The sequence below is a fragment of the uncultured Sulfitobacter sp. genome (genome assembly GCF_964021855.1).
Classification (GTDB): Bacteria; Pseudomonadota; Alphaproteobacteria; order Rhodobacterales; family Rhodobacteraceae; genus Sulfitobacter.
Genome location: NZ_CAXHZD010000003.1, coordinates 284,904 through 341,484 on the forward strand (window position 1 = coordinate 284,904; position 56,581 = coordinate 341,484).

Here is a 56,581-nt window from a genome sequence, read left to right on the forward strand (position 1 = left end):
ATCATTGCCCGCAACCATCAACGCATCCCAAAACGCTTGGCCCACGCCCGCGTCAACGGCAATTTCATAGCTCAGCTCGCCAGAGAACGAGATCCGGTAGATGCGGCATTTGAAGCCGCCAAGCTCGCCATCGACCCACTCCATAAAGCCAAGCGCGTCTTTGCTGACATCCATGCCACCCAGTTTTTCCAAACACTTGCGGGCATTGGGACCAACGACAGCGATCTGCGCATATTGCTCGGTCACATTGGCGACATAGACGTTCCAATCCCACCATTCGGTTTGCAGCCATTCCTCCATATGCTGGTGGATACGGTCCGCGCCGCCAGTCGTGGTGTGGCACAGGAAGGTGTCATCATCGATGCGCGCGACGACGCCATCATCGATCAAGAACCCGTTCTCAGAACACATCAGGCCATAGCGGCATTTGCCCGGTTTCAGGCTGCTCATCATATTGGTGTAGAGCATATCGAGGAACTTGCCCGCATCCGGCCCTTTGACGATGATCTTGCCCAAGGTCGACGCATCCAGCAGGCCCATGTTGGTGCGGGTGTTGGTAACTTCGCGCATCACCGCGTCATGGGTCGTCTCGCCGGGGCGGTTATAGGAATAGGGCCTGCGCCAATGGCCGACAGGTTCCCATTCGGCACCGTTGGCCGCGTGCCAGTCATGCATCGGCGTGCGGCGCAGCGGTTGGAACACGTCACCGCGCGCCTCGCCGCCAATCGCACCCATCGAAATCGGGTGGTATGGCGGGCGGAAGGTGGTCGTGCCCACGGTCGGAATATCCGCACCCAAGGCCCCCGCAAGGGTCGCAAGACCGTTGATATTGCTAAGCTTGCCCTGATCCGTCGCCATGCCAAGGGTAGTATAGCGTTTGGTGTGCTCGACGCTCACAAAACCCTCTTGGGCGGCAAGGCGCACGTCGGAAACCTTGACGTCGTTCTGGTAATCCAGCCACGTCTTTTCACGCAGCTTTACGTTGGCACCGTGGGGCATCATCCAGACGGGGGCCAAGGGGGTTTCCTCTTGACGCTCGGCATTCGGGGAAACCACATCAGCAGGCAGTTTGAAGCCCAAAGTCGTCACAACGCCATCCGCCGCCGCGTGGGCATCATGCAAGATATCGTCCAAGCCAAAGAAGCCCGCCGCAGCACCTGCGGCTGTGACAAACCCGTGCCCATCCGCACCAATGGGTGGGTGGTTCACATCAGGGCGGAAGGTCGCAAGGGCCGCGTCCCACACCAGCTTGCCGCCGCAATGGGACCACAGATGCACCACAGGCGACCAGCCGCCGGACATCGCGACCGCATCACATTCGATGGTTTCCAACACCGCGCCTTCGCCAGCTTGGCTGCAGACATTTACCGCAGTCACCCGTTTGCCACCTTGGACCGACGACACCGCGTGGCCCATCATGACGCGAATGCCCAACTCTTTGGCGCGGGCCATCAGGGTGGAATCCTCGGGCAACACGCGGGCATCAAGGATGGCAGGCACGTTCAGGCCAGCCTCGGTCAGCGCGATTGCCGTGCGATACGCATCGTCGTTATTCGTGACCACCACGGTGCGGTCGCCGACGGAAACGCCATAATTCACCAGATAATCCCGCACAGCTGCCGCCAGCATGACGCCCGGTATGTCATTGCCCGCAAAGGACAATGGCCGTTCAATCGCACCGGTTGCGGTGATGATGTGACCCGCGCGGATGCGCCACAAACGGTGGCGTGGGCCTTGGGCCTCGGGCGCGTGGTCGGTCAGGTGTTCATAGCCCAGCACATAGCCGTGGTCATAGACCCCTGCCCCCATCACGCGGGTCCGCATCTGGACGTTTTCCATCGCAGACAATTCGCTAACCAGCCCGTCGATATGCGCGGTGACCGAAGCCCCTTCGACCGTGCCGCCATCAACGGGCGCGCGGCCACCCCAATGGGCAGTTTGTTCCAGCAAGATCACCTTGGACCCGGCACGCGCGGCCGTGCGCGCAGCCTCGAGCCCTGCAATACCGCCACCGATGATCAACACATCGCAAAAGGCGTGGAAATGCTCATAGCTATCCGCATCTTGTTCTTTTGGCGCTTTACCCAGACCGGCGGAGTGACGGATGATTGGCTCATACACATGCTTCCAGAACGGACGCGGATGGATGAACATCTTGTAGTAAAAGCCCGCAGGCAGGAACCGGCTGAGGTGCTTGTTGATTGCGCCCACATCGAATTCGAGGCTGGGCCAATGGTTCTGGCTGGCCGCTTCGAGCCCATCAAACAGTTCGGCCGTGGTGGCGCGTTGGTTGGGTTCAAACCGCCCGCCACGACCAAGGTTCATCAGCGCATTGGGTTCTTCTGGGCCCGCCGCGACAATGCCGCGCGGGCGGTGATATTTGAACGACCGGCCCACCAGCATCTGGTCATTGGCCAAGAGCGCCGACGCCAGCGTGTCCCCCTCGTAGCCGCGCAACTGTTTGCCGTTGAACGAAAAACTGACAGCGTTGGATTTATTGAGCAGGCGGCCGCCTGTGGCAATTCTGGTGCTCATGGGTCTAACCTTGGTGTTTGCGGAGGGCGCGGATGCCTCCGGCGGGAGTTTTTTGGGCAAAATGAAACAGCGGCATCTATGCGGTCTCGGGCGGCTGCCAATCGGGGCGGCGGTCGGTGATTTTGTCGATGATATCTTGGGGGATCATGCTGGTTTGGGCGGTGTAGGTGCCAAAGATTTCCAGCGTCGTTGTATCGCGGGCAGCGTGAAACCATTTGCCGCAACCATAGACATGCCGCCAGCGCTCAAAGTGCACGCCCTTGGGGTTTTCGCGCATAAACAGGTATTTTTCAAATTCATCATCCGATGCGCCGGGGCCGTGCCGGGTTAGATGCGCCTCTCCTCCTGCGTGGAATTCGGTTTCTTCGGCGGTGATGCCGCAGTTGGGACAGGTGAGGATTAGCATGGGACGCTCCTTTGGCAGGTTGCGCGAAACGCAAAAAAGCCGACCCCGCGTGCGGGATCGACTTTGGTCGCGAAAGAATGGTGTGTGGTCGGCTTAGTTGCCGGTAGCGGAGTCAGCTGCGTCTTCGACGGATTCAGCCGCGGATTCTGCGGCGTTCCCAACGGAGTCTGCCGCGTTTTCCATCGCATCGCCGGAACCTTCAACGGTAACGTTGATGTCGTTGGACGTATCCATCGGATCGCCGTCCGAAAAGTAGTAGAAGCCGAAGCCCAGAACCAAGACAACAAGGACACCGATGATGATGCCGGTGCTGGTGCCGTTGGTTTTGTTAACCGTGGTGTGCGGTGTTTGCCTGTGGGGTGTTTGGTTATGCTCTGGTGTTGCCATTGTACTGATCCTTCATAAACTCTGTATGAAGACACAACACCGTGAACGGGGGAATTGTTCCCGCCGCACTGTTGGTTTGTGACAACCGAGCAAACCATCAGTGCGCAACCCCCGCCGCCACGCTTTCATCAATGAACCGACCCTCTTGGAAACGGTTCAGCCCGAAGGCGTCTGTCAGCGGCGAGCGGCCTTTGGCCATCAGTTCAGCCATGGCCCAGCCGGACCCCGGGATCGCCTTGAAGCCGCCGGTGCCCCAGCCGCAATTGATGAACACGCCCTCAACCGGGGTTTTGCTGAGGATCGGAGAGCGGTCGCCGGTGACATCCACGATGCCGCCCCATTGGCGCAGCATCTTGAGGCGCGACACCATCGGAAAGGTCTCGATCAGGGCGCGGACGGTTTCCTCGATATGGTGGAAAGACCCACGTTGGGTGTAGTTGTTATAGCCGTCGGTGCCGCCGCCGATGACCATTTCGCCCTTATCAGACTGCGACATATAGCCGTGCACGGTGTTGGCCATCACGACCACATCCATGCAGGGTTTGATCGGTTCCGACACCAGCGCCTGCAGCGAGACGGATTCGATCGGCAGCCGGAAACCGGCCATATCGGCCAGATGGCCGGAGTGGCCCGCGACGACCATGCCCAGCTTGTCGCAATCGATGTCACCGCGGTTGGTGGACACGCCCACGACCTTGCCCTCCTCAGACCGGATGCCGGTGACTTCGCATTTCTGGATCACGTCCATGCCCATGTCGGAACACGCCCGCGCATAGCCCCACGCCACCGCATCGTGGCGGGCCGTGCCGCCGCGCGCCTGCCACAAGCCGCCCAAAACGGGATAGCGTGGACCGTCGAGGTTGATGATCGGCACCAGTTCTTTGACCCGCGCGGGGCTGATGAATTCGGTTTTGACGCCTTGCAACGCGTTGGCGTGGGCCGTGCGTTGATAGCCGCGCACCTCGTGATGGGTTTGGGCCAGCATGATCACGCCGCGCGGCGAGAACATGACGTTATAGTTCAAGTCCTGGCTCATCGTCTCGTAAAGGCTGCGGGCCTTTTCATAGATCGCGGCGGACGGGTCTTGGAGGTAGTTCGAGCGGATGATTGTTGTGTTACGGCCAGTGTTGCCGCCACCCAGCCAGCCCTTTTCCAGGATCGCCACATTGGTGATGCCAAAGTTTTTGCCCAGGTAATAGGCCGTTGCCAGCCCGTGCCCGCCTGCCCCGATGATGATCGCGTCATAGCGTTTCTTGGGCTGCGCGTCGCGCCATGCCCGTGTCCAACCTGTGTGGTGGCGCAGTGCTTCGCGGGCGATGGCAAAGGCGGAATACTTTTTCATAAAGGACGGTCCCCGGCATGGATTCGCACGCGGCTGTGTGCTTGGGTTCTTTCTGGGTGAGCAGGCAGAAAAGAGGATACTCTGCGCGGCATTCCGTATCAGTTTTACGACATCCCCTGCAATCGCACAAATCGCAAAACAGGGTGCTGCAATATGGCCCCTTTTTTCACGGCGCAACACGGTTTAGATGTGCGGTCTACTGAATGAATGGACCCGACCCGTATGAATTTCTGGATCATCGCCGCCGCTGGTGCCACCCTTGTGACCATTTTGCTGATCCGCGCCCTGTGGCGTGGCGCGGCAGTACAGGCCCCGTCGCGGGTCGAACAAGACGTGCAAGTGTACCGCGACCAACTGGCCGAGGTTGAACGCGAGGTTGCGCGGGGTGTGTTGTCGTCTGAAGATGCAGCGCGGGCCAAGACCGAGATATCGCGCCGCATTCTGGCCGCTGACAAGGGCCGTACCGCGGATGTGCAGGTCGGGCGCGCGCCGTCGAAAGTGCTGATGGCGGTGATTGCATTGGCGCTGATCGGCGGCAGCTTGTTTATGTATTCTAGGCTGGGCGCGCCGGGCTATGGCGATCTGGCGCTGAAAGACCGCATCGCTTTCGCCAAGACGTTGCGTGAGACCCGCCCCAGTCAGGCTGATGCCGTTGCGGGTATTCCCCAAGCCTCGGTCGGGGCCGAGCTAAGCGCCGAATACGAGACTTTGCTGGCGCGGCTGCGCGAAACCGTTGCGACACGGCCCGATGATGTGCAGGGGCAAACTTTGCTGGCGCAGAACGAGGCGCGGATTGGCAATTACGCTGCCGCCGCTGATGCGCAATCCGCCGTGGTGCGTCTGAAAGGGGCCGATGCGTCGACCGAAGAGGTCGTGAATTACGCCGAGTTATTGATCATGGCAGCAGGTGGATATGTCTCGCCCGAGGCCGAGGCGGTCTTGCGCGCCGTGTTGACCCGCGATGCCGAGAACGGGACCGCCAGCTATTACTGGGGCCTGATGTTGATCCAGACCGGGCGGCCCGATCAAGGCTTTCGGATTTGGGATGGATTGCTGCGCCGTGGCCCTGCCGATGCGCCCTGGATTGAACCCATATTGGGGCAAATCGAACCTGTCGCCGATCTGGCCGGGGTCGACTATACCATACCAGAGATCGGCACCGGTACGCGCCAAAGCGACCTGCCCGGCCCGTCGCAGGATGATATTGAAGCGGCCCAAGACATGACCCCGGCCGCGCGGATGGAGATGATTGGCGCAATGGTAGACGGGTTGTCAGAGCGTTTGGCGACCGAAGGCGGCCCTGCCGAAGACTGGGCGCGCCTGATATCGAGTCTTGGCGTGTTGGGGCAGACCGACCGTGCCCAGGCGATATATGACAACGCGATGGACGTCTTTGCGGGTGATCCTGCATCGACCGATATGATTGCGCGCGCGGGCGAAAAGGCGAATTTGATAAAATGATCTATGAAGACATCACTGAATTCGCCGCCGCCCTGCCCCCGATGCAGGCGCTGATCGGGTTGGACTTGGGTGAAAAAACCATCGGCGTGGCGGTCAGCGATAGCTTTCTGTCGATTGCGACCCCGCTTGAAACCGTGCGGCGCAAGAAATTCGGCATCGATGCGGCGCGGTTGGCCGAGATCATCGCAGACCGGCGCATTGGCGGGCTGATCCTTGGATTGCCGCGTAATATGGACGGATCAGAAGGCGCGCGCTGCCAATCGACCCGCGCTTTTGCGCGCAATTTCGACAGGCTGGGTGATATTCCCATCGGATATTGGGATGAACGGCTTAGCACTGTTGCCGCCGAACGCGCCCTGCTCGAGGCGGATACGTCACGCAAACGTCGCGCCGAGGTGATTGATCACGTGGCGGCAGGGTATATCTTGCAAGGTGTATTGGATCGTTTGCGCGTGTTGCGCATGCAAGGGGGCGCGGCATGACAGACGAGGTCTGGAAACGGGACGAGGTCGAAAGCCCCTGCGTCAAGCTGTGCGTTGTGCATCCGGAGACGCGGCTTTGTACCGGATGTCTTAGATCTATTGATGAGATTGGTGCATGGTCCCGGATGACGCCTGAAACACGGCGTCAGATCATGGATGAATTGCCGTCGCGCGCAGGCGCGCATTCAAAACGGCGCGGTGGTCGGGCCGCTAAACTGGCCAGACAGCAAGATTAAATCGTTTACTGCGCGACGCTGTACAGAAAATCCAACAACAGGTCGCTGGTTTGTGCCCCTTCACAGGCAGAGGGGCCAAAGTTGTCATTCGCAGCCGTCATATGCGCAATTTGCTGAAACTGCTGTGCCGCTGTCCAATGGCCGCACACCAGCGCTTTGGGTGTGAATGCGATCACGTTCGTGTCTTGGTTTTCAACTTTCGCTGTCATTGCACTGTCTCTCAATTCGATACCACGCTGATTCTGTCGCGTGGTGTTAGTCTCGGAATTTTAGCTTCCGATTTGATTAACTAACCTTCGAGTTAAGGCGAGATTGCGGCAACACCGAGGTATTTGCACGTAATTGCGAACCAATTCAGCAGTATTGTTTCTAATTGAGCAGTTTAATCATGAACGACGGCACAGAAAGCCCGTCGATCAAAGACCCAGCGATTTACGCAACATGTTCAACGCAACAAGGATCAAGAACACCGCAAACACCCGCTTGAGCGGCTTCGGGTCCATGGCATGGGCTAGTTTCACACCCAGCGGCGCGGTCATCAGCGTCATCGCAATCACAATCGCAAAGGTGGGCAGGTTCACCGCGCCAACTGTCCAAGGCGGGCTATTTTCAGGGGATGCTACCAGCAAAAACCCGATCACCGATGGCACTGCAATCAGCACACCAAACCCGGCGGCCGTGGCGACGGCACGGTGGATCGGCACGTTAAACAGGCTCATCAGCGGCACGCCAAAGCTGCCCCCGCCGATCCCCATCAGCACCGATAAAAACCCGACCGACGGCGACAGCGTGGCACGCGCCACACCCGTTGGCATCGCCTGACCCAAGCGCCATTCCGACCGGCCAAACGCCATGTACAACCCGACAATCAACGCCAGCCCGCCAAAGATCCCTTGCAGGACCGAGGTACGCAACTGCGCGACGGTCAGCATGCCAATCACCGCCCCGATCACAATGCCCGGTGCCCATGTTTTCAGGATATCCCAATCGACCGCGCCCTTTTTATTATGGCTGTGCACCGACCGAAGGGACGTCACAATGATTGTCGCAAGCGAGGTCGCCAGACACATCTGCATCAACTGCGGCCCGTCAAAACCAAGGGTTTGGAACGCATAGAAAAACGCGGGCACCAAGACGATACCACCGCCCACACCCAACAGCCCGGCCAACACACCGGCAAAGGCCCCGATAAACAGGATCAGGACAATCATTTGAACTAAAAGGGATGTATCGGTCATGGCGCAGGGCTCCGTTAATGCTTGCCCTTGGTGCTACACCGCTTTTTGCGCCTCTGCCAGCGTTTGCATCGCATCCAGCGCATCAATCAAAACCTGACGGTCTGCCTGCGGGCCTGATGCGTTTTCCGACAGCATCCGCCGCCAGACCCGTGCACCGGGCCGCCCCGCGAATAGCCCCATCATATGCCGGGTGATCTGGTTCAAACGCCCACCGCCCGCAATATGCGCGTCAATATAGGGCAGCATTTGCGCAACGGCGGCTTCGGCCGTGGTATCCTCGCCCTGCCCGTAAATCCGCCGATCCGCCTGACACAAAATATCAGCCGGACTGTGATAGGCACTGCGCCCGACCATCACACCGTCCAAGCCGCCGTCCAGAAACGCCTCGGCCTGATCCAGCGATGTGATCCCACCGTTGACCGAGATATGCAGGTTCGAAAACAGCCCCTTCATCCGGTGCACAAGGTCATAATCCAAGGGCGGAATATCGCGGTTTTCCTTGGGGCTTAACCCCTTGAGCCACGCCTTGCGGGCGTGAATGGTCACACGTTCACACCCCGCCCCCACAATATGCGCCAGAAATTCCGGCAGCACGGTTTCGGGGTCCTGATCATCCACGCCAATGCGGCATTTCACGGTCACTTCGACATCAACCGCCCTGCGCATCGCCGCCACGCATTTGGCGACCAAGGCCGGCTGCTCCATCAACACGGCCCCGAAACTGCCCGATTGCACACGGTCAGACGGACAGCCGACATTAAGGTTAATCTCGTCATACCCTGCCTGCGCGCCCAACCGCGCGGCCTCGGCCAGCTCTGCCGGGTCAGACCCGCCCAGTTGAAGCGCCACCGGATGCTCTTGCGGGTTATGATCCAACAAATGCAACGCCCCGCCGCGCACCAACGCAGGCGACGTCACCATTTCGGTATAAAGCAACGTGTGCTTTGACATCAGCCGGTGCAGATAGCGGCAATGGCGATCCGTCCAGTCCATCATGGGTGCCACGGAGAGGCGTGCATTTCGGCTGAGGATATATCTATTATTTTCAGACACTCACGAAACCCATGTGCTGTGCGACTGGCAATATGTGTAGATAGGGGGAAATTGGAGGGACGACAATAGGGGGTAGGACATCCTGCTTTTCCGGTGCTGTTGCATAATTTTGCACCTTCGCTAGCTCTGAGTATCATTGATTTGTGTTTCGTTGTAGTCGGTCGCGACGAGTGATCAATTCACGTCGGAAAAACTAGCTTGGCGATTGTCTGTATGCTAGTCGCAAATCGATTATACAGGTTTAAAGATCATGAACTCTCCAAAAATTAGCGTTTGCATACCAGCGTATGAAATGAACCGTTTAGGTGCGGCTTACCTTGATGAATCATTCACCGCTCTAGACCAGCAAGACTTCTTCGATTTCGAAGTCGTGGTTTCTGATCAGTCGAATGACTTGGCAGTGCATGAACTTTGCAAACGGTGGAGTGACCGGCTAAATATAAAGCATGTTTGGAATTTAGAGGGTGCGCGAAGAGCTTCAACTAACGTCAACCGCGCTTTAGACGAAGCAAGTGGAGATATCCTCAAAGTCCTATTTCAGGATGATTATCTTTGCTTGCCAGATGCGCTGACGCGTGTTTACTCATCTCTGTCCACAAGCATGTCACCGTGGCTACTTTCTGGCTCCGGGGTGACCCACGATGGCCATACGATTGAACGGCCAATGGTCCCTACACTCTCCGATAAATTGCATTTTGGTAAGAATACAGTTTCAAGCCCTTCGGTCTTGGCAATTCGAAAAGAATGCCCGGAACGGTTTGATCCGAATTTGGTATGGCTGATGGATGTAGAGTATTACAAACGGCTTTGGACGGCCTACGGTGATCCCGTCATCCTATCTGATATTTCAGTGGCTAATCGCATTCACAAAGGGCAAGTGAGCGCCGGAATCGATCGCGCGTTGCAGGCGAAAGAATTAGACTATACCTGGCGAAATCATGCCTCAACGACCTCTCTCTCAGGCAAGATTGAATATGCCCGCCGTCGTCTCAAAACACTTATTTCATCTTGAGGTTTCGAGCCAGCAATTTGCGTAAGTGATTGGTGTCTTTGGAGAAGTCCTGCGTTCCATGAGAGTTAAGCTGGAAGTGGCTAAGTAAATCGGGCGCATAGATGTTATTATGGCCGGTCAGAATACAATATAGTTTAATTGCTCTTTCAAAGGCGTGACCGACCGGCTTGTGGTTTCCCATATGCATCGCAATTGGTGTGAACCATCTCACGAAGTCTTTGAGGGTATCATAACGCATCGCAACGTTGTTTGTTGCTGGCCAAAATTTGTCGTCCGCGTATTTGATGTTTCCTTTCAGGAGCGGCCCGATGTCTATCCCATAGACGGCTTTGCAAGCCTCCAAGAGAGGAGCATAGCCCATGTTGTCTCGAATGAAGTTACGATCCTTCATTGCAACAGGTGCATATCCCAAAACCGAGTTTGGCGACGCTTCTAACAATTCGCTACTTTGGCTAAGAAAGTCTGGTGATAGATTTACATCATATTGAATGAGACAAACATAGTCGCCCAACACGATATTATTGCGGACACAAGCGTACCATGATGTGAAGTCTACTAAGTATTTGAAGTCTTCAATGTTGTCAGGCAAGTCACGAGCGACAACGACATTGCTCATATCTTTAATCTTGTCGACATCTCCAGTCCCTACAAACAGATAGGTAAGAGACTGTCCAATTGGACCAAACTTATTTTGAGCCTCGTACTCTAGCAGCAACGATTGATCGTGAATTGTTACGACGACACTGACGCTTGGCATTTTCATCTCCTAATGGACCTAGACAAAACTTAACCTTTAACAAGCATCGTCACGCGGGTGATCACAGCATCCAACATTGGAATGCGAGGCTAGCCGCAATCGTGCTTTGACTTAGCGCGGTTGTATATCACGCGGTTCCAGATACCAAGCCAATGTCATACACAAGACTACCATTTTGAGGTCAGCCTGTAGTTCGTGTTCACAACTCATCTACAAGAGGCATTGCGCTGGAAAGCCTTGAAGGCCCTCCTCACACCAAACCTTCGCGATATTTGTTCTAAAGACAGCTGTGCCCCCCCCCTACTCAAAGAACGTCGCATTCCGTCCGCCGACGACGATATCAAAGTCATAGGCCTCTTTCACATCCGCCGTTTGCGGGTCGCGCGGTTTGCCGATGTTCCGCTCGAACGCGTCGCCCATCAGGATTGCCATCGGGTCGCTTGCGTTGTTCGGCTCGCCCGGAAAATACATCTGGGTGATCAGCCGCGATGATCCGCCGCTGACCGACACATGGATATGTTTGGGCCGCCAGCGTCCGATATCGGGCCGCGCCAGATAGGCACCCGGGCTGATCGCCCAGAACCGATAGCGCCCTTCGTCATCCGTCAGCACGCGCCCCATACCAAGGTGGTTTTCGTCCAGTTGCAGGCCCGAATGATCCTCCACATGGCGGTAGCGGCCATAGTGGTTGGCGCTCCAGACCTCCAGCAGTGCGCCGGCCACCGGGCGGCCGGATGCGCTGCGCACGCGGCCGGTGACTTCGATCGGGGTGCCATCGGCGCGGGGGCGGTCCGGTGCGGTGCGGGTCATGTCCCATTCATGCGGGTTCGTCGCGTACCGCGCGGGCACCACCGGCACAAAGCTGGCGCGGGCGACCTCGGGGATCAGCCGCAGGCGTTGGCGCGGGGTGCGTTGGTCTGATGTGTTATCGGTCGGGCCAATGCCCAGAATACGCCCTTGATTGGCCATGGTTCAGCTCTCCAGATCGTCAAAGAATGGGGTTTCGCCCGGGCCCGCCATGACGATGTCAAAGACATAGACCTCGGCCCCGCTGGCGGTACGCCCGTCGTGGCGCGCGATCAGTTTTGGTGCGTCATCGCCGACCGCGTGCAGAACGGGGTCGCTGTCATTGCCCGCCTGCCCGTCAAAGAAGACCTGCGTGACGATCCGGTTGATCCCGTCGGAAAAGATCGTGATCGTGACGTTAGGCGCGCGCCCCGGTGTCGCCCCCGGCAGGATTGTGCGGAACTCATAGGCCCCCGACGCTGTGCGCAGCCGGCCATAGCCGTGGAACCACGGGTCAATGTCCGCGTGCGCTTCGGTCGCGGGGGTGCGGTAGACGCCTTTCGCGTTGGCCTGCCAAAACTCCAGCACCGCCCCGTTGGCCAGTTCCCCATGACGGTCCAGCACGCGGCCCCGCAGGATGATCGCTGTGCCTGCAGCCGCGCCCACGACGCCGGGATCAAAACGGGTCAGGTCCTCAAGCGCGGGGTCGGCGAAATAGATCGGGAAATACGGCCCGCAGGTGTCTTCGTTCGTGGCTGGTAAAAGGTTGGATGCTGCGTCGGTCATCACCTGTCCTCCATTGTCTTTGGTATGTTTTGCATATTAAACACCAAGGAAGGCAATACGGAAACCATACGCCCATGACCAAAGCGTCCAATCATGATGTCTATTTTGTCCCCGGTCTGCATCGGGGTCTTAGGGTTCTTGAAATCCTTGGCGCGGCAGAAACGCCCATGTCGCTGAGTGATATCGCCCGCGCGATGGAGCTGAGCCGGAGTTCGGCATTTCGTCTGGTCTATACCCTGCGGCAGATGGAATTTATCCGCGAGGCGGAGCAGGCCAATACCTTTACCCTTGGCGCGCGTGTTCTGAACCTTGGGTTCTCGTATCTGAACCAGCAGCCCATTACCGCCATTGCCCGCCCCATTCTCGCGACCCTGCGCGATGAAACCGGCGTGTCCACCCATCTGAGCGTGCTTGAGGGCGACGATGTTTTGTACCTTGTCAGCCATCAGGCGCGGTCGGGATATGTGTCGAACATGCGCACCGGCACCCGCACGCAGGCCTATGCCTCGGCGATTGGGTGGTGTTTGTTGGGGGCGTTGGACGATGCCACCTTGCAAGATTTTGCCGCCCACCAGAACTGGCACCGCTTTACCGAACACACGCCGATGGATGCCGCCAGCCTTGCCGCCCGCGTCGCACAGGCGCGCAATGCGGGGTGCGTGATATCGCGCGGTTTTCGTGAACCGGGCGGGTCCAGTATCGCAGTGCCGGTGCGCGACAATACCGGCGCGATCGTGGCTTGCGTGAACCTGTCCGGCCCCGACAGCGGGTTTGATTTCGATCGGGTAGAAAGCTTTTATCTGCCCAAGACCCAAGACGCCGCGCTGCAAATCTCGCGGGCTTTGGGGTATCAGGGCAGCTAGGGTCATCCAGCGATGCCCAGAATGCTGCGGGCCTCTTCGGGAGTGGCAAGTGCGCCGCCCAGATCGCCGATGATCCGCGCTGCTTTTTCCACCAACTGCGCGTTGCTTTGACAGTGCTGGCCCTTGGCGATATGGGCCGTGTCCTCCATGCCGATGCGGATATGCCCGCCCAGCAGCCAAGCCTGCGCCAACATCGGAAATGCCGCGCGGCCAATGCCAAAGGCGGCCCATTCGGTGCCTTCGGGCAATTGGCTGACAAGATAGGCCATCGTCGCCGGGTTGGCAACCGCACCAAAGCGTACGCCCAGCACCATTTGCACCATCAACGGTGTCTTCAGAACACCCCGCGCAACGAAATCTTTGACCATGTGCAGATCACCGCTGTCGAAAATCTCGACCTCGGGTTTGACGCCTGCATCATAGATCCGACCCGCCATAATTTCGAGGTTGCGCGGCGCATTGATCACCGACGCCTGCCCCGACCACATGGTGTTAAAATCCAACGTGCAGATATCAGGCTGCAAAGCTTCGACATGGGCCACGCGCTTTTCCGGCACACACAGGGTCGACCCGGGTGCGGCCACCTGCGGATCATCGTCAGACGGGATAAACCGCCCGCCCTCGCCCGTGGTCAGGTTCAACAGCACGTCCGTGTTCTCGGCACGGATACGCGCCACCAACTCCTCGTACAGATCAAGCCGCATGGACCCTTTGGCGGTTTCGGGATCGCGCACATGCAGATGCACGATGGCCGCACCGGCATCTGCCGCGTCCAGCGCTTGGCGCGCGATCTGTTCGGGCGTGACGGGTAAATGTGGGCTGATCTCTGGCGTCATCAGGTTGCCCGTGATCGCGGCGGTCAGGATCGTCTTGCGTGCCATTCTACTGCTCCAACACGTCGGCAACGGCGGCGGAAAGCGTCTGAACGATCAGATCAATCTCGGCTTCGGTCGAAGTATAGGACGGTGCCAACAGCACGTGATCGCCATGAACCCCGTCAATGCAGCCCTGCGACGGATAGGTCATGACGCCACGCGCTTTGGCCGCCGCACCGATTTTCGTGGCGATAGCGTCGGCGGGGTCAAACGGCGCTTTGGTCCCCAGATCAGCAACCAGCTCAACCGTCCAGAACAGCCCGCGCCCGCGGATGTCGCCCACATTGGGGTGGTCGGCAAATGCAGCACGCAACGCCGCCTCAAGCTGCGCGCCCCGCTTGACCACATTGTCCAACAGGTTTTCGTCGTCGATCACGTTCTGCACGGCCAACGCACCCGCCGTGGCAATCGCGTGGGACATATAGGTATGCCCGTTCCACAACCTGCCACTGCCCGCCTTGATCACATCGACCACGCTTTGCGCGGCCAGAACGGCGGCAATCGGCTGGTATCCGGCACCAAGCCCCTTGGCCATGGTGGTCAGATCAGCGGCAATGCCTTCCTGCTCCAGCGCATAGGTGGTGCCCGTCCGCCCCATGCCGCTCATCACCTCGTCAGCGATCAACAGAACACCGTATTGGTCACAGATTTCGCGGATACGTTTGAAATACCCCTTTGGCGCAGGTTGCGTGCCCAAGGACGCGCCCACGACAGGCTCCGCCACAAAGGCCATGACGCTGTCGGGCCCCAAGCGCTTAATCTCATCCTCCAGCAGATTGGCCATGCGCTGCGCAAAATCGGCCTCGCTCTCGCCGTTATGCTGCAAACGGTAGGGGTACGGCGCGTCGATATGCGTGACGTCAATCAGCAAGGGCGCAAAGGGTGCGCGTCTGCCCGCATGGCCACCGGTGGCCAAGGCCCCTAATGTATTGCCATGATAGCTGGGTTTACGCGCGATGATCCGGTGGCGGTCAGGCTCCCCCTTCTCGATGCAATATTGCCGGGCAAGCTTGAGCGCGGCCTCCATCGCTTCGGAGCCGGAGCCAAGATAAAGCACCCTGCCATCGCCCGTCCCTTTCGGTGCGCGCGCCACCAGATAGGCGGCCAAATCTTCTGCCGGTTGGTTGGTAAACGATCCGGTGTGCGCAAAGGCCAGCTTATCAACCTGCGCCTTGATCGCTTCGCGGACTTTGGGATGATCATGGCCGATGCACGACACAGCCGCGCCGCCACACCCATCCAGATAGCGCCGTCCCGACGCATCAATAAGGTAATTTCCATCCCCCGCAACGACCACAGGAAGGTCAGAGTTGAGGTCGCGGTGGAAGACGCTGCTATTGGCCATGGCTCTCACATCATTATGTCTTGTATATAAACTGATGTTTTGTATATTAGACACGAAGATTTCAGATCGCAAGGCTTTCCTTCTGTGACCACCGTATTGAACACCATAAAAGTGCTGGACCTGACCCATGTGCTGGCCGGGCCGTTTTGCACCTATCAATTGGGGCTTCTGGGCGCGGATGTCATCAAGATCGAAGACCCCTCAAATCCGGACTGCGCCCGCGGGCGGGGGCCGGATGATGACCTGAACGCCGCAGGGCTTGGGCTGAACTATCAGGTGCAGGGCGGCAATAAACGCAGCCTTGCCATAAACCTGCGCAGTGCTGAGGGGGCCGACCTTCTTAAGTCGCTCGCTAAAACTGCCGATGTGATCGTCGAGAATTACACAACCGGCGCTTTGGCGGCACTTGGCCTTGGGTACGATGCTCTGGCGTCCATCAATCCCAGACTGATCTATTGTTCTATCACCGGATATGGTGACAGCGGGCCGCAGGCCAAACATGGTGCCTATGACAATGTGATACAGGCGACCAGCGGCACCATCAGCCAATGCGGCGGCGTCAAACCGGGCGTGTCATTCGTCGATTACGCGACGGGCTATGCCGCCGCCTTTGCCGTGACCGCAGCGCTTAACCAGCGCGCGCAAACCGGGCGCGGCACGCATATCTCGGTCTCTATGCTTGAGGTCGCGATGCAAATGATGGCCCCCGAAGCCGCCGCCGCCCAGCGCCCCGCATCTGTCCCGCGCGGCAAAGAACCGGGCATCGCCAGCTATGACACACAAGACGGACAATTGATGTTGGGCGCGTTTCACCCCGCGCAATACCGCAAGCTTGCGACGCTGTTGGACGGGCTGGGCCATCCCCTGCCCGCTTTGACACAAGTGAAAACGTGGCCCGACGTTTGGGCCCTGTCCGACACCACCAAAAGTGCCTTGCGCGACATATTCCTGACGGCAGATGCAGATACATGGGTGACCCGCCTGCGCACGGCTGACCTGCCGGCCGAGCGGGTCAAGACCTTGGCCGAAGCGGTCGCATTGCCGCAACTCGCCGCGCGTGGTTATTTTCAACCCAGCCCGTCGGATGCAAACATCCCCCTGCCCACAACAGCCTTCCACATGGGCGGCAAAGGGGCCACAGTAAATCAAGCGCCCCCAACGCTCGGCCAACACTCCGATGCGGTTCTATCCGAAATGGGGCTAAGCGCGCAGCAGATCAGACAGCTTTACGATGCAGGGATCGTGACATGACCCAATTGACCGCGACCCTTTGGACCGAGCTGCCCGATGTTCTGCATCACCGGGGCGACCCATCGGCGTGGGCCAAAATGACCCGCCCCGGTCAGGCGATGCATTCCTTTCTGGAGGCCGCATTCTTTGACAAGGACGGCAATCTTTGGCTATCGGATGTGCCTTATGGTCGGGTGTTCCGCGTCTCGCCTGCGGGTGATTGGACGCAGATGCATCAGATCGACGGCGAACCCCACGCCATGCGCATTGCCCCCGATGGTCGCCACATTGCCGTAGATTACCGGCACGGGCTGATTGAACTGACCGGCGACACCACTTTTGACATTCTTAGCACCGGCGGCACATCGCCCTTCCTTGGCCTGTCGGATATGGCCTATGGCCCCGACGGCGCGCTTTGGTTCACGGACAGTGGGCGCACCAGCCTCAGCGATCCGCGCGGGCGGGTGTATCGCTGGCATAACGGCGATCTGCGGCAGGTGCTGGACTGCGTGCCCTATTCCAATGGCATCACTGTGTCGCCCGACAACGCGTGGGTCTATGTGGCCGCGACGCGCGCCAATCAGGTTTGGAAATTTTCAACCCGCTTGCCCGAGGATGGGATGCCCATGGTCGGCACCTATCTGCACCTGTCCGGCGGGCTTGGCCCCGACGGGCTGGCCTGCAACGCCCACGGCTGGCTGGCGGTTGCGCAGGCCCAAGCAGGTCGCGCCTATGTTTTCGACGCTGTCGGTGACCTGATCGCCGATGTGCGCCTGCCGCGCGGGCTTTGGACAACTTCAGTCACATTCGACCCCGCTGACCCGCACCGCCTTTTCATCGTGGACGCCCAATATGGCGGCGTCTTCACCTGCCAAATCCCGACACCAAGGACCTGAACCCATGCAAAAAGACGACCTTCACGGCTATGTCCCCGCCATCGCGACCCCTTTCAACGACCGTGGCGAGATTATGGAGGATGCCTTTGTCGATCTGTTCGAATTCCTGCTGTCACGCGGCGCTACTTGCATCTGCATCGCCGGCGACAACGGTGAAAGCTGGGCGCTGAGCGCAGAGGAACGCGGCCGTCTTGTGCGGCTGGCCAAAGACACTGCCAAAGGGCGCGTGCCTGTGATGATGGGCGTGTCTGCCCCCACGATCGACGCCTCGCTCGCCTATGTCCGCGCCGCCGAAGAAAACGGTGCCGATGTGCTACTGTCGATGCCACAGACCTATGTGCTCAAGGCATCCGAGGCCGAGCTGATGGCGCGCTTCGACAAGGTTTCAGCCGCCACCAAACTGCCGCTGGTGCTCTATAACTCCCCACGCCGCATGGGCTTTTCCCTGACCATCGACCAAACCGAACTTCTGCTGGATAACCACAATGTCATCGGGATCAAGGAAAGCCAGCGGGACTTTTTCTATCACACGCATCTGCTGCACCGCCTTGGCCATCGCATGTCAGTGATGACCGGCCCCTGCCACTATATTCTGCCCGCCTTCGCCCTTGGCGCAAAAGGCTTTATCGCCACGGGGCCGGAATTTACCGACCTGCTGCCGTCTGACATGGCTGCCGTGGGGAACGGCGCGCCCGACGACACCTATCGCCATGCCCACCACCAACTGACGGTTCTGTACGAAGTGTTGATGGGCACGGGCACATGGCCTGCTGCCTTCAAGGCCGCGCTGAACCTGATCGGCCAGCCTGCCGGTATTCCGCGCGATCCGGTCCTGCCCTTGGCCGAGGCTGATATCGACAAGATCAAGCGTACCTTTGATGAACTGGGCATATCATACAAATGATCCGGCTGGTTCCAAACCAAGCAACGCAAATACAGCGTTCCGAATGGGTGACCTTCACCTTTGATGGCACGCCTGTAGAAGGGCATAGGGGCGAAAGCCTCGTGTCCGCCCTGATGCGCGCCGGGCATTTGAACTTGCGTCACGCCCCCAATGACAAGGCCCCGCGCGGCGCATTTTGCTGCATGGGGCTGTGTCAGGAATGCGCTGTTGTCGTCCAAGGTCAGGTGGTCGAGGCTTGCCGCACGGATGTAACCGCTGACCTTGTGGTTGCGCGGGCTGATGTCTGATCCCTATGATATTGCCGTGATCGGCGCGGGACCTGCGGGCGGTAACGCCGCGTTAACGGCCGCGCGCAGCGGATTGCGTGTTGTCATGCTGGATGAACAGCCCGCAACCGGTGGGCAGGTGTGGCGCGGCAAGTCCGCCAGCATCGTCTCTGCCCCCGCTACACCCGAAGGCACGGCAGGTGATGCGCTGCGCAGCGCGTTGGGCGACAGCACCGTAACGCAACACTCCAACACCCGTGTCTGGGATATCCGGCGCGAGACGGGCCTATGGCACCTGCAAATCTTGCAAGACAATACCTCAACAGAAATCACCGCTCGCGCGCTGATCCTTGCCACGGGTGCGCGCGAATATGTGCAACCTGTGCCGGGGTGGACCACGCCGGGCGTGATCGGGCTGGCCGGTGCCACGGCGCTTTTCAAGCAATCCCTATCCCTGCCCGGGCAGCGCACTGTCGTCAGTGGAACCGGCCCTTTGGTATTTTATGTGGCCAGCGAAATCCGCCGTCTGGGCGGAGAGGTCGCGGCCATCGTCACGCCAAACACCCGCACGGATTGGGCGCGCGCCGTGCCAGCGATGCTGAGCCAGCCAAAGCTGTTGGCGCGGGGGGCGGTTTGGATGGCCGATCTGATGCTCGCGCGGGTGCCGATCTTGTGGGGCCATGCCGTGTCGGGAGTGTCTGGCACAGACGGCGTCACAGGCGTAATGACCCGCGACCTAAGCAGCGGATCAGCAGGCCCAGAGTTTGCCGCAGACAGCTTGTGCCTCGGCCATGGATTAATCCCGCAAATCGAAGCCGCACAGATGCTTGGGGTACCCATACGCCACGATCCAAACTTGGGCGGTTGGGTACCCGACGCAGCGCCGGACGGGGCGACACCTGTCAAAGGTTTGTATCTATGCGGCGACGGCTGCGGCATTCGTGGGGTGGCGGCTGCAGGCCTTCAAGGGACATTGACGGGCGCACGGGTCACACGCGATCTTGGGAAAGCCGCGCCCGAACCATCGCTGCGCCCTTGGCAACGGGCCGCGCGGTTTGGCCAAGCGATGACCGCGCTCAGCCTGCCGCGCCCCGAGGTGCAGGCACTTACCACGCTTGACACCATCGTCTGCCGCTGTGAAAGCCTGTGCCATGCGGACATTACCGCCGAGGTCGCAACCGGCGCTGCCAGCGCCAATGCTGTCAAATCGGGACTGCGGGCGGGCATGGGACCCTGCGGCGGCAAATACTGCCAGACAGCCATCGCAGCTTTGATTGCCGCGCAGACGGGTAAGACAATCTCGGATGTGCCACCCCCGACGCCGCGCCCGCCCTTACGCCCCTTGCCGCTTGGCCAAGCTGCGGGCGACTTTGACTATGACGATCTGCCCATTCCAAAACCGGCCCCGCTATGACCGCTGACACGCCATACGACATCGCCATCATCGGCGGCGGCATCATGGGCTGCGCGACCGCATTGCGCGTCGCGGCAGGCGGCATGACGGCCATTGTTCTGGATCAGGGCGACCTGGGTCAAGGCGCGTCTGGTGTGAACGCGGGTACACTGAGCCTGCAAATCAAGCGCGTGAAACTGATGCCCTATGCGCTAAAGGGGCATCACCTGTGGGAAGAAATGGGCGATGCCGTCGGCTTTGCCAAAACCGGCGGCTACACGCTGGCGTTCAACGCCCGCGAGGCGGAAATGCTGCAGGAACGTCAGACCCTCAAGGCGCAGGCAGGCGCGCCGATTGAGTTTGTATCAAACAACCGATTGCGCGCGGCCGAACCGAACCTGACCCAAAAGGTCGAAGCGGCAAGCTTTTGCGCCGAGGACGGCTATGCCAATTCCTCGCTCACCGGGCAGTATTACCGTGGACGCCTGCGCGATGCGGGCATTCCCTATCGCGAGGGCTGCAAGGTCACGGCGATTGACCGCAACAACGGTTTCGCCCTGACCACGCCCCAAGGCACAATCCACGCGAAACGCATTTTGCTGGCCGCAGGCGCGTGGTTGAAACCCCTCGCCGCCCTGCTGAATGTGGATCTGCCAGTGAATGCGCGGGTGAATACCGTGTCGGTCACCGAACGTATGCCCCCGCTGATGGGCAGCGTCATCGGCCATGCGACGGGCCTGCTGACCATGAAGCAAAAGGCCAACGGCACGGTGTTGATCGGCGGTGGCTGGCAGGGGCTTGGCACCCCGCAAGACGGGCGCGGCACCGTGAACGCGCAAACCGTGCGGCCCAATCTGGCGCTGGCGCAATACGCGGTGCCCGCCCTTGGCGCTGCCCGCGTGACGCGCAGCTGGACCGGGTTCGAGGCCAATGTGCCCGACTTTTACCCGCTGGCGGGTGCCCTGCCCGGCGTGCCCGACGCCTATGTGCTGGGCTGCGTGCGCGGCGGTTACACCATCGGCCCCTATATCGGGCAGTTGATGGGCGATGCTATTCTGGGGCGAGAGCCCGAAATGCCCCTGTTCGATCCGGGGCGCGACTTTGAAAAGGACATGACATGACACAAGACCCGGCCCGACTAGACGGAAAACTGGCCGTAATCACCGGCGGCGGCAGCGGCATTGGCGAGGCAACTGCCCATGTCTTTGCCCAAGCAGGCGCAACGGTCGTTGTCGCTGGGCGCAGGCTGGAACCGTTGGAAAAGGTCGCAAAGGCCGTGGGCGGGCATGCTATCGCCTGCGATGTATCCGATCAGGATGACGTGCGCGTCATGTTCGCCAAGGCCCGCGAGATCACGGGCCGCGTTGATGTCTTGCTAAACAACGCAGGCGGCCCCGGCCCCATCGCGCCGGTGGCCGAGGTCGACATGGGTGACTGGGTGACCTGCATGAACATCAACCTTGTCGGTGCGATGTATTGCCTGCAAGAGGCCGCCAAGATCATGACGGCCCAAGGGTCGGGATCGATCATCAACATGTCCTCGCTGATGGGCATTCAGGGCTATCCGATGCGGTCGGCCTATGTGGCGTCCAAATTCGCCCTCATCGGCATTACCGAAACCATGGCGCGTGAACTTGGCCCCGTCGGTGTGCGCGTCAATGCACTGATGCCCGGCGCGGTGTCCGGCGAAAACATGGACCGTATCCTTGCCCGCCGTGCCGAAGCCGAAGGCCGCCCCGCGTCCGAGATCGAGCGCGAGAACTACACCGATGTTGCCGCCCTCAAACGCTGGGTAGCACCTGAGGAAGTCGGCCGTGCGGCGCTGTATTATGCCAGCGATCTAAGCTCTGCCATCACGGGCGATAAGATGAAGGTGGATTGCGGGCGCTTCTAGCGCTTTTGATCCAGCGTTTCGCCGTCCGGCACCCCAAGGTTGGTGGTGTCCGCAACTGTATTGGTTCGTTTTGAGACGAACCAATACAGCGACACCACCGACAAGATCAAAAGCGCCATGGCAACCGGGCTGGTGTAGATGTTCAGCAGATTGCCGTTCAACAAAGCCGTGGCTTGGGACAGTGACTTTTCAAACTGCGGCCCAAGGAAAAAGGCGATGATAAAGATCACCATGGAATAGCCAAAGCTGTGCATCAGCAGGCCGATAACGGCAAAGATCAACATGACCGTTATGCCGAACAGCCCGTTGGTCGCCATCGACACACCGACAAAGCACAGCAACAGCGCCGAGGAAAAGATCACCGCTTCGGGGGCGGAGACGACTTTGACCCACAGACGCAGACCTGCTTGGCCGACCCACAGGTTCACGAAATTCGCCATGATCATCGCGCCGAACAAACCATAGACCAACCGGCCTTGAGTCTGGAACAACAGCGGGCCGGGCTGCATCCCGTGGATCATGAACGCACTGATGATCAACGCGGCGGTCACGCTTCCTGGAATGCCAAGGGTCAGCAAGGGGATAAGGTTGGCACCGACCACGGCGGAATTGGCGGATTCAGTTGCCGCAATCCCTTGGATGTTGCCCTTGCCAAAGCTGTCGGGGTCTTTCGAGGAGGCCTTGGCCATCGCGTAAGACATAAACGCCGCTGCCGTGGACCCGATACCGGGCAACGCGCCAAGGATCGTGCCAATGGTGGCACCGCGCAACAGGGTGTATCGGCAGGACCAATATTCGGCCCAAGTCACACGGCGATCATCAGGGTTGCCGCTATCTGGTGTCAGTATCCCCTGCCCCGCGCGGCCATAACCATCGGACATGCGCCGCAAGATTTCCGATATGGCCAACATCCCGATGGCCACGGATGGCAAGGCAAGCCCGTCAAACAGATCCCAAAACCCGAAAATCAGGCGGGGGGAGAAATGCTCGGGGTCGGTGCCAACAAACGAGAACATCAACCCCAAACCCGCAGCAATCACGCCTTTGATCAACGACTCCCCCATCAGGCCCGAGATGATGGAAAAGGCAAAAACCATAAGGGCCACGATCTCGACCGGGCCCATCTTAAGCGCAAGGATCGCCAGCGGCGCAGAGACGGTTATTAGAACAATATCGCTGAACGTGTCGCCGGTGATGGATGAAAACAATGCCATTTTGGTCGCCTTCAGCGGCTTGCCTTGCTGCGCCAGCGGATAGCCGTCAAGCGCGGTCGCCGCCGCATCGGGCGTGCCGGGCGTATTCATCAAAATCGCAGGCACCGCGCCACCGACCAGCCCGCCCTTGTTGACGCCGACGAGAAAGGCGATGGCAGGCAGCGGGTCCAGCCCAAAGGTGAACGGGATCGCAATGGCCATCGCCATCACCGGCCCGATCCCCGGCACCGCGCCGACAAACTGCCCCAGCACAACGCCGAAGACGACAAACAGCATGTTAATGGGGGTAAACACATCCCCAAAACCGGCCAGAATAATTGAGAGATCGACCATAACGGCGTCCTATCCGGGCAAGCCCCGTTCCAGAAGTTGCGTGACAAGAAACCAGATCGCGGCGGGCATGAGCACGGCACCGATCCCCAGCCAAAGCGGGCGGCGTTCGCCGATCATCAGCATGATCACAAGGGCCAGTGCGGGTGCCACATAGATAAACCCGAACAAAGACATCGCATAAATCGACCCACCCAACACAGCGACATAGGCGGCGGCCTGCATGAAAAAGCGCCCGTCAGGGGCCTGATGGGTTGTGGGCTTGAGGATCAAAAGGCCACCGCAAACAGAGATGACCCATGCCACAACATAGGGCAGTGTTCGGGGCGACAGATTGCCGCCTTCGGGCGCTTCGACATATGCGGGGATCACGAGGAACACCATCGCAAGCCCGAAGATCAGAAAAAACGCCCCGGTTAAACGGTCTGCTGAGTTGGTCATACGCGGGTCTCCCCTCCCTTTGGTGTATGCCCCGCCGCAAACAGCAGCGGGGCATATCAGCTTAGTTGGCGAAAAGACGCTTTGCGTTAGCAAGGCCGTCGACCATCATCAACTTGGCACCCTCGGGGCCCATGTTGATCGGATCACCCTGCACTGCGTTGCGCACGATTTCCGCGACCTCTGGCGATTGCACAGCCGCATCAATTGCGGCCGCGATGGCGGCTGCGGCCTCAGGATCGGTGCCGGCCTTCATCGCAAGAAAGAACACCGCATCAACAAAGGCATCAACGCCGGATTCGACGAATGTCTTGGTGTCCGGCGCATAGCTCAGCCGCGCTTGGTTCGCGCTGGCAATCACCTTCATGTCACCGGATTCAAGATATGGGAAATGCTCGCCCGAGGCGAAACCGGCCAAGACCTGACCGCCCAAAATCAGCCGGATCACTTCGGCGCCACCATCCGCAGTCACCAGATTGAAATCCACGCCCGATGCTTTGGTCGTTGCTTTCATCATCAACACCTGTGGCGGTGCCATGGTGGCAAGCGGCATATTGCCCTGCTCTTTGGCATAGGCGATCATACCTTGCAGATCGTCAAAGGGCGCGTCGGCGCTGGCGACCAAGGCCAGCTCGGCCTTGGCGATGGTGCCCAGATAATCAAAGCTGTCGATGTCAAAAGGCAGTTCATCGCCGCGCTGGACCAGTTGCACCAGCACCGGAATGCCTACACCCATGCCGATGGTGTGATTGTCAGCGGGCCGCTGCGACACGCTGGTGAACATCGCCACGCCGCCGCCACCGGGGCGGTTTTCAACGATGACGTTCCATCCGGTTTGATCTTTGATCACTTCGGCCAGAACACGACCCATGGTGTCGGTCGATCCCCCGGCCCCAAAGCCGATCTGGATGGTGATTGGTTTGCTTGGCTCCCACGCGTGGGCAGCCATTGGTGCGCTCAACGCGATCAGCGCTGCGGCACCCAGTGCCTTTAGTTTAGACGTAAGTTTCATTGGTCTTCCTCCCTGGTTGTTTTCAGTCGTTCACTTGTTCTGCTCGATGGCCAGCCGCTTTACTGCGCCCTCACGCAGGGTTTCGATCTGCGCCAAGAGCCCGTCTGGGTCGACCATCACGTTTGGCTCGCCCTCTTTGCGCGTGGCCATGGCCTGACGGTCTTCGTCCAACCCGTTGGAAAAGCCGTGGGTCGTCAGATGCACGTCGATGCCTGCATCGCCGTCCTCGGTCAGGGCGCGAAGCCGATCAAGGCTGTTGATAAATGCCTCTACCTGCTCGGGCCCTTCAATCGCGTTTAGACCCAGACCGCCAATGGTGACCGCGCGGTGCGTTTCGTCGCCGTCCTGAACATCATAGGCATAGGACGCGGTGCCCCATGTATGGCCGGGCGTTTCCAAAACGGTGAAACTGTTACCGCCCAGCTTGATCTCTTCCCCGTCCGCGGCGATCATTTCAGGTTCGATCATCTGCCACGCACGTGGTCCGGCTTGCGATGCCTTTGACGATGCAACGGCCTCGTCCCAGCCTTTTTGGGTCATCACGAATGTTGCATTCGGCAACAACGGCTTAAGCGCCGCAGCACCCGCCACGTGGTCAAAATGCCCATGGGTCATCAAGACGTATTTGATATCCGCCAGATCGGTGCCGGTGTTGGCAATGTTCTCAAGCAGTATTGGCGTGAACGGGCCATAAAGCGTATCAATCAAAACGCTGCCGTCATCGGTGTGCACCAGCCATGATGACACCCAACAGATACCCACGTAATTCACGTTGTCGAAGGGGGCCCATGTGTCGACCTCTTGCGCGTCTGGCGTGCTTAACCAGCGGCCCAGATCTGGCGGCATCTTGCCCGAGCGGCCAAATTCCACGAAGCGGCCCATTATTTCACCCGATGGGCACCCGTCGAAAAGCGCCTGCGCGCTTGCGGGCATCGCTAGCCCAAGCGCCAGCGCCGCACCCAGTCCTTTTGCAATTATCTGTCTCATTCTTTCTCCTCCCATAAAGAAACGACTATTTTGTCATGTCGGTATCACCCTGTGCGGGAATGAACTTTCCCGGGTTCATCAGCCCATCCGGGTCCAGCGCCTGCTTTATGGCGCGCATCGCGGCCAGTTGGCTGGCCTCTTTCAGCTTTTGCATCACATCCAGCTTGCTTTGCCCGATCCCGTGCTCTGCCGAAAACGATCCGTTCAGGCGCGACAGCTGCGCAAAGGCCAGCGCTTTGGCCTGCGCGAGGGGCAAACTCTCCCAATCCTGCTCCTCTGCTGCGCTTAATGCATAGTGCAGGTTGCCATCGCCCAGATGCCCGACGGTCAGCGGCCGAAACCCCATGGGGGCCACCGCCGCATCCATGGTCGAGACAAATTCGGCAATCGCGGCCAGCGGCAGTGAGATATCCATGTGATAGGCGGGTCCATTGGCGGTAATCGCCTCCAGGATAGACTCTCGCATGGTCCACAGATCAAGGCGTTGTTGTTCTGACTGGGCGATCATCGCATCAAGGATGATCTCCTCCTCCATCAGCTCTTCAAGCGCCGCGAAAACCATGCTTTGCAGGCGCGGATCACCATCTGCACCGGATTCCGCATCGTCTTTGCGGCATGAGGCGACTTCGAAAAATATGCCGGTGTCTGCTGGCGTTTCCAAAGGTTGACGGATCGCGGGGAATTCACGGCAGATCACATCGACAGCGGCCAGCGGCATATATTCAAAGGCTTCCACCCCGCCGCCCGTCCGGTCCTGCAAGGCGTTCAAAACCCGTGGCGCATCTGCCAAAGATGCCAAGGACAAAAATCCTGTGGTGCGGGTCAGCGGCATCGGGTGCAGCTTGAACACGGCGGCGGTGATGATGCCCAACGTACCCTCTGCCCCGATCAGCAAATCCTTCAGGTCATAGCCTGTGTTGTCCTTGCGCAGACCTGTCAGCGCGTTGATCACCGACCCATCCGGCAGCACCGCTTCGATCCCGATGCACAATTCGCGGGTCGTGCCGTATTTCACGACATTCGATCCGCCCGCATTGGTCGACAGCGCGCCGCCGATCATGGCGCTGCCTTGCGCGCCAAATGTCAGGGGAAAGACCAAGCCGTTATCCCGCGCATGGTCTTGGGCGGTTTGCAATATCATGCCCGCCTCGACCGTCATGCTGCGCCCGTCCACATCAAGGGTACGGACCGCGTTCATCCGCTCAAGCGACAGGATGATACTGCTGTGATCTGATATCGGCACGCCACCGCCGCAAAGGCCGGTTCGCCCGCCTGATGGCACAATCGACACACTGTGCGCGCGGCACAAGCGGACAATGTCCGACACTTCTTGCGTGGTTTTCGGGCGCACAACGGCCAACGGTATGGCCGTGTACTGACCTGTCCAATCTTGGCGAAACGGCAACGCGAGGTCATCGTCACCGCACAACACTTGGGACGCGCCAACAATCTGTGCGCAGCCTTGCAACAGCGCGTCTTGTGCTGATGACATCCTTGCCGATGAAGTAGCCACGACCGTTTCCCCCCTTGTTTGCCGCGTTTCCATAGAAGCGCGACTCACTCCCAAAACTACCATGTTACATGGAAGGGTATTGTGTCAATTGACATCTAACATGGTAGATCACTACATCTTGCAACAGCTTCAACTTTGAAAAGCAGACGCATGGACCCTATCCCACCACAGAAATCTCTCACCGAACTGACCGCCGAACGGATCCGCGAGGCGATCATCTTGGGGACGTTTCCGCTGGGCACAAAGCTATCCGAACAGAAACTGGCGGATCAGCTCGAGATCAGCCGCTCTCCCGTGCGCGAAGCCCTTGTGTTGCTTCAGATCGAGGGGCTTGTGCGGGTGTTTCCAAAGCGCGGTTCTTTTGTATTTTCGCCCGGCGAACGTATGACCCACGATCTTTGCGAACATCGTACGATCATGGAAACCGCCTGCCTTGCCCTTGCGATTGAACGTAATCACGACTGCCTGCTTGCGGGTATGCGTGCAGGCATGGATCAGATGCAGAACGCCATCAAAACCTCTGATACAAAACAATATTCACGCGGCGATCTGAAATTTCACCGCGCTATCATCTCGGGCAGCAGCAACAGTTCGATGATCAAATCCTATGAGACCACCATCGGCCCGCTCATGGCCCTGCGCACGCATCTGTTCACGATCACCGGAATACATCTGGATCAATCCATGAATGAGCACGCCGCCATGTTGGATGCCTGCGCCATCAAAGACGTCGCAAAGGCGCAAGAGATTTGCGCCAAACATATCACGCATCTGTCAGAACACTCGCGAGAGGAACAGATCTACACCGCGACATAGGAAAAACGGCGGCATTCCATGTTCGTCGAATACGCTGCCCCGAAACGCAAAGCGCCCCGCCGTCGAAAGACAGCGGGGCGCTTTTTTCATTTCAATATCTTCAGGTGTTCTTCAGCTCTGACCGCAAACCTTTGTAGATGGCATAGCACATCACCAGCAGCACTACGGTAAACGGCAACCCGGTCGAAATAACCATCGACTGAAGCGACGATAGCCCGCCGACCGACAGCAACAGCACGATTGCGACCGCACCTTCGAACACACACCAGAACACACGTTGTGGCACTGGCGCATCCACCTTACCGCCCGCAGTGATCGTATCGATCACCAGCGATCCGGAATCCGACGAGGTCACAAAGAACACGATAACCAGAATGATCCCGATCATCGATGTGATCCCCGCCAAGGGCAGCGCATCAAGCATGGCAAACAGCTGGCGTGGCAGCTCTGCCTCTTGGGCGGCGGTATAGCCGTCTTGCACAACTTGCTGGATTGCAACGCCGCCAAAGACGCTCATCCACAAGACGCAAACAAGGCTTGGGATCAGCAGCACGCAGGTCACGAATTCACGCACCGACCGACCACGGCTGACGCGGGCGATAAACATGCCCACGAAAGGTGACCAGCTGATCCACCACGCCCAATAGAACGATGTCCAACCTTGGCTAAAGTTCACGTCCTCGCGCCCGATGGGATTGGAAAGACCCGGCAGATATTCCACATAGGCCACCAGCGACGATCCAAAGGTCTGAAGGATCAAAAACGTTGGACCGACCAGCAAGACAAAGGCCAGCAGCAGAAATGCAAGGCCCATGTTCAACTCGGACAGTACTTTGACGCCGCCATCCAGGCCGCGCAGCACCGACACCAATGCCACCGCCGTAATGCCTGAAATCAACAGGACTTGCGCCGTTGACCCGACAGGAACGCCGAACAGTTCATTCAGACCGGCATTTGCCTGTGCCGCACCAAAGCCCAGCGACGTGGCCAAGCCAAATAGCGTCGCAAAGACGGCCAAGATATCAATCAGATGCCCCGGCCAACCCCAGACGCGTTCGCCAAGCAACGGGTAGAAAGCCGAACGAATGGTAAGCGGCAACCCTTTGTTATAGCTAAACAATGCAAGCGACAAACCGACCACCGCATAGATCGCCCAAGGGTGCAAACCCCAGTGATAGATCGTGGCAGCCATCCCTAGGCGGATCGCCTCGGCCTGATCACCGGCAGCGGCACCCAAGGGTGCCCAGTCGGTGCGCAGCCCGTCGTCACCCACAGCCGTTCCACCTAATGAGCTTGAGAAATGCGACAGTGGTTCAGAGACGCCATAGAACATCAGCCCGATGCCCATACCGGCGGCAAACAGCATCGAAAACCAGCCCAGATAGTTGTAATCAGGTGCCGCCGATGCACCGCCCAGACGGACATTGCCCAGCGGCGTGACGATCAACATCAGGCAAAACAGAACAAAGATGTTGCCCGCCGAGATAAAGAACCAGTCGAACCCTTTGGTCACAGAGGAGAACAACCATTTGAATAACGTGCCCGATTGTTCAGGCAGCGCCAGCGTATAGAACACAAAGGCGACGATGCAGATCCCCGAGATCATGAAAACCGGGTTGTGAATATCAAAGCCGAACGGCCCGACGCTGCCCTCTACGTTGTCTTGGCCAATGGTGTAATCGGTATCGATCACATCAGCCGCGCCATCCGGGGTCGGAATGCCTGGCGTCGTCACATCTGTCATAAGATGTCCTCCTTCATTTTAATTATGTATTAACTTCGTAACCTATTTGCGCCGAGACGTCGCCATCTATCTCAGGTTGGGGTAGTGTCAGTGGCCTTCATCTTTTGGCGTCCCCTTGAACAACGGCGCAATGAGATGTTCAGCTAGACCGATTTAACCGCACGGCAAGGCTTGACCCCAAGGCCCCTGTGGTGCGCAGTACGCATGAGATGATTGCCAAGCCAAGGACGACAAGATGACCAGCCAGATCACCCCGACCACACCGATCGAAGGGCAAATGCCCGGCACATCCGGGCTGCGCAAAAAGACCCGCGTCTTTATGGGGCCAAATTATCTTGAGAACTTCATTCAAGCGACGTTTGACGGGATTGGAGGGGGAGAAGGCGGCCGATATATTGTGGGCGGTGATGGCCGTTTCTTTAACAAACAAGCCATTCAAACCATCTTGAAAATGGCAGCGGCCAATGGCGCGACCGAGGTGATCGTCGGCCAAAACGGTATCCTGTCCACCCCTGCCGTGTCGCATTTGATCAGGCTTAATGAATATGATGGCGGGTTTATTCTGTCGGCCAGCCACAACCCCGGCGGCATCGACGAAGATTTCGGCGTAAAGTTCAATGCCAGCAACGGCGGCCCCGCCCCCGAAAAACTGACCGCGCAGATATTCGAGGCCACAAAAACCATCAGCCAATACAAGATCGCTGATTTCGAGGATGTGGACCTAAGCCAGTTGGGCGAAACCCGTCATGGTGACATGGTGATCCGCGTGGTTGATCCGGTCGAAAGCTATCAGGCGTTGATGGCCGATCTGTTCGATTTCGATGCGATCCGCGCGTTATTTGCCAGCGGTTTCACCATGCAGTTTGACGCAATGCATGCGGTCACCGGCCCCTATGCCATGGCCATTCTGGAGGGCACATTGGGGGCGGCAGCGGGCACCGTGGTCAACGGCATCCCGCTTGAGGATTTTGGCAAAGGCCACCCCGACCCCAACCCGATCTGGGCTAAACCATTGGTGGATTTGATGATGTCGGACAAAGCCCCCGATCTGGGTGCCGCGTCTGACGGCGACGGCGACCGCAACATGATCGTGGGGCGCGGCAACTATGTGACCCCGTCCGACAGCCTTGCCGTGCTGGCCGCCAACGCGCATCTGGCCCCGGCCTATCACGGCGGATTGGCTGGCATCGCGCGGTCGATGCCCACTAGCGCCGCCAGTGATCGCGTCGCGGAAAAGCTGGGCATTGCTGCTTTCGAGACCCCCACCGGCTGGAAGTTCTTTGGCAACCTGCTGGACGCGGGCAAGGTCACTTTGTGCGGTGAAGAAAGCGCTGGCACCGGATCAAACCACGTGCGCGAGAAAGACGGGCTATGGGCGGTGCTGCTGTGGCTGAATATCCTGGCCGTGCGCAAGCAATCCGTGGCAGAGATACTGGCGGAGCATTGGAAAACCTACGGTCGCGATTACTATTCCCGCTATGATTTTGAGGCTGTGGCCTCGGACAAGGCGAACCGCCTGATGGATCACCTGCGTGCGCAACTGCCAGACCTGCCGGGCAAAACATTGGCCGGATTGACGGTAACAACAGCGGACGAGTTTTCCTATCTTGATCCGGTAGACGGATCGATCAGCAAGAACCAAGGGCTGCGGATCGGGTTTGAGGGCGGCGCGCGCGCTGTCTTTCGATTGTCGGGCACAGGTACCGAAGGGGCCACAATCCGCCTTTATCTAGAGCAATATTCAGGCACTGATGGCGACACCACGCAAGACACCCAAGCCGCCCTTGCCGACGTCTGGGCCGCCGCGCAACAGGTCAGCGATATGGGCAAAATCATTGGTAGAACCACACCCGATGTGATCACCTGAAGCGCCCTAAACGCTGCCAATCTTGAACCCGCGTGACAGGTGGCTGCGCATCGCAAAGAGCAGCGCAGCCCCCGGCAGCATGGACGCGACCGTGACAGCCATTACCAACCCGATGTCGGTCTGAAATCCGAACAAAGCGTTCAGCGCCATCGAAATCGGCTTGCCGTTCGTGGTGGTCAGAATGCGCGCGAACACAACCTCGACCCACGAGAACATAAAGCAAAAGAACGCCGTAACCGCGATGCCGGGCGCGATCTGGGGCAGTAGGATTTTCCAGATAAAACGGCGGCGCGAATAGCCGTCTAGAAATGCAGTTTCATCCATTTCCTTTGGCACGGCGGATATAAACCCCTGCAAAATCCAGATCGAAATCGGCAGGTTGAACAGGCAATGCGCCAGCGCGATGCCAAAGACAGAGTTCACAATGCCAAGGGATGAAAACAGCTGGAATATCGGCAGGGTCAGGACGACAGGCGGGGTGATCCGAAACGCGATGAACGCCAGAAACAGATGCTTGTCGCCGACAAAGGACAAGCGTGAAAATGCATAGGCCGCCGGGATCGCCACCGGCACCGTGATGCAAATATTGATCAGCACATAGGCGATCGAATTGGCAAAGGCGGATCGCAGGCTTGGGTCGGTCAGGATGGCGCTGTAATTGCGCAAGGTGACCGCACCCAGCGGTGCGTCGGGATGCGCCAGCGTCGCGACAAAGCTGATCATCGTCATCTGCACCAGTGGCAGGCTGACAAACACCACAAACGCAGCCAGCGCCACAGCTTTGACGACCCGCCACATACGCGCGCGATCCCTCATGATATCTGCCTGTCGCTAAGCTTGGATTGCGCCTTGCTAAAGCTATAGGCGACGATCAGCACGATCAGGAAATAGATCACCGAACGGGCGGCTGAGGGGCCATAGTTAAACGCCTTGATCTCTTCGCCCAGATCGACCGCCAAGAACATCGTCGCCCCGTCCGGCCCGCCTGCATTGATCGGAAACGCCTCGGTATAGATCATGAAGCTGTCCATGAACCGCAGCAAGATCGCCATGAGCAAAACATGATACAGCTGCGGCAATTGGATGTGGCGAAACACCTGCCACGGCCCTGCCCCGTCGATTGCGGCGGCCTGATAATGCGACGGCGGGATGGTCGTCAGCGCGCTATAGCACAAGATCACGACAAGGCTGGTCCAGTGCCAGACATCCATCGCGATCACCACGGCCCACGTATGCGGGATCGACAGTTTCCAATCCACGGGCCAGCCCAACCCACCCAGCACCCGGCCCAAAATGCCGCTGTCGGGGTTCATCAGCGCCAGCCAAAGCGACGGGATCATATTCCACGGCACCAGCAGCGGCAGCGCCACCACCGCAAGGCTGATCCCGACCCATGTTTTTCGCTGCGGGATACATAGGGCGATAGCGATGCCCAGCGGGATTTGTATCGTCAGGATTAGCATCGAAAACAGAAAACTGCGGCCAAAGCTGGCCCAGAAGCGGCCCGAGGTTACGATGCCCTCGTACCACTCAAGGCCGACCCAAAACCGTGCGTCCAGAATGAAAATCTCGAAAAAGGAATAGTTCACCACAGTCATCAGCGGGATCAAACCCACAAGGCCCAGAACCAGCGCTGCGGGCAGTACAAAAATCCAACCGGTGTTGTCGCGATCTTTCATGCGCGCTCCGCTTTGGGGCGGCGTGGTTGCGGGCTATGCAATCACCACCTCGGTATCCCATGCCGCGCAACGGGCCTCAAGCTCGGGCGACAGCGCGCCATCGGTGAACAGCACGTCGGCGTCCCCCAATGTGGCGATGGCCAGCGGGGCGGTGCGCTGGAATTTCAGGTGATCGGCCACCACCATCACCTTGCGCGACCGCTGGATCGCGGTGCTGCTGACCATGATTTCCTGACCGTCGTAATCCAGAATGTCCCCGTCTGCATCAATAGCCGAGCATCCCAAGATACTGTAATCAAACTTGAACTGCTTCACCATTTCGACGGTCATTCCGCCAACGATCCCGCCATCTGCACGGCGCAAGACACCGCCCGCAAGAATGATTTCGCAGCTGTGATTGGCCGCCAGAATATTGGCGATATTCAGGTTATTCGTCACCACCAACAGGTTTTCGTGGTTCAGCAGTTCGCGCGCGACCGCCTCGGTCGTGGTGCCGATGTTCATGAACACCGACGCACCAGCCGGGATCGCTTGGGCACATCTGACGCCGATGGCTTTTTTGCCCGCATCATTCAGCCGCCGCCGTTCTTCGTAGATGATATTGACCACTCCCGACGGCACCACAGCGCCGCCATGCACCCGTTCAAGCTGCCCGGTTTCCGCCAGATCGGACAAATCGCGGCGGATGGTTTGAACGGTCACATCGTACTGCAGGGCAAGGCCATCTACCGTGACCCTGCCATCTTTACGTGCAAGCTCAAGTATCTCTTTTTGCCTGAAGTTCGAAACCATTGCGCCCTCCCGTGGTGCATACAAGTGGTGCGGATACGGCCCTATCCCGCCGTACAAACCGCCCGCGCAACAATCAGCAGTCTGAGCGGGGGGTCAAGTGGTCGAATCACGGTTAACGCAAACAACCCATTTAATACGGAAAGAAAACCCAGCCAAAAAACGCGCGTTTTCACCTATTTTATCAAAAAGGAACATAAACGAACATTCGTTATTGCGTTTCAGCAAGATTAGGTGTTCCTTTACCGCCAATCGCAGGACGCAAGTCTGCGGTGCAAAATGAATGCGGGGAGGCTTCATTGAGCCAGCACAAACACCATCACATGGTCGATCTGTTTGTCATCGGCGGCGGCATCAATGGATGTGGCATCGCGCGCGATGCTGCGGGTCGCGGCTTTAGTGTCGAACTCGCCGAGATGCACGATCTGGCCTCCGCGACCTCCTCTGCGTCGACCAAGTTATTTCACGGCGGTTTACGCTATCTGGAATATTGGGAAGTCCGCCTTGTCCGCGAGGCGTTGATTGAGCGCGAAACCCTGCTGCGCGCGATGCCGCATATCTCATGGCCAATGCGGTTTGTTCTGCCCTACCACCCCGACATGCGGTTCGAAGGCGATACGCCCACATCGAAACTGCTGAATGTCGTGATGCCGTGGATGAAGGGGCGCAGGCCCGCGTGGCTGATCCGGCTGGGTCTATTCATGTATGACAATCTGGGCGGTCGAAAGATCCTTAAGGGGACAACATCGCTTAACCTGCACGGCACGCCCGAAGGGGCCCCGCTGCAAGACCGCTTTGAAAAAGCCTATGAATATTCCGATTGCTGGATCGAAGACAGCCGTTTGGTTGTTCTGAACGCCCGCGACGCCGAGGCGCGCGGTGCCAAGATCAACGTCCGTACCAAGGTTGTATCAGCCGAGCAGAAAGACGGCATCTGGCACATCGCCCTTGAAGAGTTGGACGGCGGCGCGCAGCGGGTGGTGCAGGCGCGGATGCTGGTGAATGCAGGCGGTCCGTGGGTCGAAGACATCATCCGCAACACCGTGCGCATCAATTCGACCGAAGGCGTGCGTCTGGTGCGGGGCAGCCATATCGTGGTGCCAAAGCTCTATGATCACGGGAAATGCTATTTCTTCCAAGGTGAAGACGGGCGGATCATTTTCACGATCCCTTACGAGACTGATTTTACCTTGATCGGGACCACGGACGCGGAACATAAAGATGTGGGCACCAAGCCTGTGTGCACGCCCGAAGAACAATCCTATCTCGCCAATTTCGCCTCAAACTACTTTAAAAAACCCGTAGCGACAGACGACATCATCTGGACCTATTCCGGCGTGCGCCCTTTGTATGATGATGGCGCGACATCTGCGACGGCCGCGACCCGCGATTATGTGTTAAAGGTTAATGAAACCGCTGGCGCGCCCATGCTGAACGTTTTTGGCGGCAAGATCACAACCTACCGCAGGCTGGCCGAAACAGCGCTGGAAAAAATCGCGCCGTTCTTTCCCGATACCGAGGGGCCTTGGACGGCTGGTGTTCCCCTGCCCGGCGGTGATTTCCCTGTGGACGGTGTTGCCGATCTGACCGCGCGCCTGATAAAACAGTTCCCGTTTCTGACGCCGGCTTGGGCCACACGCCTGATCAAGGCCTACGGGACTGACGCGTTTGAAGTGTTGAAGGATGCCACCGCCGAAGCCGATCTGGGCCAGAACTTCGGATCGAACTTGACGGCGCAAGAAGTGCTGTGGCTGATCAAGAATGAATATGCGCGCAAGGCGGATGACGTGGTTTGGCGGCGGTCCAAACTGGGCCTTCGCATGACCGCGCAGGAAATTGAACTGCTGGATGTTTGGATGGCGAAAAACACAGCGCAAACCACCAGCGAACCGCAACCAGCGTTGCGAAAAGGGAGAGGTTAATGTCACTCGTTCTTGAGGGTGTGTCCAAGGTCGTGAACGGCCAAACACATATCCACCCCACCAGCCTAGAGCTGCGCGCCGGTACGATGAACGTGCTGCTGGGGCCAACATCTGCTGGCAAAACATCCCTGATGCGGTTGATGGCAGGTCTTGATGTGCCAAACACCGGCAAGGTGATCTGGAACGACAAGGACGTGACCGGAATGCGGGTGCAAGACCGCGGCGTGGCGATGGTGTACCAACAGTTCATTAACTATCCGTCGATGTCCGTCTATGACAACATCGCCAGCCCCATGCGTCTGTTGGGCAAATCAAAAACCGAGATTGATCAGGCGGTCAAAAAAGCCGCCGAGCTGATGAAGCTTACCCCGTTTTTGGATCGTAAGCCGCTGGAATTGTCCGGCGGGCAGCAGCAGCGCTGTGCCCTTGCCCGCGCTTTGGTCAAGGATGCCGGGTTGGTCTTGCTGGATGAACCGCTGGCCAACCTTGATTATAAACTGCGCGAAGAACTGCGCGCCGAAATCCCCAAGATATTCGAGGAAGCCGGTTCGATCTTTGTCTATGCGACCACCGAACCCGAAGAGGCATTGCTGCTGGGCGGTAATACCGCCGCGATGTGGGAAGGCCGTATTACCCAGTTTGACCGCACGCCAGTTGTCTACCGCCAGCCCGTCGATGCGACGACCGCGCGCGTTTTCTCGGACCCGCCGATGAATTTCCTGAAGGTCCGGAAATCGGGCGATAGCCTGTCCTTTGGCGACGCCCAGACCGCCCCCGCGACGGGGTCATTCGCGACCCTTGGCGATGGCGATTACCTTGCCGGATTCCGACCCAACCATCTGGAATTGGTGCAACAAGGGTCGAACGCCTTGGCCTTCAACGCCAAATTGCAAGTGACCGAGATCACGGGGTCAGAGACTTTCGTGCATCTGGATCACCATGGGGACAACTGGGTGGGCCTGATTCACGGGGTGAAAAACCTCAAGATCGGCACGGCGCTGGATGTCTTCCTTGACCCCGCCCACGTCTATATTTTCGCAGAAGACGGCACATCGGTCGCCCCTGCATCCTATGCAACAGCAGCCTGAGGGAACACGACATGGCAAAAATTACCCTCGATAATCTGGCGCATTCCTATCTGCCCAAACCCGTCACCGAAGACGATTTTGCGCTGAAGGAACTCAACCTCGATTGGTCCGACGGCGAGGCCTATGCCCTGCTCGGGGCCTCGGGCTGTGGCAAGTCCACGTTGCTCAACATCATTTCGGGTCTGCTGCACCCTAGCCAAGGGCGCATCCTGTTTGACGACAAAGACATGACAATGGCCCCGACCACGCAGCGCAACATCGCGCAGGTGTTCCAGTTTCCCGTGGTCTACGACACCATGACGGTGCGTGACAATCTGGCCTTTCCGCTGCGCAACCGTGGCGCTGATCCGGCCTATATCCAAGAGCGCGTGCAACAGATCGCCGCGATGATCGGGATGGAAGACACATTGAACCGCAAGGCGCGTGGCCTGACCGCCGATGCCAAGCAAAAGATATCGCTGGGCCGTGGCATGGTACGCGAAGACGTGAATGCGCTGCTGTTTGACGAACCGCTGACCGTGATCGACCCCCATATGAAGTGGGAATTGCGCACCCAGCTGAAATCCCTGCATCACGAATTTGGGCACACCATGATTTACGTGACCCATGACCAGACCGAGGCGCTGACTTTTGCCGATAAGGTCGTTGTGATGTATGATGGCCGCGTCGTCCAAATGGGCACGCCGCAGGAACTGTTCGAAACGCCTGAACACACCTTTGTCGGCTATTTCATCGGCTCGCCGGGTATGAACCTGATGGAAGCCGACGTGAAAGGCGACAAGGCCGTGGTTGGCGGCGTCGAGATTGCACTTGGCAAGGGTTTCGGCACCCCCACAGGCAAGGTCGAGCTGGGCGTGCGGCCCGAATTCACATCGCTGCAAGGCGGCGATAGCGGCCTGCCCGTCACCATCAAACGGGTCGAGGACGTCGGCCGCCACAAGATCGTGCGCGCGGATTTCCAAGGCTCTGAAATCAATGTGATTGCGGCTGAAGGTGCCGAAATCTCGCCCGACATGAACCGCATCGTTTTTGATACGGCCGGTGTGAATGTGTATTCCGACAGCTGGCGCGTCGCGCCAAAGGTGGCTTGATCATGAATAAGACAGTCAATCAAAAAGCGTGGTTTCTAATTCTACCCGTGCTCGTGCTGGTCGCCTTCTCCGCCGTGATCCCGCTGATGACCGTGGTGAATTATTCGGTGCAAGATGCTTTCGCGGGCGATTTTTACCCCTTGGATGACAAACTAGAATGGTTCAAGCAGATGCTTGCCTCGGACCGGATGTGGGATGCCTTTGCGCGTCAGATCATCTTTTCACTGATCATTCTGGCCATCGAAATTCCGCTGGGTATCTTTGTCGCGCTCAACATGCCCAAGAAAGGCTTTTGGGCCTCGCTCTGTCTGGTGCTGATGTCCCTGCCCCTGCTGATCCCGTGGAATGTGGTCGGCACGATCTGGCAGATTTTTGGTCGCGTCGATATTGGCCTGCTGGGTCATACACTGGCCGCCCTTGGCATCGATTATAACTATACCCAAGATTCCACCGCCGCTTGGATTACCGTCATTGTGATGGATGTCTGGCACTGGACGTCGCTGGTGGCCCTGCTGGCCTATGCCGGGCTGCAATCCATTCCCGACGCCTATTACCAAGCCGCCAAAATTGACCAAGCCAGCCGTTGGAAGGTCTTTCGCTTTATCGAACTGCCCAAAATTATGGGCGTGCTGATGATCGCCATCCTGCTGCGGTTTATGGACAGTTTCATGATCTATACCGAACCGTTTGTCGTCACAGGCGGTGGCCCCGGCAACGCGACCACATTCCTGTCGATCGATCTGGTCAAGATGGCCTTGGGTCAGTTCGATCTGGGTCCGGCGGCGGCGTTCTCGATCATGTATTACCTTGTGATCCTGCTGGTGTCGTATGTGTTCTACACCGTCATGACGAACCTTGATAAAAGGGATGGCCACTGATGTCTGATCTTACCCAATCCCCCCCGAAACGCGGGTTTGGCCTGCCGTCTGTGAATGGCAGCGCCGTTGTGATGGGCCTGTATCTGCTGTTCCTTTTGTTGCCGATCTATTGGTTGGTGATGATGAGCCTTAAGACCAACACAGAGATCCTGAACACCTTTACCCTGTGGCCGCGCGACCTGACGTTCGACAACTACCTGACCATCCTTACCGATGCGTCTTGGTATACCGGCTATCTGAACTCCATGGCCTATGTGGTGATGAACATGGTGATCTCGCTGGCCGTGGCATTGCCCGCCGCCTATGCGTTCAGCCGCTATTCCTTTATGGGGGACAAGCACCTGTTCTTCTGGCTGCTGACCAACCGTATGGCCCCGCCTGCGGTTTTCGCCCTGCCGTTTTTCCAGCTCTACAGCTCGGTCGGGTTGTTCGACACGCACATCGCCGTCGCGCTTGCGCATTGTCTGTTCAACGTGCCGCTGGCGGTTTGGATCCTCGAAGGGTTCATGCGCGGCGTGCCCAAGGAAATCGACGAGACCGCCTATATCGACGGCTATTCCTTCCCGCGGTTCTTCATCAAGATTTTCACGCCGCTGGTCGCCTCCGGCATCGGGGTAACGGCGTTTTTCTTGTTCATGTTCTCTTGGGTTGAACTGCTGCTAAGCCGCACCTTGACCAGCGTCGATGCCAAGCCGATTGCCGCCACCATGACCCGCACCGTGGGCGCGTCAGGCATCGATTGGGGTGTGTTGGCCGCAGCCGGGGTTCTGACGATCCTGCCCGGTGCTTTGGTCATCTATTTTGTTCGCAACTACATCGCCAAGGGTTTTGCCCTAGGGAGGGTGTGATGACAGAATATCAGAGGGAGCTATGGGAAACTTACGGCCCCAGATTTGTCGATTTAATGGGAAGACACCCACTCAATGAGCAGGTCATTCTCAAAGATCTTTTTGGCGACGAGTGGGCGGAGGTTGGTGACAGAGTAAGGCGCCAAAACCTTGGCAGAGCAGTGGTTGCTGCATTTGCCGACCCAATAATCCAGGGCCAGATGACGGAAATTGAGCAAACAGTGGTGAATGGCACGCCAAATAGAATGCAGTATAGGAGAATTAGATAATGGAATGGATGGCATGGACTTGGCCGACCGCCATATTTTTCGCAATCATTGCGGCCACGCTGGTGACCTTCACCGTGCTGGCCATCAAATTTCCTGAAACGCCGCGTAATGGTGTTTTGGGGATCGAAACGACCCGTGGTGACCGTCTTTTCATCACGTTGCTGGGTTCGGCCTTTATCAATCTGGCCTGGCTTGGACTGCTCAGCGCCCCCCAATGGGGGGCACTGATTGTGTGTTTCTTCTATGCCATCGCGGTTTTCCGCTGGGTGTAGTCGATCAGGTACCCCGGCGCGCAAGAACCGGGGCTGCTTTCACTGTTCTAATTTAGGGAGGAACAACCATGAACTTGCGACTAAAAGGAACGACTGCCATCGGGCTTGCGGCTTGCATGCTTGGCGCGCCAGCGTTCGCGGACATGGATGCCGCCAAGGCATTCCTTGATAGCGAGATTGGCGATCTTTCGACATTGTCACGCGCCGATCAAGAAGCTGAACTGCAATTCTTTGTAGATGCAGCGCAGCCTTACCAAGGCATGTCTATCAATGTGGTCTCCGAGACAATCGGCACCCACGAATATGAATCAAACGTTCTGGCCCCCGCGTTCGAGGCCATTACAGGTATCAAGGTCACCCATGACCTGATCGGCGAAGGCGACGTTGTTGAAAAGCTGCAAACGCAAATGCAGTCGGGCGAAAACATCTATGACGCCTATATCAACGACTCTGACCTGATCGGGACGCACTGGCGGTACCAACAGGCACGTAACCTGACCGACTGGATGTCGGGCGAAGGTGCGGCTGTCACAAACCCGAACCTCGATCTGGAAGACTTTATCGGTCTGTCGTTCACAACCGGTCCAGATGGTAAGGTTTACCAACTGCCCGACCAGCAGTTCGCGAACTTGTACTGGTTCCGCTACGATTGGTTCAACGACGAACAGAACAAAGCGGATTTCAAAGCGAAATACGGCTATGATCTGGGTGTTCCGGTCAACTGGTCCGCGTACGAAGACATCGCTGAATTCTTCACCGGCCGCGACCTGTCGCGTCTTGGCGTCGAAGGCGACGTTTTTGGTAACATGGACTACGGCAAGAAAGACCCGTCGCTTGGCTGGCGTTATACTGACGCGTGGCTGTCTATGGCTGGTGCCGGTGACGTGGGCGAACCAAACGGTCTGCCCGTCGACGAATGGGGTATCCGCGTAAACGAACAATCGCAGCCCGTCGGGTCTTGCGTTGCGCGTGGTGGTGCCACAAACGGACCAGCGGCTGTTTACGCTGTGACCAAAGCAATCGAATGGCTGGAAAAGTATTCCCCGCCTGCCGCTGCCGGTATGACATTCTCTGAAGCGGGTCCAATCCCTGCCCAAGGTAACGTCGCCCAGCAGATGTTCTGGTACACTGCGTTTACCGCAGCATCGGTAGAACCTGATCTGCCCGTGATGAACGAAGACGGCACGCCAAAATGGCGCATGGCCCCTTCCCCACACGGTGCATATTGGACCGAAGGCACCAAGATCGGCTATCAAGATGCCGGTTCCTGGACGCTGATGGAATCCACACCAGTGGACCGTGCACAAGCCGCATGGCTGTATGCACAGTTCGTGACATCCAAGACTGTGGACGTGAAGAAAAGCCATGTTGGTCTGACATTCATTCGTGAATCCACGATCCAGCACGAAAGCTTTACCGAGCGTGCACCGAAACTGGGTGGTCTGGTCGAATTCTATCGTTCGCCTGCACGGGTTCAGTGGTCGCCAACCGGCACCAACGTTCCTGACTATCCAAAGCTGGCCCAGTTGTGGTGGCAGAACATCGGCGACGCAATGTCCGGTGCGAAAACCCCACAAGAAGCGCTTGATGCGCTTTGCGCAGATCAGGAAAAAGTTCTGATCCGTCTGGAACGCGCTGGTGTTCAGGGTGATATCGGCCCGAAAATGAACGAAGAGATGGACCCAGAGTACTGGCTGTCGCAGCCCGGTTCGCCCAAAGCGAAACTGGCAAACGAGGACGAAACCCCCGTCACCATCGCCTATGACGAGCTGATCAAATCCTGGCAGTAAACTACCCTTTCCGGGGCTGGATATCTGGCCCCGGTTACTCCTAACTCTTGAACCATGGGCCCACGTGCCTAAAGTTCAGATCAGCGGCTGCCCCTCAAGGTGGCCGCTTTTTACCTAACGCTTCGGGGATCCACATGACCTATATTCTTGCCATTGATCAGGGCACCACTTCGACCCGCACGATTGTGTTTGACGGCGCAATGACTGTCACCGCCCAAGCACAACAAGAATTCCCCCAGCATTTCCCGCAATCAGGCTGGGTTGAACATGATCCGGTGAACCTGTGGGACACCACGGTTGCCACCTGCCGCGATGCGATCAAGGCCGCGGATATCTCCGCGACTGATATCTCGGGCATCGGCATCACCAACCAGCGCGAAACCGTCATTGTCTGGGACAAGACAACGGGCGACCCCATTTACAACGCCATCGTTTGGCAAGACCGCCGCACAGCCGACACCTGTCGCACCCTGCGCGACGCCGGTCACGAGCCGATGATCACCGCCCGCACCGGCCTGTTGCTGGACCCGTATTTTTCGGCCAGCAAACTAAGCTGGATTCTTGACCATGTTGACGGTGCCCGCGACCGCGCTGCCAAGGGCGAGTTGTTGTTTGGCACGGTTGATTGTTTCCTGATCTGGAAGCTGACCGGCGGGGCCGTTCATGCCACCGATGCCACCAATGCCGCCCGCACCATGCTGTACGATATTCACAAAGGCCGGTGGAGCCAGACGATCTGCGGCCTGCTGAACATCCCCATGGAAATGCTGCCCGAGGTTAAAGACTGCGCCGCCGATTTCGGCCAGACGCAGCCCGACCTGCTGGGCACGCCGGTCCCGATTTATGGCGTCGCAGGCGACCAACAAGCAGCTACCATCGGGCAGGCTTGCTTTAAGCCGGGCATGTTAAAATCGACCTATGGCACCGGCTGCTTTGCCCTGCTCAACACCGGCGATACGCCCGTGCAATCGAACAACCGTTTACTGACGACCATCGCCTATCAGCTGGACGGCAAACCCACCTACGCGCTTGAAGGGTCGATTTTCGTGGCCGGTGCGGTCGTGCAATGGCTGCGCGACGGGTTAAAGATTATCTCGGACGCGGCAGAGACCCAAGCGCTGGCCGAACAGGCCGATCCCCATCAGAACGTGATCCTTGTCCCTGCCTTTGTCGGGCTTGGCGCGCCCTATTGGAACCCCGATTGCCGTGGTGCCACCTTTGGGCTGACCCGTGGCACAGGGCCTGCCGAAATGGCCAAAGCGGCCCTTGAAAGCGTCGGCTACCAGACCCGCGACCTGCTCGAAGCGATGTCGGCAGATTGGAAAGCCACCGGCGTGCAGCCAACCTTGCGCGTCGATGGCGGCATGGCAGCAAATGACTGGGCCATGCAGTTTCTGTCCGACATCATCGCAGCCCCAGTGGACCGCCCCGTTAACCATGAAACGACCGCTTTGGGGGTCGCGTGGCTTGCCGGGATGCGCGCCGGGATATATCCAGACCAACAGGGGTTCGCCGCAGCATGGGCGCGCGAGACCCAGTTTTCACCGCATATGGATGAAACCAAGCGTGGCCAGAAATACGACGGATGGAAACGCGCCGTTCAAGCCACACTTAGCGTCTAAGACACCACCCGACAGCCCAAGGAGCCGGACATGTTTTCGTTTTTCAGCCCCCAAGCCATCCATTTTGGCCGTGGTCAAAGCGCGCAAGCCCCCAGCCTTGCCCGTGCCTACGGCAACAACCTGCTGCTGGTGCACGGCGCAAGTGCGCAACGTGCGGAATGGTTGGTGAAGGCCTGTGCAGATGCGGGAATGACGGTACGCAGCCTTCGCTGCCAGAATGAACCCAGCCTGCCCGATGTCCAACTGGCATTGGCGCAGATCAAGGGGTTCAATCCAGACGTCGTCATAGCGCTTGGCGGCGGCGCCGTCATTGACTTTGCCAAGGCACTGGCCGCCCTCATCCCCTGCGCGTCCCCGCCGCAAGAGTACTTGGAGGTCGTGGGCACCGGACGCCCGCTAGACCATGCCCCCCTGCCCCTGATCGCCCTGCCGACCACGGCCGGAACCGGCGCAGAAGTCACGAAAAACGCGGTGATTACGGTGCCGGAACATGGCATCAAAGTCAGCCTGCGCGATCCGCGCATGATCCCTGACATTGCCATTGTTGATGCGGGCCTGATGCAAGGCGCACCGCGCCGCGTCACGCTCTCAGCGGGGCTGGATGCGATTACCCAAGTGATCGAACCCTATCTTTCGATCAAGGCAAACCCGATGACCGACGCGCTGTGTCTGGCGGCCATTCCAACCGGCCTTGGCGCGATCAGGGATGTGGTTGAAAACGATGACCCTTCCGCGTGGGACGCTATGGCGCGGGTGAGTACGTGGGGCGGGCTGGCCTTGGCCAATGCCGGATTGGGGGCTGTGCACGGTTTTGCTGGCGTGATCGGCGGCAGAACCAACGCCCCCCACGGAGAGATTTGCGGCGCGCTGTTGCCAGCCGTTCTGGCGTCCCACCAGCGTAAGGCGCAGAACGGGACTGATATTCAAAAACGCCTGACGTGGGTGATGGATCAGATCGACCAGCACTTTGGTGCGGACGGCACGGGGCTGTCGCAGCTCAAGGCATGGTCGCGCGACATGGGCCTGCGAGGCTTGGGTGACATGGGTCTGCGTGCGGACGATTTGCAAGGCGTCGCATCCGCATCGGCGGGCGCATCATCGATGAAGGGCAATCCCTTTTCCCTGTCGCAACAAGGGCTGGTCGAAATATTGGCGCAGGCTCTTTAGCGCCCAACCCCTACATCACCGCGCCGATTTGCCATGGCACGAACTCATCATTGCCCAAGCCCAACGCTTCGGATTTTGTAACCTGTCCCGAGGCCGTTGCGCGGATCAGATCGAAAATCTGCTGCCCCTTCTCTGCGATGCTGACCCCTTGGGATATGATATCGCCCGTGCCCAAATCCATGTCATCGGGCATCTGCGCCATCAGCTGGTCCGACGTGGCCAACTTTATGGTCGGTGCCGGTTTCGACCCAAAGGCCGATCCGCGCCCGGTGGTGAAAACCACCAGTTGCGCGCCGCCGGCGATCTGGCCCGTGGCTGACACAGGATCATAGCCGGGCGTGTCCATGAACACGGCCCCGGCTTGCGTGACCTGTTCGGCATAGTCATACACGGCGGTCAGTGGCGTCGTTCCCACCTTGGCCACGGCGCCCAAGGATTTTTCGAGGATCGTCGTGATCCCGCCCTGCTTGTTGCCCGGGCTGGGGTTGTTGTCCATCGACCCGCCGTTTTGGGCGGCATAGCCCTCCCACCATTCAATCTGTGCAATCAGCTTTTGCGCGACCGCGTCGCTGCTGGCACGGCGCAGCAACAGCTGCTCTGCGCCGTAAATCTCGGGCGTTTCAGACAGGATCACACTGCCCCCTTGCGCCACAATCAGATCACTGGCCTTGCCAAGGGCGGGGTTCGCAGTGATTGCGGAAAACCCGTCGGACCCGCCGCATTGCAGCGCGATGCGCAGCGCCGACATGGGCTGCGCGGTGCGGCGGGCGGTGTTCACCTGCGGCAGGATCGCGGTGACATGTGCCTTGATCGCGTCAATGGTGGCGCGGGTGCCGCCGTTGCTTTGGATGGTCAGCGCATGAAACCGGTCGGTGCCCGCATCGCCGAAATGCGATTGCATCCGCGCAATTTGCATCACCTCGCACCCCAGTCCGACAAAGACCGTGGCCCCCACATTGGGATGGATCGCATGCCCCCAGAGCACCCGATCAAGGATGTCATAGCCCCGCCCCGTCGCCGCCATCCCACAGCCCGTGCCATGGGCAAGGGCCACGATCCCGTCGACGTTTTCGTAATGGTCGAGCAACCCGCTGGCTTCGACCTCGGCCGCGGCTTTTTTGATCACGGTGGCCGAACAGTTCACTGTCGCGATCAGGGCGATATAGTTGCGCGTCGCGACCCGCCCATCGGCGCGGGCATAGCCCTGAAAGGTCAGCGGAGGCGTTTGCGGGATAGCGGCCTGCGCCAGCACCAGATCAGCGCCAATGTCATAGCACCGATCGGGGTTCGCAAAGCTGCAGTTGTGGCTGTGCACATGTTGGCCCGCTGCGATGTCACAGGTGGCGGTGCCGATGAATTGCCCGAATTTCAGGATCGGCGCACCCTTGGCAATGGCCCTGCGCGCGATCTTGTGGCCGGATGCGACGGGTGCCGTCAAAGCAGCCCCAATGCCCAACGGATCAGCCACCGCGCCAGCGCGCGCCGTTAGGACAGCGATTGTATCATCTGGGTGCAAAATCAGGGGGTCAGCCATGCGACAACCCTTGGATCACACCGCGCAATTCGGCCAAGCCGCGCAGCCGCCCGATCAACGGATAGCCGGGGATCAGGGTGCGTTCATGATCCGACAGCATATGATGCCCGTGATCTGGTCGAAACGGGATCGACGCATCCTCGCGCCCTGCGGCCTGCCTGCGTTTTTGTTCGGCCAGCAGCACGGCAATTAAGGCCACCATATCCGTGTCGCCGTCCAGATGGGCCGCTTCCTCGAACGATCCATCAGGATCTTTGCGGACGTTGCGCAAATGGGCAAAGTGAATGCGATCCGCAACACGCGCCGCAATCGCAGGCACATCATTCTGCGGGTTCGCGCCCAGCGATCCTGAGCACAGTGTGATGCCATTGGCAGGGCTGTCATGGGCGGCAAGCACCCAGTCCAGATCGTCACCGTTTGACACAATCCGGGGCAACCCCAAGATATCGCGGGGCGGATCGTCTGGGTGCACGCAAAGCCGTATGCCCAGCTCTTCTGCCGCTGGAATAACCTCGTCCAGAAAGCGTTTGTAGTTCGCGCGCAACATGGCGCGGTCGATGCCGTCGTACTGCGTTAGGGCATGGCGCAACCCGGTGACATCATAGCGGTCAAATGCACCGGGCAGACCGGCCATAATCGCCGCCAGCAGCGCGTCACGGTCGGCTTCGGTCGCTTGCTGGAACCACGCCGCCGCCTTGGCCAGAACCTGCGGCGTATAATCTGCCTCGGCCGCTTGCCGGCCCAGCATATGAATTTCGAACGCGGCCATGCGCACGGCCTCAAAGCGCAGGCAGGTCGCCCCGCCTGCAACGGGGGCTGCAAGGTCCGTGCGGGTCCAATCCAGCAGCGGCATGAAGTTATAGCAAACGGTCTTAACCCCCTGCCCCGCCAAGTTTGCTAGCGATTGACGGTAGTTCGCAAACAGCTGCGACAGATCACCATCACCTTTTTTGATGCGCTCGTGGATAGGCAGGCTTTCGACGACCTCCCAACTAAACCCAGCATCTAAAATCCGCGCCTTGCGCTCTGCGATGGTTTGGGACGGCCAGACTTCGCCATAGGGGATTTCGTGCAAGGCGGTGACGATCCCACGCGCGCCGGTTTGCGCGATCTCGGAGAGGGAGATTGCGTCTAAATCACCATACCAACGCCAGGTTTCGATCATGTGGCCACCTTTTCAATCGCGCGGCGGGCACCGTCCCTCCACAGCGATTCCGCGGCTTGGGTCAGGGGCTCTTGCAGACGGTCCGCCAAATCAGCGGGAAACACATCGCGCAGCGCCAGATAAGCAGCGACCTTGCCCGCCACCGTATCCGAGGTGCCCGCAGCATCCCGCATCTGGTCGGCCAGAGGGTCACGCACATCGATAGGTTGCCCCGCCTCGTCCGTGCCAGCACCATAGCGCATCCAGGCCGCCACCGCCAAACACAGCCCCGGAGAGGACCGCCCCGCTGCCATATTATCACGCAGCGTACCTAGGATGCGTTGCGGCAGTTTCTGACTGCCATCCATCGCGATCTGCCATGTGCGGTGGCGAATAGACGGGTTGCTGTAGCGCGCAAAAAGGGCATCGGCATAGTCGGCCAACGATACACCTTTTGGGGCCTCTACGGATGGCATAATCTCGGACCACAGCAAACGGGCGTATCGCGCGAAAACCGGATCGGCGATGGTGTCGGCAATGGTTTCGTGACCGGCGAGGTATCCGGTATAGGCCAGCGCCGAATGCGTGCCATTCAGCATGCGCAGCTTCATGTTTTCATGGGCGGTAACGTCGGTAACCATTTCGGCCCCGGCGGCGGCAAAGTCTGGGCGTGCGCCGTCGACGAAATCATCCTCGATCGCCCATTGGCTGAACGGTTCATGAAAGACGGGTGCCGCGTCAGAGATGCCGGTGTGCGCCGCGATCCGGTCAATGTCGGCTTGGGTCGTGGCGGGTGTGATCCGGTCGACCATGGTTGACGGGAACCGGCCGTTCGTTTCGGTCCATGCGGCCAGACGCGGGTCAATTTCTTTAGCCAGTTGCAGCACCATGCCGCGCACCAGTTTGCCGTTTTCCGGCAGGTTATCGCAGGTCAGCACCGTGAACGGCATGTGCCCCGCCGTGCGCCGCATTTCCAACGCGCGGACCAAAAAACCGGGCGCTGACACGGGGTGCGGGTTGGTCAGGTCATGCTGAATATCGGGGTGCTCAAGGTTAAGCGCGCCCGTTGACGGATTGTGGCAATAGCCTTTCTCGGTCACGGTCAGCGATACGATTTTAATCGCGGGGTCCGCCATCGCCTCCAGAACGGCGCGGGGGTTTTCGGGTGCAACAAGCACGTTGTTCAGCACTTCGATATCGCGGATTTCTTCGCTGTCTGGGGCCAGTGTGACCGACAGATACCGCCAATCGCGGCGCTTTAGCGCGTCACGGGTATCGGGGCTGCGCAGCGAGACACCGATGATGCCCCAGTCGCCGCCAGACGCCGCCATGGCATCAGCTACATAGACGCATCCAAAGGCCCGGAAAAACGCACCCAGCCCAAGATGAACGATCCCAGAGGCAGGGCGTGCCTTGCGTTCAGCGCTGGTGTTAGCGGGCAAGCCAGCCTCCATCAACGTTCAGGATCGCGCCGTGAACATATTGCGCGGCAGGCGTACATAGATAGACAGCGGCCCCTGCGATATCAGCGGCATCGCCCCAACGCCCTGCAGGAATACGGTCAAGGATCGCGGCATTGCGGTCGGGATCATCCCGCAGCGCTTGGGTATTATTGGTCGCGATATAGCCCGGTGCCACGGCGTTCACATTGATGCCCTTTGCCGCCCATTCATTGGCCAAAATCTTGGTTAACCCCGCAACACCGTGTTTTGACGCGGTATAGGACGGCACGCGAATGCCCCCCTGAAACGACAGAAGCGAGGCGATGTTGACCACGGCCCCGCGTCCACCGCGCGACAGGACATCCTTGGCAAATGCCTGTGTGGTGAAAAACAACGCCTTGAGGTTCACATCCATCACGGCGTCCCAATCGCTTTCGGTGAAATCGACCGCATCATTGCGCCGGATGATGCCTGCGTTGTTGACCAGAATGTCGATGTTTTGCCCGGCAAACAGGTCTTGGCCCGCCATCGGGTCGCTGAAATCAACCAGCACGGATGTGGCGCTGCCGCCCGCATCTGTGATCTGCGCGACGGTTTCGTCACTTGCACGGCGACCGGCGCAGACCACCTGCGCACCCGCCGCGGCCAGACCCACCGCAATCGCCTGACCGATGCCGGTATTGGCACCCGTCACCAAGGCATGCCGCCCCTCAAGTGAGAACGGGTTGGTCATCGCAGATCACCCATGGGGATCATGTCCATATCGGTGAAATCAACGTTGTCGCCCGCCATCGCCCAGCAGAAAGTATAAGACGACGTGCCAGCGCCCGCGTGAATGGACCAAGGCGGCGAAATCACGGCCTCTTCGTTAGACATAACAAGGTGGCGGGTCTGGCTCGGCTCGCCCATCAGGTGGAACACGCGGGCGTCCTCGGGCATGCCAAAGTACAAATACGCCTCCATCCGGCGGTCATGGGTGTGGGCGGGCATGGTGTTCCAAACGGACCCTTCTGCGAATTGCGTATAGCCGACCAGCAATTGACAGCTTTTGCAGACATCAGGGTGCAGCAGTTGAATGATCACCCGCTCGTTCGCGGCCTCTTTCGATCCCATCTCGACGCGGCGGGCGTCGGCGATTTTGATCAAGGTCGTCGGGTACTTGTGATGCGCGGGGGCCGACAGCAGATAGTAGCGCCCTGCCCCGCTAAACTCGACCGGGCCCGCGCCCATGCCGATATACAGCACCTCACCGTTTTCGATGGTGTGGCTGGTGCCGTCCAAGGTCACGGTGCCGGTATCACCAATGTTCAGAACCGCCATTTCGCGGCGCTCCAGGACGCTCTTGGTGCCTGTCGCCTCGACATGGTCAAGGGTAAGCGGCGATCCGTTTGGGACGGCAGAGCCAAGGATCAGCCGGTCATAATGGCTGTAGACCACATTGATCTCACCCGGGACGAACAGCCCGGACACATGGAAATGGTCGCGCAGCTGATCGGTGTCCAATGTCTTGGCTGTTGCAGGATCAATGGCATAGCGGGTTTCTGTCTTAAGCATGAGAGGTCTCTTTCTAATTCAAAGGAAATCGTCGCGGCGCGGCGTAAAGGTGTCGATCAGCGTACCCGCTTGCAGGCAGACGCAACCGTGTGTGACATTGGACGGAATGATCAGGCTGTCGCCCGGCCCAAGATCATGATCGACCCCGTCCCGGTGGAAGCGAAAGCGGCCGCTTTCGACATAGGTGGATTGGACATGAACATGGTGGTGCAGCTTGCCCTCGGCCCCGCCCTCAAAGCGGAAGGCGACGACCATCAGATCAGCGTTCTCGGACAAAATCTGACGGGTCACACCCGGATCAGCGGCCACAATTGGATAGGTCATAAACTCTCCTTAGCGAAACAGGGATGGCAGCCACAAAGACAGCGCAGGGATGTAGGTAACCATCAGCAGCACCACGAAGGCCGCGCCGTAAAACGGCCAGATCGTGCGCACGGCATCCCAGACCGGAATGCGCCCGACGGCACAGCCCACGAACAGCACCGACCCCACCGGAGGGGTGCAAAGGCCGATGCCAAGGTTCAGGATCAAGATCACCCCGAAGTGGACGGGATCCACGCCAAAGGCCAGGGCCACAGGCAGGAAGATCGGCGTGGTGATTACGATCAACGGCGACATGTCCATAAACGTGCCAAGGATCAGCAGCACCAGATTAAGCAGCAGCAAGATCACAATCGGATTGTCCGATACCCCCTGCAACAGCACAACCATCATCGCTGGCACCTTGGTATAGGCCAAAAGCCAGCCAAAGGACGCCGCGCAGCCGATCACCATCAACACCATTGCCGTGGTGCGCACGGCGGCAAATGTCGCTTGGATAAAGTCGTTCCAGCTGAGGGTGCGATAGACAAAGAACGTCACCAGCAGCGCATAGACAACCGCGATGTTTGACGATTCAGATGCGGTAAAGACGCCAGAGCGTACCCCGCCAAAGATAATCGCGACCAGGATCAGACCGGGGGCCGCAGATACGAATAGCGTGCCGATTATCCGGTAGCCCTGAAAGGGTTGCACGGGATAGCCTTTGCGCTTGGCCACCCACCACGCGGTGATCATCAACACCAAGGCCAGCAAAAAGCCCGGAATGATGCCAGCGGTAAAGAGATCAGCAATGGAAATACGCCCCCCCGCCGCGATCGAATAGATGATCATGTTATGCGAGGGCGGCAACAGCAGCGCGATAATGGAACTGACCACGGTAATATTGACCGCATAGTCAGGCTCGTATCCGCGTTCGACCATCTGGGGCACCATCAGGCCGCCCACCGCCGACGCATCCGCCGCAGCCGACCCCGACACGCCACCAAACATCACCGACGACAGCACATTCACCTGCCCCAAGCCGCCGCGCAGATGGCCGACAAAGGCCCCCGCCAGCGCGACCAAGCGGCGGGCAATATCGCCCCGCACCATCAAATCACCTGCAAAGATAAAGAACGGGATCGCCATCAAGGCGAACACCGACACGCCCGAATTCAGACGTTGAAAAACCACGACCGGGGGCAAGCCCAGATAGGCGATGGTCGCAAAGCTGGACACACCAAGGCAAAAGGCCACCGGTGTCCCGATAAGAAGCAAAAACACAAATGTGCCGAACAGGACGTAAAGCTCCATCGGTTAATCCTCCACCGGGTCATCGCCAAAGCGCGCCGTCCCCAGGCCCGCAGCACGGCGCGCGACCCGTTCAATTGAAAAAATGACGATCAAAAAACCACCCACCACGATGGGGATAAAATCAAAGGCACCTGAAATCCCAAGGCCGGGCAGCTTGTTGCCTGCCGTCTTTTCGGCCAGTTGCCAGCCGAACCAGATCATGCCCACACCAAAGCCTGCCACGGTCAGATCAGAGATCGAGTGGAGCACCAGCTTGGCCTTTTGCGGGATCATATAAAGAACGACATCAAAGGACAGGTGATACCCTTCGCGGATGCCGACGGCGGCCCCCAGAAAGATGAACCACCCCATAATCATGACCGACGCGGGTTCGGTCCACACGATGCTGTCATTTAAAACATAGCGCCAGAAAACTTGCGCTGCGATCAACGCCGTCATCAGGATCAACCCAAGTCCGGCAACCCATAACGACACATGCGCCATACGGGATGTGGCACGGGCGACGGACCTCATCGTATCTTTCACTTAGTGTTCCAATCCTTGAAAAAACGGCCCGCCGGAAAATGCGCGGCGGGCCATCCCGTTATTTAGTTGGTCGCTTGGATATCCATGACCATCTTCTTGAGAGTATCAGACGTGACATACTTCTCGTAAACCGGAACCATCGCCTCGATGAACGGGGTCTTGTCGATGTCTGTCACGATCTCAACGCCCGCTTCACGCACACGCGCTTCGGATTCTTTTTCGCGTGCCTGCCACAGATCGCGCATAACCGGCACGGAGTCTTTGGCAGCCTGACGGACCAAGGCCTGATCTTCGGCGCTTAGCTTGTCAAAGCTGGATTTCGACATCACCAGAACTTCGGGCACGATCAAGTGTTGGTCGAGCGTGTAATATTTCGCGACCTCGAAGTGACCCGAGCTGTCGTAGGATGGCCAGTTGTTTTCGGCACCATCGATAACGCCGGTCTGGATCGACGAATACACCTCGCCGTAGGGCATTGGCGTTGCGTTCGCGCCAAGGGCGGACACCATATCAACAAACATGTCCGACTGCATCACGCGGAACTTCATGCCGGCAAGGTCAGCCATGGAATTGATCGGCTTTTCAGAGTTGTAGAAGCTGCGCGAGCCGCCGTCGTAAAAGGCCAAACCCACCAGATCGTGGTCAGTGAAAGCATCCAGAATTTGCTGACCTACAGGGCCGTCCATGACCTTGTGCATGTGTTCAACCGAGCGGAAGATATAGGGCAGCGACGGGATTTGGGTTTCTTCAATGATGTTGTTGAATGGCCCAAGCGAAACGCGGTTCATATCGATCACGCCGAACTGTGTTTGTTCAATCGTGTCTTTTTCTTCACCCAGCTGCGCAGAATGGAACACTTCGATGCACAAGCGATCGCCCGAACGTTCCTTGAGCATGTCGCCCATTGCATTCACCGCTGCCACCGTAGGGTAGCCGTCGGGGTGCGTGTCAGATGACCGAAGCGTGACCTCGCACGCGGATGCCGCCGTGGAGAGCGCCACGGATGTCAGCAGCGCCGCACCTAAAGATTTCATGTAAGTCATTGGTTTTTCCTCCCAGAAAATGGCCCGTTCAGAGCCGGTAAGCCTGTTTTGCAAGCCGATATGCGAGGTCTTGAGCGACCTCGACTGCTTCGTCCTTGTCCAGCCGGCCCGTTGCGACCAGCGTGGCAAGAAACGAGCAATCCACCCGACGCGCCACATCGTGACGGGCGGGAATGGAACAGAATGCGCGGGTGTCGTCGTTAAAACCGACTGTGTTGTAAAAACCCGCTGTTTCGGTGGCCATTTCCCGAAACCGCATCATCCCTTCATAGCTGTCATGAAACCACCACGGCGGCCCCAGCTTGAGCGCGGGATAAACCCCCGCAAGCGGTGCCAATTCGCGGGCATAGCTGGTTTCATCCAGCGTAAATATAATAACCGTCAAATCAGGGTTTTCACCCACGGCGTTCAGCAAGGGGCGCAGCGCGGTCACGTAATCCGTGCGGGTCGGGATGTCATAGCCCTTGTCGCGGCCAAACCTGTCAAAGATCGACGCGGAATGATTGCGCGCGGCACCGGGGTGGATTTGCAGAACCAGCCCGTCATCCAGGCTCATCCGCGCCATTTCGGTCAGCATGTGACCGCGAAACCGGTCCGCCTCCTCTGCGCTGCATTTACCTTGCAACGCTTTGGCAAACAGCGCCGCCGCCTCGGCTTGTGGCAAGTCTTCGGTGCGGGCGGTGGGGTGGCCATGATCACTGGCCGTCGCACCGCCGACCGCTTTGAAATACGCGCGTCTGTTACGATGTGCAGCCAGATAGCCCACCCATGTTGATGTATCTTCGCCCGACAGCGCACCCATAGTGGCGACGTTATCGGCAAAGCCGTCAAATTCCGGGTCAATCACCGCGTCGGGGCGATAGGTCGTCGTCACCCTCCCCGACCACCCGCTGTCGCGGATCATCTTGTGCCAACGCAGATCGTCAATCGCGCTTTCAGTGGTCGAGATCGCCTCGATGTTAAAACGCTCGAACAAGGCACGCGGGCGAAAGGCGTCTTGGCTTAGGCAATCGGCGATCTGGTCATAGATTTCGTCAGCCGTATCTGCTGACAGCCGTTTGGTGACGCCAAAAACCGTTTGAAACGCGTGGTCCACCCAGATGCGCGACGGCGTAGCGCGAAACAAGTGATAGTTCTGTGCAAACAGCCGCCAGATTTTTCTGGGGTCAGCCTCGACCGGCCCACCGTCAGCACGCGGGACGCCCATCGCTTCGAGCGGGATTCCCTGCGAATGCAGCATCCGGAACACATAATGATCGGGCGTGACAAACAGGTTTGCCGGGTCTGGAAACGGCTGATTTTCAGCAAACCAGCGCGGGTCTGTGTGACCGTGCGGGCTGATGATCGGCAGGTCCTTAACGTCGCCATACAGCTCACGCGCCAAGGCGCGCACCGTAGGCTCCGTCGGAAAAAGCCGATCCTCATTCAATAGCTGCATGCCACCCTCCCAGATGGGGCTGGATGCACGTCTGCGCCACCCGACCCAACTAATAACCTAGTTAGTCAGATTTTATGTGTCAACTAGTATCCTAGTTGTCATGTTCATAAAAAACTGTCATACAATGAAAGAACAATAACCAAGTGCAGGAAGACGGATCGATGGTGACTTCAAAGCAGCAAAACGAAACCATGTTGCCCCTGCCCACGATTACACAAATCCCGCAACCTACTGTTGCTGATCAGGTTTTTGACGCCTTGCGGCGGCGCATCCTAAGTTTGGAATTACCGCCAAGCACCAAGATTTCCGAGGCAGAAGTGGCCCGCCAGATGGGCGTATCGCGCCAACCTGTCCGCGAGGCGTTCAAGCGATTGGCCAAGCTGGGCTTTCTGATGATCCGCCCGCAAAGCGGCACGACAGTAAGCCTTATTTCCGAAGACGCGGTACTGCGGGCACGGTTTATTCGCACAGCGCTTGAGGTGAAAACCTGCCGCACCGCATGCCGGACCCTAACCGATTCGGGTCGCGATACCCTCGCCGCCTTGATCGACGTCCAGAAAGAGGCGGTCAGCAAAGCGGATCGCACCGGTTTCCACGACGCTGACGAAGCATTCCACCGCGAGATTTGCATTATAGCGGGGGTCGAATACGTCTGGGATTTGCTGCAAGAAACAAAGGCCCATATGGACCGCATTCGCATGCTGTCGCTGGACAGTTCATTGCAAAAAATCGCCTTGCAAGAACATATCGATCTGTTCGATGCGATCATCTCCAATAACCCGGACGAGGCTGAACGCGTTCTTG

The 56,581-nt window shown here is 58.6% G+C and carries 56 protein-coding genes (2 of these 56 only partly in view); 25 read left to right on the forward strand and 31 right to left on the reverse strand.

The features are described from left to right. The 4 genes from AADJ11_RS11975 to AADJ11_RS11990 form a co-directional block, all read right to left on the reverse strand. A protein-coding gene (locus AADJ11_RS11975; protein WP_341234744.1) for a sarcosine oxidase subunit alpha family protein crosses the window boundary here: on the reverse strand, positions 1 to 2,535 show its 5' portion. Its footprint begins 483 nt before the window's first position; 2,535 of the gene's 3,018 nt are visible here — the first part of the coding sequence; it begins with the start codon at positions 2,533 to 2,535; its stop codon lies beyond the left edge, outside the window. Positions 2,536 to 2,611: 76 nt separating this feature from the next. Further along, positions 2,612 to 2,941 (reverse strand): sarcosine oxidase subunit delta, encoded by a 330-nt coding sequence (locus tag AADJ11_RS11980; RefSeq protein ID WP_341234745.1) that lies wholly within the window; start codon positions 2,939 to 2,941, stop codon positions 2,612 to 2,614. A 93-nt stretch (positions 2,942 to 3,034) separates the two neighbouring features. Then, positions 3,035 to 3,328 carry a hypothetical protein gene (locus tag AADJ11_RS11985; protein WP_341234746.1) on the reverse strand — a complete coding sequence of 98 codons (294 nt, stop codon included), beginning with the start codon at positions 3,326 to 3,328 and terminating at the stop codon, positions 3,035 to 3,037. A gap of 97 nt (positions 3,329 to 3,425) precedes the next feature. Beyond that, positions 3,426 to 4,670, reverse strand: a complete 1,245-nt coding sequence (locus AADJ11_RS11990) for a sarcosine oxidase subunit beta family protein (RefSeq protein WP_341234747.1) — start codon at positions 4,668 to 4,670, stop codon at positions 3,426 to 3,428. Positions 4,671 to 4,892: 222 nt separating this feature from the next. Here AADJ11_RS11990 and ccmI point away from each other — a divergent pair, with 222 nt between their 5' ends. The 3 genes from ccmI to AADJ11_RS12005 are packed head-to-tail and all read left to right on the forward strand — an operon-like array spanning position 4,893 to position 6,849. Beyond that, complete coding sequence (gene ccmI / locus AADJ11_RS11995) at positions 4,893 to 6,131, forward strand: c-type cytochrome biogenesis protein CcmI (protein ID WP_341234748.1); 1,239 nt, start codon at positions 4,893 to 4,895, stop codon at positions 6,129 to 6,131. After that, positions 6,128 to 6,613 carry a Holliday junction resolvase RuvX gene (ruvX, locus tag AADJ11_RS12000; protein WP_341234749.1) on the forward strand — a complete coding sequence of 162 codons (486 nt, stop codon included), beginning with the start codon at positions 6,128 to 6,130 and terminating at the stop codon, positions 6,611 to 6,613. Before ccmI ends, ruvX begins: the two co-directional genes overlap by 4 nt. Then, entirely contained in the window at positions 6,610 to 6,849 is a 240-nt protein-coding gene (locus tag AADJ11_RS12005; protein ID WP_341234750.1) for a DUF1289 domain-containing protein, read from the forward strand. Before ruvX ends, AADJ11_RS12005 begins: the two co-directional genes overlap by 4 nt. A 5-nt stretch (positions 6,850 to 6,854) precedes the next feature. Here AADJ11_RS12005 and AADJ11_RS12010 read toward each other — a convergent pair whose 3' ends face one another. The 3 genes from AADJ11_RS12010 to dusA form a co-directional block, all read right to left on the reverse strand. Further along, positions 6,855 to 7,058 carry a hypothetical protein gene (locus AADJ11_RS12010; protein WP_341234751.1) on the reverse strand — a complete coding sequence of 68 codons (204 nt, stop codon included), beginning with the start codon at positions 7,056 to 7,058 and terminating at the stop codon, positions 6,855 to 6,857. Between the two features lie 207 nt (positions 7,059 to 7,265). Next, positions 7,266 to 8,087: a sulfite exporter TauE/SafE family protein gene (locus tag AADJ11_RS12015; RefSeq protein ID WP_341234752.1), complete on the reverse strand. Its 822-nt coding sequence runs from the start codon at positions 8,085 to 8,087 to the stop codon at positions 7,266 to 7,268. A gap of 33 nt (positions 8,088 to 8,120) precedes the next feature. Then, the gene (dusA, locus tag AADJ11_RS12020; protein ID WP_341234753.1) at positions 8,121 to 9,140 is read right to left on the reverse strand and encodes a tRNA dihydrouridine(20/20a) synthase DusA; all 1,020 of its coding nucleotides are present in this window, start codon (positions 9,138 to 9,140) and stop codon (positions 8,121 to 8,123) included. Between the two features lie 250 nt (positions 9,141 to 9,390). Between dusA and AADJ11_RS12025 the strand changes: the two genes are divergently transcribed. After that, positions 9,391 to 10,152 (forward strand): glycosyltransferase family 2 protein, encoded by a 762-nt coding sequence (locus tag AADJ11_RS12025; RefSeq protein WP_341234754.1) that lies wholly within the window; start codon positions 9,391 to 9,393, stop codon positions 10,150 to 10,152. Here the strand turns inward: AADJ11_RS12025 and AADJ11_RS12030 are convergent. The 3 genes from AADJ11_RS12030 to AADJ11_RS12040 form a co-directional block, all read right to left on the reverse strand. Next, positions 10,139 to 10,909, reverse strand: a complete 771-nt coding sequence (locus AADJ11_RS12030) for a hypothetical protein (RefSeq protein ID WP_341234755.1) — start codon at positions 10,907 to 10,909, stop codon at positions 10,139 to 10,141. The two genes, AADJ11_RS12025 and AADJ11_RS12030, sit on opposite strands and share 14 nt — an antisense overlap. Positions 10,910 to 11,209: 300 nt before the next feature. Beyond that, positions 11,210 to 11,878 (reverse strand): protocatechuate 3,4-dioxygenase subunit beta, encoded by a 669-nt coding sequence (locus AADJ11_RS12035; RefSeq protein WP_341234756.1) that lies wholly within the window; start codon positions 11,876 to 11,878, stop codon positions 11,210 to 11,212. Positions 11,879 to 11,881: 3 nt separating this feature from the next. Next, on the reverse strand, positions 11,882 to 12,481 hold the full coding sequence (locus AADJ11_RS12040; protein WP_341234757.1) for a hypothetical protein: 600 nt from the start codon (positions 12,479 to 12,481) through the stop codon (positions 11,882 to 11,884). Between the two features lie 74 nt (positions 12,482 to 12,555). Between AADJ11_RS12040 and AADJ11_RS12045 the strand changes: the two genes are divergently transcribed. Then, positions 12,556 to 13,344, forward strand: a complete 789-nt coding sequence (locus AADJ11_RS12045; protein ID WP_341234758.1) for an IclR family transcriptional regulator — start codon at positions 12,556 to 12,558, stop codon at positions 13,342 to 13,344. 2 nt (positions 13,345 to 13,346) lie between these two features. On the opposite strand, the gene AADJ11_RS12050 is transcribed toward AADJ11_RS12045, so the two are convergent. Continuing rightward, entirely contained in the window at positions 13,347 to 14,225 is an 879-nt protein-coding gene (locus AADJ11_RS12050; RefSeq protein ID WP_341234759.1) for a 3-keto-5-aminohexanoate cleavage protein, read from the reverse strand. Between the two features lies 1 nt (position 14,226). Then, a complete protein-coding gene (locus tag AADJ11_RS12055; protein ID WP_341234760.1) occupies positions 14,227 to 15,564 on the reverse strand; it encodes an aspartate aminotransferase family protein in 1,338 nt (445 codons plus the stop codon). 84 nt (positions 15,565 to 15,648) lie between these two features. Between AADJ11_RS12055 and AADJ11_RS12060 the strand changes: the two genes are divergently transcribed. From AADJ11_RS12060 to AADJ11_RS12090, 7 genes are read left to right on the forward strand one after another with little or no spacing between them, the layout of a single operon-like run. Continuing rightward, positions 15,649 to 16,815, forward strand: a complete 1,167-nt coding sequence (locus AADJ11_RS12060) for a CoA transferase (RefSeq protein ID WP_341234761.1) — start codon at positions 15,649 to 15,651, stop codon at positions 16,813 to 16,815. Continuing rightward, positions 16,812 to 17,690 carry an SMP-30/gluconolactonase/LRE family protein gene (locus AADJ11_RS12065; RefSeq protein WP_341234762.1) on the forward strand — a complete coding sequence of 293 codons (879 nt, stop codon included), beginning with the start codon at positions 16,812 to 16,814 and terminating at the stop codon, positions 17,688 to 17,690. The genes AADJ11_RS12060 and AADJ11_RS12065 overlap by 4 nt, the downstream gene beginning before the upstream one ends. A 4-nt stretch (positions 17,691 to 17,694) precedes the next feature. Then, positions 17,695 to 18,594, forward strand: a complete 900-nt coding sequence (locus AADJ11_RS12070) for a dihydrodipicolinate synthase family protein (protein ID WP_341234763.1) — start codon at positions 17,695 to 17,697, stop codon at positions 18,592 to 18,594. Next, entirely contained in the window at positions 18,591 to 18,881 is a 291-nt protein-coding gene (locus tag AADJ11_RS12075) for a (2Fe-2S)-binding protein (RefSeq protein WP_341234764.1), read from the forward strand. The genes AADJ11_RS12070 and AADJ11_RS12075 overlap by 4 nt, the downstream gene beginning before the upstream one ends. Continuing rightward, positions 18,874 to 20,274, forward strand: coding sequence for an FAD-dependent oxidoreductase (locus AADJ11_RS12080; RefSeq protein WP_341234765.1), 1,401 nt, complete (start codon positions 18,874 to 18,876; stop codon positions 20,272 to 20,274). The genes AADJ11_RS12075 and AADJ11_RS12080 overlap by 8 nt, the downstream gene beginning before the upstream one ends. Then, positions 20,271 to 21,374 carry an FAD-dependent oxidoreductase gene (locus tag AADJ11_RS12085; RefSeq protein ID WP_341234766.1) on the forward strand — a complete coding sequence of 368 codons (1,104 nt, stop codon included), beginning with the start codon at positions 20,271 to 20,273 and terminating at the stop codon, positions 21,372 to 21,374. The genes AADJ11_RS12080 and AADJ11_RS12085 overlap by 4 nt, the downstream gene beginning before the upstream one ends. Then, a complete protein-coding gene (locus AADJ11_RS12090) occupies positions 21,371 to 22,147 on the forward strand; it encodes an SDR family oxidoreductase (protein WP_341234767.1) in 777 nt (258 codons plus the stop codon). The genes AADJ11_RS12085 and AADJ11_RS12090 overlap by 4 nt, the downstream gene beginning before the upstream one ends. Here the strand turns inward: AADJ11_RS12090 and AADJ11_RS12095 are convergent. From AADJ11_RS12095 to AADJ11_RS12115, 5 genes are all read right to left on the reverse strand, one after another. After that, positions 22,144 to 23,694: a tripartite tricarboxylate transporter permease gene (locus AADJ11_RS12095; RefSeq protein WP_341234768.1), complete on the reverse strand. Its 1,551-nt coding sequence runs from the start codon at positions 23,692 to 23,694 to the stop codon at positions 22,144 to 22,146. The two genes, AADJ11_RS12090 and AADJ11_RS12095, sit on opposite strands and share 4 nt — an antisense overlap. 9 nt (positions 23,695 to 23,703) lie before the next feature. Then, positions 23,704 to 24,132 carry a tripartite tricarboxylate transporter TctB family protein gene (locus AADJ11_RS12100; RefSeq protein ID WP_341234769.1) on the reverse strand — a complete coding sequence of 143 codons (429 nt, stop codon included), beginning with the start codon at positions 24,130 to 24,132 and terminating at the stop codon, positions 23,704 to 23,706. Positions 24,133 to 24,193: 61 nt separating this feature from the next. Then, a complete protein-coding gene (locus AADJ11_RS12105; RefSeq protein WP_341234770.1) occupies positions 24,194 to 25,141 on the reverse strand; it encodes a tripartite tricarboxylate transporter substrate binding protein in 948 nt (315 codons plus the stop codon). 30 nt (positions 25,142 to 25,171) lie between these two features. Continuing rightward, positions 25,172 to 26,128, reverse strand: coding sequence for an MBL fold metallo-hydrolase (locus AADJ11_RS12110; RefSeq protein ID WP_341234771.1), 957 nt, complete (start codon positions 26,126 to 26,128; stop codon positions 25,172 to 25,174). Between the two features lie 25 nt (positions 26,129 to 26,153). After that, on the reverse strand, positions 26,154 to 27,641 hold the full coding sequence (locus tag AADJ11_RS12115; RefSeq protein ID WP_341234772.1) for an FAD-binding oxidoreductase: 1,488 nt from the start codon (positions 27,639 to 27,641) through the stop codon (positions 26,154 to 26,156). Between the two features lie 150 nt (positions 27,642 to 27,791). Here AADJ11_RS12115 and AADJ11_RS12120 point away from each other — a divergent pair, with 150 nt between their 5' ends. Next, complete coding sequence (locus AADJ11_RS12120) at positions 27,792 to 28,457, forward strand: GntR family transcriptional regulator (protein ID WP_341234773.1); 666 nt, start codon at positions 27,792 to 27,794, stop codon at positions 28,455 to 28,457. 100 nt (positions 28,458 to 28,557) lie between these two features. On the opposite strand, the gene AADJ11_RS12125 is transcribed toward AADJ11_RS12120, so the two are convergent. Beyond that, on the reverse strand, positions 28,558 to 30,201 hold the full coding sequence (locus AADJ11_RS12125) for a BCCT family transporter (RefSeq protein ID WP_341234774.1): 1,644 nt from the start codon (positions 30,199 to 30,201) through the stop codon (positions 28,558 to 28,560). Positions 30,202 to 30,436: 235 nt separating this feature from the next. Here AADJ11_RS12125 and AADJ11_RS12130 point away from each other — a divergent pair, with 235 nt between their 5' ends. After that, positions 30,437 to 32,068, forward strand: coding sequence for an alpha-D-glucose phosphate-specific phosphoglucomutase (locus AADJ11_RS12130; RefSeq protein ID WP_341234775.1), 1,632 nt, complete (start codon positions 30,437 to 30,439; stop codon positions 32,066 to 32,068). Between the two features lie 6 nt (positions 32,069 to 32,074). Here the strand turns inward: AADJ11_RS12130 and AADJ11_RS12135 are convergent, their stop codons facing one another. The 3 genes from AADJ11_RS12135 to AADJ11_RS12145 are packed head-to-tail and all read right to left on the reverse strand — an operon-like array spanning position 32,075 to position 34,539. Then, positions 32,075 to 32,884, reverse strand: coding sequence for a carbohydrate ABC transporter permease (locus AADJ11_RS12135; protein WP_341234776.1), 810 nt, complete (start codon positions 32,882 to 32,884; stop codon positions 32,075 to 32,077). After that, entirely contained in the window at positions 32,881 to 33,747 is an 867-nt protein-coding gene (locus tag AADJ11_RS12140) for a sugar ABC transporter permease (RefSeq protein WP_341234777.1), read from the reverse strand. The genes AADJ11_RS12135 and AADJ11_RS12140 overlap by 4 nt, the downstream gene beginning before the upstream one ends. A gap of 33 nt (positions 33,748 to 33,780) precedes the next feature. After that, on the reverse strand, positions 33,781 to 34,539 hold the full coding sequence (locus AADJ11_RS12145) for a DeoR/GlpR family DNA-binding transcription regulator (protein ID WP_341234778.1): 759 nt from the start codon (positions 34,537 to 34,539) through the stop codon (positions 33,781 to 33,783). Between the two features lie 320 nt (positions 34,540 to 34,859). Between AADJ11_RS12145 and glpD the strand changes: the two genes are divergently transcribed. The 10 genes from glpD (at position 34,860) to AADJ11_RS12195 (ending at position 45,483) form a co-directional block, all read left to right on the forward strand. Next, positions 34,860 to 36,458 (forward strand): glycerol-3-phosphate dehydrogenase, encoded by a 1,599-nt coding sequence (glpD, locus tag AADJ11_RS12150; protein ID WP_341235017.1) that lies wholly within the window; start codon positions 34,860 to 34,862, stop codon positions 36,456 to 36,458. After that, complete coding sequence (locus AADJ11_RS12155; RefSeq protein ID WP_341234779.1) at positions 36,458 to 37,546, forward strand: ABC transporter ATP-binding protein; 1,089 nt, start codon at positions 36,458 to 36,460, stop codon at positions 37,544 to 37,546. Before glpD ends, AADJ11_RS12155 begins: the two co-directional genes overlap by 1 nt. Positions 37,547 to 37,557: 11 nt before the next feature. After that, entirely contained in the window at positions 37,558 to 38,637 is a 1,080-nt protein-coding gene (locus AADJ11_RS12160) for an ABC transporter ATP-binding protein (RefSeq protein WP_341234780.1), read from the forward strand. A gap of 2 nt (positions 38,638 to 38,639) precedes the next feature. Further along, entirely contained in the window at positions 38,640 to 39,515 is an 876-nt protein-coding gene (locus AADJ11_RS12165) for a sugar ABC transporter permease (RefSeq protein WP_341234781.1), read from the forward strand. Next, on the forward strand, positions 39,515 to 40,363 hold the full coding sequence (locus AADJ11_RS12170; RefSeq protein ID WP_341234782.1) for a carbohydrate ABC transporter permease: 849 nt from the start codon (positions 39,515 to 39,517) through the stop codon (positions 40,361 to 40,363). Before AADJ11_RS12165 ends, AADJ11_RS12170 begins: the two co-directional genes overlap by 1 nt. Continuing rightward, positions 40,363 to 40,632 (forward strand): hypothetical protein, encoded by a 270-nt coding sequence (locus AADJ11_RS12175; RefSeq protein WP_341234783.1) that lies wholly within the window; start codon positions 40,363 to 40,365, stop codon positions 40,630 to 40,632. The genes AADJ11_RS12170 and AADJ11_RS12175 overlap by 1 nt, the downstream gene beginning before the upstream one ends. After that, complete coding sequence (locus AADJ11_RS12180) at positions 40,632 to 40,904, forward strand: DUF2160 domain-containing protein (protein WP_219580923.1); 273 nt, start codon at positions 40,632 to 40,634, stop codon at positions 40,902 to 40,904. Before AADJ11_RS12175 ends, AADJ11_RS12180 begins: the two co-directional genes overlap by 1 nt. A 68-nt stretch (positions 40,905 to 40,972) precedes the next feature. After that, on the forward strand, positions 40,973 to 42,694 hold the full coding sequence (locus AADJ11_RS12185; protein ID WP_341234784.1) for an ABC transporter substrate-binding protein: 1,722 nt from the start codon (positions 40,973 to 40,975) through the stop codon (positions 42,692 to 42,694). A 134-nt stretch (positions 42,695 to 42,828) separates the two neighbouring features. Continuing rightward, complete coding sequence (gene glpK, locus AADJ11_RS12190) at positions 42,829 to 44,316, forward strand: glycerol kinase GlpK (RefSeq protein WP_341234785.1); 1,488 nt, start codon at positions 42,829 to 42,831, stop codon at positions 44,314 to 44,316. Positions 44,317 to 44,346: 30 nt separating this feature from the next. Further along, on the forward strand, positions 44,347 to 45,483 hold the full coding sequence (locus AADJ11_RS12195) for an iron-containing alcohol dehydrogenase (protein WP_341234786.1): 1,137 nt from the start codon (positions 44,347 to 44,349) through the stop codon (positions 45,481 to 45,483). 10 nt (positions 45,484 to 45,493) lie between these two features. Here the strand turns inward: AADJ11_RS12195 and AADJ11_RS12200 are convergent, their stop codons facing one another. From AADJ11_RS12200 to uxaC, 10 genes are all read right to left on the reverse strand, one after another. Further along, the gene (locus tag AADJ11_RS12200; protein WP_341234787.1) at positions 45,494 to 47,017 is read right to left on the reverse strand and encodes an altronate dehydratase family protein; all 1,524 of its coding nucleotides are present in this window, start codon (positions 47,015 to 47,017) and stop codon (positions 45,494 to 45,496) included. Beyond that, complete coding sequence (gene uxuA / locus AADJ11_RS12205; RefSeq protein ID WP_341234788.1) at positions 47,010 to 48,182, reverse strand: mannonate dehydratase; 1,173 nt, start codon at positions 48,180 to 48,182, stop codon at positions 47,010 to 47,012. Before uxuA ends, AADJ11_RS12200 begins: the two co-directional genes overlap by 8 nt. After that, positions 48,179 to 49,615: a mannitol dehydrogenase family protein gene (locus tag AADJ11_RS12210; RefSeq protein ID WP_341234789.1), complete on the reverse strand. Its 1,437-nt coding sequence runs from the start codon at positions 49,613 to 49,615 to the stop codon at positions 48,179 to 48,181. Before AADJ11_RS12210 ends, uxuA begins: the two co-directional genes overlap by 4 nt. Continuing rightward, entirely contained in the window at positions 49,593 to 50,336 is a 744-nt protein-coding gene (kduD, locus tag AADJ11_RS12215) for a 2-dehydro-3-deoxy-D-gluconate 5-dehydrogenase KduD (protein ID WP_341234790.1), read from the reverse strand. Before kduD ends, AADJ11_RS12210 begins: the two co-directional genes overlap by 23 nt. Then, on the reverse strand, positions 50,333 to 51,157 hold the full coding sequence (gene kduI / locus AADJ11_RS12220) for a 5-dehydro-4-deoxy-D-glucuronate isomerase (RefSeq protein WP_341234791.1): 825 nt from the start codon (positions 51,155 to 51,157) through the stop codon (positions 50,333 to 50,335). Before kduI ends, kduD begins: the two co-directional genes overlap by 4 nt. Before the next feature lie 18 nt (positions 51,158 to 51,175). Then, a complete protein-coding gene (locus AADJ11_RS12225) occupies positions 51,176 to 51,481 on the reverse strand; it encodes a cupin domain-containing protein (protein ID WP_341234792.1) in 306 nt (101 codons plus the stop codon). A 9-nt stretch (positions 51,482 to 51,490) separates the two neighbouring features. Continuing rightward, on the reverse strand, positions 51,491 to 52,771 hold the full coding sequence (locus AADJ11_RS12230) for a TRAP transporter large permease (RefSeq protein ID WP_341234793.1): 1,281 nt from the start codon (positions 52,769 to 52,771) through the stop codon (positions 51,491 to 51,493). 3 nt (positions 52,772 to 52,774) lie between these two features. Next, entirely contained in the window at positions 52,775 to 53,296 is a 522-nt protein-coding gene (locus AADJ11_RS12235; RefSeq protein WP_341234794.1) for a TRAP transporter small permease, read from the reverse strand. Positions 53,297 to 53,358: 62 nt separating this feature from the next. Then, complete coding sequence (locus AADJ11_RS12240; protein WP_341234795.1) at positions 53,359 to 54,339, reverse strand: TRAP transporter substrate-binding protein; 981 nt, start codon at positions 54,337 to 54,339, stop codon at positions 53,359 to 53,361. 28 nt (positions 54,340 to 54,367) lie between these two features. Continuing rightward, on the reverse strand, positions 54,368 to 55,777 hold the full coding sequence (gene uxaC / locus AADJ11_RS12245) for a glucuronate isomerase (protein ID WP_341234796.1): 1,410 nt from the start codon (positions 55,775 to 55,777) through the stop codon (positions 54,368 to 54,370). 161 nt (positions 55,778 to 55,938) lie between these two features. Here uxaC and AADJ11_RS12250 point away from each other — a divergent pair, with 161 nt between their 5' ends. Continuing rightward, a protein-coding gene (locus AADJ11_RS12250) for a GntR family transcriptional regulator (RefSeq protein WP_341234797.1) crosses the window boundary here: on the forward strand, positions 55,939 to 56,581 show its 5' portion. Its footprint extends 83 nt past the window's final position; 643 of the gene's 726 nt are visible here — the first part of the coding sequence; it begins with the start codon at positions 55,939 to 55,941; the stop codon falls past the right edge of the window.

Bases quoted from the DNA above. Each gene is read 5' to 3' on its own strand.
- AADJ11_RS11980 (WP_341234745.1), bottom strand. From the start codon at position 2,941: ATGCTAATCCTCACCTGTCCCAACTGCGGCATCACCGCCGAAGAAACC.
- AADJ11_RS11985 (WP_341234746.1), bottom strand. From the start codon at position 3,328: ATGGCAACACCAGAGCATAACCAAACACCCCACAGGCAAACACCGCAC.
- AADJ11_RS11990 (WP_341234747.1), bottom strand. From the start codon at position 4,670: ATGAAAAAGTATTCCGCCTTTGCCATCGCCCGCGAAGCACTGCGCCAC.
- ccmI (WP_341234748.1), top strand. From the start codon at position 4,893: ATGAATTTCTGGATCATCGCCGCCGCTGGTGCCACCCTTGTGACCATT.
- ruvX (WP_341234749.1), top strand. From the start codon at position 6,128: ATGATCTATGAAGACATCACTGAATTCGCCGCCGCCCTGCCCCCGATG.
- AADJ11_RS12005 (WP_341234750.1), top strand. From the start codon at position 6,610: ATGACAGACGAGGTCTGGAAACGGGACGAGGTCGAAAGCCCCTGCGTC.
- AADJ11_RS12010 (WP_341234751.1), bottom strand. From the start codon at position 7,058: ATGACAGCGAAAGTTGAAAACCAAGACACGAACGTGATCGCATTCACA.
- AADJ11_RS12015 (WP_341234752.1), bottom strand. From the start codon at position 8,087: ATGACCGATACATCCCTTTTAGTTCAAATGATTGTCCTGATCCTGTTT.
- AADJ11_RS12025 (WP_341234754.1), top strand. From the start codon at position 9,391: ATGAACTCTCCAAAAATTAGCGTTTGCATACCAGCGTATGAAATGAAC.
- AADJ11_RS12030 (WP_341234755.1), bottom strand. From the start codon at position 10,909: ATGCCAAGCGTCAGTGTCGTCGTAACAATTCACGATCAATCGTTGCTG.
- AADJ11_RS12035 (WP_341234756.1), bottom strand. From the start codon at position 11,878: ATGGCCAATCAAGGGCGTATTCTGGGCATTGGCCCGACCGATAACACA.
- AADJ11_RS12040 (WP_341234757.1), bottom strand. From the start codon at position 12,481: ATGACCGACGCAGCATCCAACCTTTTACCAGCCACGAACGAAGACACC.
- AADJ11_RS12045 (WP_341234758.1), top strand. From the start codon at position 12,556: ATGACCAAAGCGTCCAATCATGATGTCTATTTTGTCCCCGGTCTGCAT.
- AADJ11_RS12050 (WP_341234759.1), bottom strand. From the start codon at position 14,225: ATGGCACGCAAGACGATCCTGACCGCCGCGATCACGGGCAACCTGATG.
- AADJ11_RS12055 (WP_341234760.1), bottom strand. From the start codon at position 15,564: ATGGCCAATAGCAGCGTCTTCCACCGCGACCTCAACTCTGACCTTCCT.
- AADJ11_RS12065 (WP_341234762.1), top strand. From the start codon at position 16,812: ATGACCCAATTGACCGCGACCCTTTGGACCGAGCTGCCCGATGTTCTG.
- AADJ11_RS12070 (WP_341234763.1), top strand. From the start codon at position 17,695: ATGCAAAAAGACGACCTTCACGGCTATGTCCCCGCCATCGCGACCCCT.
- AADJ11_RS12075 (WP_341234764.1), top strand. From the start codon at position 18,591: ATGATCCGGCTGGTTCCAAACCAAGCAACGCAAATACAGCGTTCCGAA.
- AADJ11_RS12080 (WP_341234765.1), top strand. From the start codon at position 18,874: ATGTCTGATCCCTATGATATTGCCGTGATCGGCGCGGGACCTGCGGGC.
- AADJ11_RS12085 (WP_341234766.1), top strand. From the start codon at position 20,271: ATGACCGCTGACACGCCATACGACATCGCCATCATCGGCGGCGGCATC.
- AADJ11_RS12090 (WP_341234767.1), top strand. From the start codon at position 21,371: ATGACACAAGACCCGGCCCGACTAGACGGAAAACTGGCCGTAATCACC.
- AADJ11_RS12095 (WP_341234768.1), bottom strand. From the start codon at position 23,694: ATGGTCGATCTCTCAATTATTCTGGCCGGTTTTGGGGATGTGTTTACC.
- AADJ11_RS12100 (WP_341234769.1), bottom strand. From the start codon at position 24,132: ATGACCAACTCAGCAGACCGTTTAACCGGGGCGTTTTTTCTGATCTTC.
- AADJ11_RS12105 (WP_341234770.1), bottom strand. From the start codon at position 25,141: ATGAAACTTACGTCTAAACTAAAGGCACTGGGTGCCGCAGCGCTGATC.
- AADJ11_RS12110 (WP_341234771.1), bottom strand. From the start codon at position 26,128: ATGAGACAGATAATTGCAAAAGGACTGGGTGCGGCGCTGGCGCTTGGG.
- AADJ11_RS12120 (WP_341234773.1), top strand. From the start codon at position 27,792: ATGGACCCTATCCCACCACAGAAATCTCTCACCGAACTGACCGCCGAA.
- AADJ11_RS12125 (WP_341234774.1), bottom strand. From the start codon at position 30,201: ATGACAGATGTGACGACGCCAGGCATTCCGACCCCGGATGGCGCGGCT.
- AADJ11_RS12130 (WP_341234775.1), top strand. From the start codon at position 30,437: ATGACCAGCCAGATCACCCCGACCACACCGATCGAAGGGCAAATGCCC.
- AADJ11_RS12135 (WP_341234776.1), bottom strand. From the start codon at position 32,884: ATGAGGGATCGCGCGCGTATGTGGCGGGTCGTCAAAGCTGTGGCGCTG.
- AADJ11_RS12140 (WP_341234777.1), bottom strand. From the start codon at position 33,747: ATGAAAGATCGCGACAACACCGGTTGGATTTTTGTACTGCCCGCAGCG.
- AADJ11_RS12145 (WP_341234778.1), bottom strand. From the start codon at position 34,539: ATGGTTTCGAACTTCAGGCAAAAAGAGATACTTGAGCTTGCACGTAAA.
- glpD (WP_341235017.1), top strand. From the start codon at position 34,860: ATGGTCGATCTGTTTGTCATCGGCGGCGGCATCAATGGATGTGGCATC.
- AADJ11_RS12155 (WP_341234779.1), top strand. From the start codon at position 36,458: ATGTCACTCGTTCTTGAGGGTGTGTCCAAGGTCGTGAACGGCCAAACA.
- AADJ11_RS12160 (WP_341234780.1), top strand. From the start codon at position 37,558: ATGGCAAAAATTACCCTCGATAATCTGGCGCATTCCTATCTGCCCAAA.
- AADJ11_RS12165 (WP_341234781.1), top strand. From the start codon at position 38,640: ATGAATAAGACAGTCAATCAAAAAGCGTGGTTTCTAATTCTACCCGTG.
- AADJ11_RS12170 (WP_341234782.1), top strand. From the start codon at position 39,515: ATGTCTGATCTTACCCAATCCCCCCCGAAACGCGGGTTTGGCCTGCCG.
- AADJ11_RS12175 (WP_341234783.1), top strand. From the start codon at position 40,363: ATGACAGAATATCAGAGGGAGCTATGGGAAACTTACGGCCCCAGATTT.
- AADJ11_RS12180 (WP_219580923.1), top strand. From the start codon at position 40,632: ATGGAATGGATGGCATGGACTTGGCCGACCGCCATATTTTTCGCAATC.
- AADJ11_RS12185 (WP_341234784.1), top strand. From the start codon at position 40,973: ATGAACTTGCGACTAAAAGGAACGACTGCCATCGGGCTTGCGGCTTGC.
- glpK (WP_341234785.1), top strand. From the start codon at position 42,829: ATGACCTATATTCTTGCCATTGATCAGGGCACCACTTCGACCCGCACG.
- AADJ11_RS12195 (WP_341234786.1), top strand. From the start codon at position 44,347: ATGTTTTCGTTTTTCAGCCCCCAAGCCATCCATTTTGGCCGTGGTCAA.
- AADJ11_RS12200 (WP_341234787.1), bottom strand. From the start codon at position 47,017: ATGGCTGACCCCCTGATTTTGCACCCAGATGATACAATCGCTGTCCTA.
- uxuA (WP_341234788.1), bottom strand. From the start codon at position 48,182: ATGATCGAAACCTGGCGTTGGTATGGTGATTTAGACGCAATCTCCCTC.
- AADJ11_RS12210 (WP_341234789.1), bottom strand. From the start codon at position 49,615: ATGGAGGCTGGCTTGCCCGCTAACACCAGCGCTGAACGCAAGGCACGC.
- kduD (WP_341234790.1), bottom strand. From the start codon at position 50,336: ATGACCAACCCGTTCTCACTTGAGGGGCGGCATGCCTTGGTGACGGGT.
- kduI (WP_341234791.1), bottom strand. From the start codon at position 51,157: ATGCTTAAGACAGAAACCCGCTATGCCATTGATCCTGCAACAGCCAAG.
- AADJ11_RS12225 (WP_341234792.1), bottom strand. From the start codon at position 51,481: ATGACCTATCCAATTGTGGCCGCTGATCCGGGTGTGACCCGTCAGATT.
- AADJ11_RS12230 (WP_341234793.1), bottom strand. From the start codon at position 52,771: ATGGAGCTTTACGTCCTGTTCGGCACATTTGTGTTTTTGCTTCTTATC.
- AADJ11_RS12240 (WP_341234795.1), bottom strand. From the start codon at position 54,339: ATGACTTACATGAAATCTTTAGGTGCGGCGCTGCTGACATCCGTGGCG.
- uxaC (WP_341234796.1), bottom strand. From the start codon at position 55,777: ATGCAGCTATTGAATGAGGATCGGCTTTTTCCGACGGAGCCTACGGTG.